This is a genomic window from uncultured Draconibacterium sp. (assembly GCF_913063105.1).
In the GTDB taxonomy this organism is placed as follows: domain Bacteria; phylum Bacteroidota; class Bacteroidia; order Bacteroidales; family Prolixibacteraceae; genus Draconibacterium.
In genome coordinates, this window is sequence record NZ_CAJXYQ010000010.1 from 57,672 (window position 1) to 115,342 (window position 57,671).

Below are 57,671 nucleotides of genomic sequence, written 5' to 3' on the forward strand. Positions count from 1 at the left end.
TAGTTCCCATACATAGGAACGAATTTGCATCAAGTTTTATAATGTCATTAGTGCCGGCAACACCCTCAAATTTGGTAAATGTTTCGCCTCCATCTGTTGTGAAAAATACTCCATCGGTGGTTGTTGGGATATAGAATTCCTGTGTAGAAATCATGTGTATTCTTTTAAGGAATATACTGCTGTCTCCATCGTTTGCCGCAACCATATTGGGATATAGATCGATGAATGAAGTTGCGGCATCGTCTGTACGCCATAAAATCTTGTTACCAACAATAAAGCCAGTATCTCCCTTAAATTCAATGTCGTTCACGTATGAGTTGCCAAAATCCGGTGTTATTCCTATCCACGAATCTCCACCATCAATTGTTTTAAAGACCCGGCTTCTGTCTTTCTTTTTACCTTCGGTTACATCTTCGTACCAGTTGCCCCAAACATATGCAATGGTTGCATCCACACATTCAACAGTATAAGGATTAAATCCCCAGCATTCATCCAGTTGTGGATTTAAAGTAGGATCTGCGCTTTCTTCTGCACCTATTTTTGATGCATCAAGGATTATTGATGTTTCCCAATTGTCTTCGGTTTTTATGAGTAAACCTTCCATGTAAAGGTCTTGTACCGAGTCTATGTCAGACATATCTGCTATTTTATACCGTCGAACGGTAGCAAAAGCATCATCGCCGCATGAGCTAATGTCGTTAAAATCGAATTCCAGATCCTCAAGATAGTCATTTGGTAAAGTTGATTTTGACCATGTCAATCCACCATCAGTAGTATATTTACAGTTTGTGCCATATCCGGCAATCACGGCTTTGTCAGTTCCGTATACTGCCATTTTTTGAAGCCGGTTTTCGCCTTCAAAAACATTAACTGTTGACCACACCGGATTTCTTGCTATTATATCGCTAACCGCACATTTATACGCAACATCAATGGCCATTCCATACAGTGTGTCTGCCATTATTCCCCCAATTTTATAACAGGTAGCTCCCGGGTAGCAATCAACCCAGGTTAAGCCATTATCGGTTGAAATTTTCGATTTTGAAGAACTTCCCAAAGTTATTAATGTAGAATCGTTAATGACAAATAAATCATTTACTCCGGTAATTTCCGATAATTTTATAAATGTATTTCCTGTATCCTCCGTTTTAAATATTCCATCAGAAACAGTGGATACATAAAAACTTTGAGGGGTTGTAAATGTAATGTTGTTTACAAAAATGTTATCATCAGTACCAGCCGCTACCAAGCTATCGTAGATGTTGGTAACCGAATCAGTAATAAGGTTGGTTACAAACATGTTCTTATAGCCACCAAAAGCAGCAATTGAATCTTTTACTTCAACACAACTAATAATTTTCGAACCTAAATCCGGTGTTAGCTTCCACCAGGTAGATCCTCCGTTATTTGTTCTAAAAACCGCACCTCGTGAAACTTTACTCCCTGATGTCTGATCGTACCAACCGGCATAGCCAATTATTGTATCTTTATTTAATGCGCCAATGGCGTATACATCTTTAGCATAACCACCGTCAGCATTAGGATTTACGGTAACATCATCGCCAAAGCCAGCAGCGTTAATGTCAAGTGCTTCCCAACTTGCTCCCATATTGGTACTTTTTAGTAAAACACCGGAAACATAAACGTCCGGATATCCTCCGGATGGATGATCAATTACTTTTTCTCTTCTGGAAGATATAAAAACAACATCTTCAGCTTGAGCCATTCCTATAAAATCATATACTGGGCTAAACATTGTTTTAGTATGCCAGTTTGTTCCATTGTCTTCTGATTTCAGAAAGGTATTGTCGTATCCAATTAAGACAGCGGAACCATCAACAGTGTTAATTGACATTCCTTGCAAAGTATTGCCTGCAGACACGGTATCTTTAACCCAGTCAAAGGTTGCCGTTTGGGCACTACCAATGAGTGCCGCAAAAATTAAAAGAATAGAGAAGGTAAAGTTTTTCATACGCACAGTTTTTATTGTAATTATTATTTATTGCTTATTGATTTCTTCCGAAAAATCAAACATGTTCTTTACTTTTCCGGTTTTTCCGCTCGAATAGGTTATCGTTAACGAATCGGCCATAATTGAAGCATTAATATCGTAAATATTTGTCATTGTGTCAACATAAGAGATCTCAATTACTTCTTTGAAGCTTTCATCAAGTTTTGTTTGAAACTCTACAATGCCGTTATCGTTTGAAAGATGACTGACAAGGTAGGAAAGCCTGTTTCGTACTCTGTTGTTATTACCCAATGAAAATGTATAGGTACTTACTACATCATCGGAGTAATTGTTTCTGTAGTTAAATGTCCGGTCGAACGGGGTGAACATCATTTTTGCGTACTCCGGCATGCCGGTAGTAAAGAATTCCGGATCAACAGCTACTTCGTATCCCAAATCAATTTCTTGCGGACCGGCCGTTGTTTCAAAAACGAATGTTTTGCTTTCGATTAAGTTGATTAATTCATTTTTTTGCAGAATTTCTTCAGGGAAGAAGATTTTTACAATTACCGGACATGCAAATTCAGAAATCATTCCAACAGCATTTGTTTCCTTTCTAACCATATGACTTAAGTAGTTAAAATCGTAGCTGTCGAAGAAGTTTTCCAGTTGTAATGAAATGACAAAGACTTGTTGCGCATCTGCCGGGAGTGTTTTAAAAATGGTTCTTTGCGGCGTAAATAGTTCTTTCTGTAATTTTTCTTCATCAAGAATACTGTTGTCGTAATAAATTTTTACCCGGCGATGTTTTACATATGTGGCAACTCCATAAACACCTTCAACGCGTTTCATTTGGTTAGCAAATGCCACTGAACTGCCATAGCATTTGATATTTTTCAGGCCCGACATTGAAAAAACGGCAGCATCGTTTATCACTTCAGTCTCTGCCCATTTCTGGTCGATTGTTGGAACTTCCCATACATTTCCAAGTAAGATTCCTGTAACAACCAGTAAGGTGGTAGCTATAACCGGAAGTCGTTTTAATTTAGGTTGCTTATTAATACTCAGGGTATTTTTTACAGGGCAAACCAATAAACAGTCACCACAAAGATTACAATCAACATGTTTAACTGTTTTTACGCTTGCCACATCAATCGCCTGCGGGCATTTTTTAGTACATAACTGACAGCTTGTACACGTGCTTTCGCTTCGTGTAATTTTTGCCAGTGGAGTAATTTTACTTTGCAATGAACGGAGTTCCAACGCAAAACCTCCGGCGCATGCAATAGCCAGAGGCCATACGTAACTTATTGCTATGCCAAGCTTTAGTATAATTATGTACACAAGCAAAATAGTAACAAAGAATACTGAAAACTTAAAAATATTGGAGATAGCACCCAGCGGGCAGAGGTATTTACACCAGAACAATCGAATAAAAATTGATCCAACCACAACCAAAACAATAGAAATAATTGCAAACTGAACCACAACATCAGTATTAAAGCCTGAAGCCAGTGCAAAGTAGGGATCAAATTTCTTACAGAATAATTCGTTTGATTGAAGCGTATAATACAGGGTGATGTATAAGAGGATATATTTTAAAGACCGTAGAATTTTGTCTGTAATTCCTTTTATGGTAAACCTTATTTTAAGCTTATCGCCGAGGTTTCCAAGCCATTCGCTAACCGTTCCGATAGGGCAAATATATGAACAGAAAAGTTTACTAAACAAAAGAACGCCTATAAAAAGGAGAACTCCCATTACAATTTGGGCACTCGTCATTGTGCAAGAGAGCGCCTGACTTAGAAGATAACTTCCCAATGCCTGCATGCCTCCGAACGGGCAGTAAGCTTCAAAATCGGGGGTATTTATTTTTGTTAAGTCGGGCAAAAATGCCAGTACAAGAATAAAAGCTAATACGCCCCACTGGACTGTTAAACGTGGCCAGTTGGTGCTTTTGGTTTTTGGTTTCATAATAGATGTGCGCGTAAGCGCAGGTTGATTAAACAAAAATAAAAATATTAGATAAACTAAGTTTAAGTAATATTCAATAATTCAGAATAAACCAAACGAATTAGTTTCAGAAAGGTGGTGAATGTCGCGAAGTTCGATCAGTGCTTTTTTATTGGTGTTCTGCTTTTTTTGTGCAAATACCTTGTTGGCATTTTTACCCATAAGCACACCAATAAGAATGGCTGCAACAAAAACTACTGAAATTTGAAAATATTTCGAATAATCGATGCTCCTATCATAAACATGAGTAATCCTGTCCTTTTTCTGCATTACTTTTTCTACCAACTCGCCAGGTGCCGGAGCCATAAAATCGAGTACCTCAAGCAATTTGTCGCTAGCTGAAATTGCATTAAAATCAGGATTGTTACTTTCAGTTTTCACAGTAATCTTTCTGTTTTACTTTCGGTTTTTAATTTATTCTTATCTATTAAGACGAAAATTAAAATAGAATCCGGCGCAGCAAATGAAAAAAAATTAAATTTCTTCAATTATTTTTCTTCTTGAGCAGTCTTGCTTGTTACAATACTGACACTGGTCGCCTGCTTCCATCATTTCTATAAGTAAATTGTTAAGTAGCTCTATCTGGGGTGGTTCGCATATGCTTTTTACATTCTGAAAATGCTTAACCGTTTGTCGTTTTATAGCGGTATGATAAGTGCCTAATTTTTCGGTTAATTCTTTCATTTTTTCTTCTGAAGGTTCGGGCGAAGACAGTTCTTTTATCAAATTGAAGTTTGTTTCGCACTGAATATCGATTAAAACCTGGTAGTTTCTGAATACTTTCTGATCCATTTCAATTACCAGTTTAAATTGCTCATCAGTAAGGTTAAGTCTTTGTTTCAGGTATTCATCCGACTTGTATACATCATTAACCTCCGCATCAGGTTCTCCGCTTTGGTTCATAACCAAAAAGGTGGTAAATGCCGATAAGTTTATGAGCAATAAAAAAATATTGAGCCACTTTAATGATTTTTGTTTCTTTTCCATTTTGTCAGGAATTAAGTTTAAAATACGTAATAAGCTTAAGTTTGAGATTTTTTCGTGCACGGTAAATGAGCGATTCTACCGAATGTTCGGACATATGCAGCTGCTTGCAGATTTCTTTTTGAGAAAGACCTTCAAATTTGTGCAGGAGTAATACTTTTTTCTGGTTGTCAGGAAGTTGGTCGATTAGTTGGTAAAGGATGGTTACGTTTTCCTTTTGTTCCAGTTGTTTTTCCGGGTGGTTTTTATCAATCAGCAGAAGATGGGGATGGTCGTTTTCAATGTGGTTAGTGCCTGCTTTGGCCGGATTTTTACGACGTAAAAAACTGATTGATTTATTGTAAGCAATTTTATAAATCCAAACCGTAAGGTCTTCTTCAAACCTAAGGGCCTCGCATGATTTAAAAATTTCGAGAAAAACATCCTGAAAGAGATCTTCTGCATCCTCTGAGTTCTGCACTAAACGAAAAACTGTATTGTATACAAGGTTTTTATATTTAATGATAAGAGCCCTGAAAGCAAGATCATTATTTCCCCGAATTTGTTCTATGAGTTGACTGTCCGTCATCTCGTTTGTTTACGTTGTTAGTCAACAGTAACTTTATCGCCAATGATGTAAAGGTTCATTTCTTTTAAGGCATTAATGGCTTCTTCCAGTGTTAAGTATAACTGTCCTTCTTTTTCATCCCAGGTTTCGCCTTTGGTAACCAAAAATTTAGAACAACTCTTTATTTCTGCCATTTTAACGCTTTCCAACGCTTTCATTTTTATAGCGTTCTCATTAATTTGCACCACTTTGGCTTTAATTGGTCGGGCTCGTACGGGTTTATTATCAGAACTTAGTTGTATCATCAGTCCATAGCAAACTGTTCCCTCCTCAACCCATTCAGGAATAAGAGCTTTTAGCTCATCACTCATTTCCATACTTTTTTCTTCATAAGTATACGAAGCAATTTCTTCGGATTTGTTTGATGAATTACAACTAAATAAACTCAGGGTGGTTAACAAAATTGAAAAGAATGCTAGTTTTTTCATGAACAAAAGATTTATAAATTCAAAATAAAATTTGATCTTAATCGTATCTAAAATATTGTAAAATAAAGCAGTTGCCGATGTGGATGTCGGTTAGCTGTTTTTAGATCAGGTATAAAAGTAGCAAATATCAGTTTAAATCAAACTGGAGGTGGATTTTTGTTAACAAAAAAGCCATTTCCGAAACATATTCGAAAATGGCTTTTGTTGATATATTATGTTGTTTTTTTTAGAATCCGTTGATGATTCCAATAAAGTCTTCAGCTTTTAGCGATGCACCACCAATTAAACCACCGTCAACGTCTTTGTTGGCGAAAAGTTCTTTTGCGTTGCTTGGTTTACAGCTACCACCGTAAAGGATTGAAGTTCCTTCTGCAACTTCTTCACCGAATTTAGCAGTAATTGCAGCACGAATGTTCGCATGCATATCCTGAGCTTGCTCCGAACTAGCAGTAACACCAGTACCGATTGCCCAGATTGGTTCGTAGGCAATTACTATTTTTTTGAAATCGTCAGCAGAAAGTTGAAATACTGTTTCTTCCAATTGGTTAACAACATATTCGTTGTGAGTATTTGCTTCACGAATATCCAAAGCTTCACCACAGCAGTATATCGGAGTTAGTCCGTTTTCAAGCGCCAGGGCAACTTTTTTGTTAAGTATTTCACTGGTTTCTCCATAGTATTCACGACGCTCTGAGTGTCCTAAAATTACATACTCGGCACCTGTTGATTTTACCATGGCTGCAGAAACTTCACCGGTGAAAGCACCTTTGGCTTCGGCTGCACAATTTTGTGCGGCAACGCCAATTCTTTCTGTATTAACCGTTTCAACAACTTTTGTTATATGGGTAAATGGAGTTCCCAAAACTACTACAACATCATCGGCACCTTCACTTGCAACAACGGCATCAACTGCTTTTGCCAATTCAACACCTTCTTGTAAATTGGTGTTACACTTCCAGTTACCTGCAACTATCTTTTGTCTCATTTTATTGAATTTTAGTTTATTAGATATTCAAAAATTGCACACAAATTTAACCGAAATAATTGATATCGGGGGCAATGAAAATAATGGATAATTACAATTAACTATTTGTTTATTTATATGTACTTCAAGATAAATTAAGGATGTAGCCTTACCTCAAAACAGAATAATGAAGGTGTAAACTACAAACCAAATGTCTCACCAATAATTTCAGATGAAGGGATGTCGTTATAATGCCATTTGCCCAAAATTGTTCCGTCTTTAATAAGCATCAGTCCCGGGTTAGAGCGAATAATCGTTTTTAGTGTAATTTCATCACAGTTAAAAAACTCGTAGGGTGCGCCATGGTTTTCAGCAAACTGTAAGGCCTCGTCGTGCAGTGTTGATGTGAGACAAATAAACGAGAGTCCTTGCTCCAGTGCCCAATTAGCCAAAGCATTTATTTCTTCCTGATTTTTTGTACTGGATTTGGCCAGGTCGTGGGCCACCAACATAAAAACATAATTTTCGTCGTAAATAAAAAAGTCTTTTATATCCTCGCCATCTATTGTTTCAAAAGTAAAGTCATGTATGGGTGGTTCATAGCCTTCCTGCACCAGAATCGACTCCATATCATGATATTCCCAGTTTAACGTATCTTGCCACGGATAATTTTCTTCCGAAAACTCTTTAACATCTCCGGTATTTTTGTTTTTGTAATAAAAAATGTTCTCATAAATTTCTTGTGGTGCATCTTCAGGTGTGCTCATGGCTTCGGGAATGTTTGTGCCAATTTTGAAAGGCCTGAAATCGAATAGCGGCAAATGATTGTACGAGTAATAAACAAAACCAAAATAGACGATAAAAACTCCCATGCTAAGCATTGCCGGAAGTTTGTTTTTTACCTTTTCGGCAAACCAGTTGCGGTTAACTGTTACAATAATGGCAAGCGTAATAAAAACAATGTTTTTGTAAAACGTTTCCCAGTTCGTAAGTACCAGTGCATCGCCAAAACAACCACAATCGGTTACCGGATTTTTTATGGCTATCCAAAGTGTTAGAGGCGTAAAAAAAGCCATAAACAATAAGCCTAACCACGAAAATAAACGCATCCACCAGTTAAATAAAAAGGCTACGCCAATGGCAAATTCGGCAAAGGCAAGAATAACCCCAAGCGGAAAGGCAGCCCATAACAGCCATTCCATTCCCAGTGCATTAAAATAATCGGTAAACTTATAGGCCGAGCCCCAGGGATCGATACCTTTTACAAAGCCCGAGAATATGAAAATAATACCGAATAGTATACGGGAGAGTTGTTTAACAATATTCATAGTGGAAATTATTCTTCGTTTTCAAATTCAATTTTTATCATGGCAAAAACGGCATAGTTTATCATGTCCATGTAGTTGGCATCAATACCTTCTGATATTAAAGTTTTGCCTTTATTGTCTTCTATTTGTTTGGTGCGCTGAATTTTCATTAAAATAAGATCGGTGTAAGAACTGATGCGCATATTTCGCCAGGCTTCGCCATAATCGTGGTTTTTGTCCATCATCAGTTTTTTTGCTTGCTCAAAGTACGTGTCGTACAATTCCTGAATTTTGCTATTTGGTATTTCTTCGTCAGAGGGCCCCAGCTCCAGTTGAATTAAGCCCATAATGCAGTAATTAATAATTCCTATAAATTCAGGTTTTACACCCTCTCCAACTTTTGTTACGCCTTTTTCTTCAATACTGCGAATACGTTGAGCCTTAATATAAATCTGATCGGTTAAAGAGGTGGGACGCAAAATTCGCCAGGCCGTGCCATAATCTGTCATTTTTTGTGAAAAAATATTTCGGCAAATGGAAATTACCTGGTCGTATTGCTTATTTGTTTTGTCCATTATTTTCTGTCTTTTATCTTTTTACAGCCTATTATACGTTTTTACCAACACGCTGTACGTAGTTATGTTCGCTAAATTTGACCGATAAAAGTATTAAAAAATGGCAAATTTGGCCTGTTTTATTCTACATTTGTAGTTAACGAGAATTAATAGTTCGTTAATGATTTGTTAAACATAAAAGCCAAGTTCTTATGTTGATTACGCAGTCAGCGGGTAAGTTCCTTAAGCGAAACAATACGTTACATCTGGGAGAAAAAGAATTAGATTTATCGATACCGGTGGTGGCCGGAATAGTTAACATTACGCCCGATTCGTTTTACGATGGAGGAAAGATGGAGGATGAATCAGTCATGTTAAAAGCTGTTGAGCAAATGATTGCAGAAGGGGCCGGTATCATTGATATTGGTGCTGTTTCAACTCGACCCGGTTCAAAACCTGTTTCAACAAAAGAAGAATTAACACGGCTGCTGCCGGCGGTAAAAGCCTTACGAACTGCATTTCCCGAGATTGTAATTTCGGTTGATACCTTTCGTTCATGGGTAGCCGTTCGCGTTATCGATGAAATTGGTCCAATTATTATTAATGATATTTCGGGAGGAACACTTGATTCGAAAATGTTTGAAACTGTTGGTAAATTGCAAATGCCTTACATTTTGTCGCACATAAAGGGTACACCCCAAAACATGCAAGATAACCCGGAATACGAGGATTTAATAAAGGAGGTATCGCAATATTTTGCAGAAAGAGTTAAAAAGCTAAATAAATTAGGCGTTAAGGAAGTAATACTCGATCCGGGATTTGGCTTTGGAAAAACGGTTGATCATAACTTTGAGTTACTGAATCGTCTTGATTCGTTAAAAGTTTTTCAATTGCCGGTTATGGTAGGCTTAAGCCGCAAATCGATGATTTGGAAAGCACTTGATGTTACTCCTGAAACTGCGCTTAATGGTACATCGGTTGCAAATACACTGGCCTTAATGGGAGGAGCCGATATTCTTCGCGTTCACGATGTGAAAGAAGCTGTTGAAGCCGTGAAAATATTTTGTGAAATTAAAGCAACAATAATATAATGCTGGCATTTATTACCATACGGTTTCTTGATATTCTCGATATTTTATTGGTTGCATTTTTATTGTACCAGCTTTATCGTTTAATTAAAGGAACGGTAGCTTTTAATATTGTTATTGGTCTTTTTTCGTTATACCTGGTGTGGCTCATTGTTCGGGCCTTAAATATGGAGCTGCTCGGCTCCATCATGGGGCAGTTTATTGGGGTGGGGGTACTGGCGCTAATTATTGTTTTTCACCCCGAAATCCGAAAATTTTTAGTTTTTATTGGCACAAATTACAACCTGAATAAAATACTGATGCTCGATAAACTGTTTAACCAGGGAAAAACAAAAAGTATTAACCACCATCAAATTGATAATATTGTTGATGCTTGTGTGGCCATGGGAAAAACAAAAACCGGAGCTTTAATTGTCATTTCGAAGAAGAGCGAGTTGGCAGATCAGGTTAACACCGGAGAAAAAATAAATGCAAAAATATCTTCGGCACTAATACGAACTATATTTTTTAAAAATTCGCCCTTACACGATGGCGCGATTATCATAAAAGGTAACCGGCTTGTAGCAGCTGGTTGTATCCTACCCTTAACACAAAAAGAGCTTGATAAAGCCCTGGGTTTGCGCCACAGAGCAGCGGTGGGGATGACTGAAAGCTCGGATGCCTTGTGTATTATTGTCTCCGAAGAACGCGGGTCAATATCGGTGGCACAAAGTGGTGAAATTCGGCGTCGGGTTTCAAAAGAAACACTTGTTCAGATTTTGGAAGAAAATATTATTGAGGAGGAAGAAGCCTCTGTCCTTTAATTTTATTTACAACAAAAATGCATAGACATAATGCATGTTTATGTTTCCCCTTTTTTTACAGTTAATAAGCGACAATTTGCTTTTCTTGCCATCCGAAATTTTAACTTTGCCCACAATTTAAATAAATAACTATGAATCTTATTTGTAAACTATTCGATATAAAATATCCGATAATTCAGGGCGGTATGGTATGGTGTTCCGGATGGAAATTAGCCTCGGCCGTAAGCAACAGTGGCGGTTTAGGCCTTTTGGGGGCAGGCTCAATGCACCCCGAAACCCTTGAGGAACACATTGTGAAGACGAAGGCGGCTACCACAAAACCGTTTGGTGTAAATGTGCCTTTGTTGTACCCTGAAACCGAACGGATTATGGACATTATTGCCGCTCATGAGGTACCTGTGGTTTTTACTTCGGCCGGAAGTCCGAAAAAATGGACCAGTTGGTTAAAGGACAAGGGAATTACCGTAGCGCATGTGGTGTCGAGCTCGTTTTTTGCTGCCAAATGCGAAGACGCAGGTGTTGACGCTATAGTTGCTGAAGGTTTTGAGGCCGGCGGGCACAATGGCCGCGAAGAAACTACAACCATGACACTTATTCCGGCCGTTCGAAAAGCTACACGTTTGCCCTTGCTGGCTGCTGGTGGAATTGGCTCGGGGCAGGCAATGCTGGCTGCTATGCTTTTGGGAGCCGATGGCGTGCAGATCGGTTCTGCTTTTGCCGTTTCAGAAGAATCATCAGCACACATTGATTTTAAAAAGCTGGTAACAGAATTGGGTGAAGGAGGAACAAAACTTGCATTGAAAAAGTTAGCACCAACACGTTTGGTAAAGAATAACTTTTTTGAGCAGGTTGATGCTGCCGAAAAAGCTGGTATGTCGGTTGAAGCCTTACGCGAATTATTGGGTCGTGGTCGTGCAAAAAAAGGAATGTTCGAGGGCAATTTGCAAGAAGGCGAATTGGAAATAGGCCAGGTGTCGGCGATGCTGGACGGTATTTTACCCGTTGCTACCATAATGGAAAATATTGTAAGCGGCTACGAAGCTGCACGTAAACAGGCAGAGCAGGGAAAATTTAATTTCTAAGCTAGTTTATCGATAATAGAATTAGAAAAGGAAGCAATGCTAAAAAAGATTGCTTCCTTTTGAATATATATGAACCGTGGTTAGGCTATTTTTCTTCCCTGGTTTGCTGCATGGGATTTGAACCTCCGGAGTACCTGCCTCTTCCATACCTCGATTTATACAGTTCGAAACGAGTAGCTTGTTTTTTCTCCGGCCAGAAGTTATTGTTTAAATCCGTATCGGCAGTCTCAAGGTAGGGGTCGAGCGATATTTGGCTAACTTCTTTATCAAACATAAAAACTTTCGATATTTCTACGTTGTTTTTCCGCCAGATTTCTGCCGGTATGCGTTGAATCTCTTCTGTTCCATCAATAAATTCAAACTTTATTACCAAAGGCATAACAAGGCCTCCAATGTTTTTGAAATCAATTTGATAGAAATTAAGATTTGCGCCTAATAGTTGACGCTCTTCAGTAGTTAAACTTTTTAGAAATTTGTTGTACTGTTCCTTGTCTTTTTCAGTAACCTCGTAAGGGTTGTGGTGGGTGTAAAAGTCTTCAGCTACAGGGTTTTGCGACAGGTAAGTTTCACCGGCGGCCTGTTTGTTTCTGATTTTTGTGATGGAACTGTTTGCTACCTCCTCTGTACTTTCCTGCAAAGGCTTTTCAATCTCGGGATTTTTAGTGCTTGCCTGATACCATTTTACCCGGTCAATGGCAATATCGCAATGATCGGTGGTGTAAAACCACCCCCGCCAAAACCAATCAAGATCAACTCCCGATGCATCTTCCATTGTTCGGAAAAAGTCGGCCGGGGTTGGGTGCTTAAACATCCAGCGTTGGGCATATTCTTTAAAGGCATAATCAAATAATTCGCGGCCCATAACTGTTTCTCGCAAAATATTTAATGCCACACACGGTTTTGAATAGGCGTTGCTGCCAAGGTTCCACACCGATTCGGAGTTGGTCATTACGGGCGAAATAAAGTTCTTGTCACCACGCATATAAGGAACTATAGTGCTTGCAAATCCTTTAGAGGAAGGGTAGTTGGGCTCCCATTCCTGTTCCGTTAAAAACTGCACAAATGTGTTTAAGCCCTCGTCCATCCAGGTCCATTGGCGCTCGTCGGAGTTTACAATCATCGGGAAGAAATTATGGCCAACTTCATGTATAATAACGCCAATCATTCCATATTTGGTGCGTTTGCTATAGGTTCCATCACTTTCCGGACGGCTTCCGTTAAAACAAATCATTGGGTATTCCATCCCAATTCTGTCGGTATGTACCGAAATGGCTACGGGGTATGGATAATCAAAAGTAAATTTTGAGTATGTTTTTAGAGTATGAGCTACCACCCGGGTTGAGTATTGTTCCCAAAGCGGGTTGCCTTCTTTGGGGTAAAACGACATAGCCAACACCGTGCGGTCGTCAAATGGTACTGCCATGGCATCCCAAATAAATTTCCGTGAGCTGGCAAAGGCAAAGTCGCGCACGTTTTCGGCTTTAAATACCCATGTTTTTTCTTTTTTTGCTTTCGCTTTTTCTGCTTTTTCAGCTTCCTCCTGCGAAACAATAAAAACTGGCGCATCAGCTTGTTTTGCTTTATTAAAACGCTTTTGCTGCTCATCGGTTAAAACTTCGCTGGTGTTTTGAATAAGTCCTGTTGTTCCAACAATATGATCAGCCGGAACCGTTATACTTACTTCGTAATCGCCAAAAGGCAGTGTAAATTCTCCTGTACCTAAAAACTGTTTGTGTTGCCAGCCTTCAACTTCATTATATACGGCCATTCGCGGATAAAACTGGGCTATCGTATAAATGTAATTGTCCTCATTTTCAAAATATTCGTAACCCGAGCGGCCTCCATCTGTCATTCGGTTGTTAATATTGTACCACCATTTTACTTTAAACGAGAAAGTGTTTCCGGGCTGCAGCGGCTGCGGCAAATCAATGCGCATCATTGTTTTATTAACTGTTGACGGCAGGTCGTTTCCATTAATGTCGCGCACATAATCCAGTTTAAAACCACCATCAAAATCAGGCATCATTCTTTTTAGCTGCCTGTATGAAACACGTTCGCTAAGTCCGGCTGTCATTGTTTTATACGTGTCAGAATCCATTGCCCGCATATTCTGATCGAGTTGCAGCCAAATGTATTTTAGCACGTCGGGTGATTGGTTGTGGTAGGTAACTATTTCTTCGCCAAAAATACGTTGGTTTTCGTCATCAAGCCGAATGTCGATTTTATAATCAGCCTTTTGTTGCCAGTATTCATGGCCGGGAGCCCCCGATGCTGTGCGGTATACATTCGGGGTTGCCAATTCTTGTTTTAGTTGTCTGAATTTATTTTTATTCGTGTTTTCCTGAGCAATTAAAAGTGTGCCAGAAAATATTAAAAAGCCAATAATAAAACAGATTTTTTTCATTATGCAGTTAAACCCTTGGTGTTGTTATCAAAATGATAGATACAAAAGTAGCAATTGTTTATAGTTCTTGTACTTTTTACCATAAAAATTACTTATTGTTAAAACTTGTGTTGTTTTGTTTGAAAATGAGTTCAATCAAAAGAGTGTCGGAGCTGTTTTTATTAATAGAACCACAGCAATTCCGAAAGCCATTCCTGAAACAAAAATTCGCCAAAAATCAGCTTTTACCCGAAATAGGTTCACACTTAAAAAAAGTAGTGCAAAATACACCAGTAGAATTACAATCTGACCAAGCTCGAGTCCAATGTTGAATGCCAGTAGTGGGCTTAGAATATTTGACTCACGTCCGAGCAGTTCTTTCAGGTAATTGGAAAAACCCATGCCATGAATAAGCCCAAAAAACAACGTGAGAATGTACACAAAACGGTTGTTTTTGGCTTTAACCGGCAAAACATTGGCAATTGCCGTGGCTCCAATTGTGGCAGGAATAAGAAACTCGATAAGTGCTGGTGAAATTGTTAAAATATTAAGCGTTGATAATGCAAGGGTTACAGAGTGCCCCAATGTAAATGCGGTAATAAGTATCAGCACTTTTTTGAATTGAATAATACTATACCCGGCGCACAGTACCAGAACAAATACAATATGGTCGTAACCGTTAATGTCTATGATATGTTTAAAACCCAGCTTGAGGTACAACTCGAATAAACTCATAAAATTTTTATTTTTGCCCCATAATTTTGAAGGGCATGAATTTAAATAAAATATTTGTTTCTCTGAGTTTTATTCTTTTTGCTACTATTTCAGCGTATTCGCATCCGTTTTATGTGAGTATTTGCCAGGTTGATTACAATGAACAGAACCGTTCGCTGGAAATATCGTTGAAAGTATTTGCCGATGACCTGCTCCTGGCTTTAGAACAAGAGGGACATAAAAAACTCTACCTGGGTGAGGCAAAAGAGAATGAACGCACAGATGAATTTATATTTTCATACCTAAAAAATAAAATATATTTTACCGTTCATAACACGCATGTTCCCTATTATTTTATCGGAAAAGAAGTAGAAAAAGAAGTGGTTTGGATTTATTTGGAAGCATCTGGTGTAAGCGATTTTGACAAGTTTGAAGTGGATTGTACTTTATTAACAGAGGTATATTCTGACCAACGCAATATTATTCAGCTTAGTAAAAATGGAATTATAAAGAACCTTTTGTTGGATATAAGAAAAACAACAGGAACACTTGAATTTAAAGAAAACTAAAACTGCAATTACACTTATTGGAGTAGAGTAAGGTTTTGTGCCAGATAAATTTAACTTTGCTAATTAAATAAGCTTAAAAATGAATCCGTTAGCAATTGTTGGAGCTTTTATTATAACCCTGTCGTTTTTGGCCTATGGAATTGGCAGTATTTCCTTAGTACGATTTAAAATTGTCGGAAATATTGTGCTCATTTTTTTAACCATGGGTATTCTGTTCGATATTGCTGCCATTGTTTTAATGGTATTTGGAGCCCGGGGTACGCCTTTTACATTACACGGATTTCTGGGGGCTGCTGCATTTTTAATTATGCTGGTTGATGCGGTTTGGTGTTGGAAAGTATATTACAAAAACGGATTGGACAGTAAAGCTACCAACAAGCATATAAAATTTACCAAAGCAGCATACTTTTTTTGGGTAGTGGCTTATTTTACAGGATGTTTAATTATTTTATGGAGGTAATATGTCGAACGACTGGAAAGAACGTTTAGGGGTGGTTTTTTCAACCAATCCCGATTTTCAATACGATCAGGAAAAAGAAGAAGAGCAGGAAACATTGCCGGCAAAACAGCAGAATCTGCGGGTAATGCTCGACCGTAAAAAACGCAAAGGAAAAGCCGTAACATTGGTAACCGGATTTGAAGGTGCGGAAAACGATTTAAAAGACTTAGGTAAAAAGCTGAAGTCGAAATGTGGAGTAGGCGGCACGGTTAAAGATGGTGAAATTCTTATTCAGGGCGACTTTTGTACACGAGTAGTGGAGTTGCTTAAAGCCGATGGCTACAAAGTAAAACGCTCGGGGGGATAAAAAAAGCCCGCTCTTTTGTAAAATAAAGAGCGGGCTTTTTGTTTGCTTAATTTACTTTAAAACCTTCCGGACGTTTCCAGCGCTGCGGAGCTGCCGGTTCCGGTTTCATTTCAAATTCCTTGCCTTTTAGTTTTTCAAGTGCAACTTCTACTGCTTTTTCCAGCTGAGGATCACGGCCTTGTAGAATTAATTTTGGTTCCTGAATCACTTCAATATCAGGGGCAACACCTTCCCCTTCAACAGCCCATTCTCCGTTAACATCGAAAAAGCCACCACGGGGAGCCACAATTCGTCCACCATCAATTAATCGAGGGGTGTCCCAGGTGCCAACCAGTCCTCCCCATGTGCGTGTTCCAATTAGCGGCCCCAGATCTTTTGTTTTAAACATGTAAGGCAATAAGTCGCCACCCGAGCCGGCACGTTCGTTAATTATCATCACTTTTGGTCCCCAAATTCCGGCCATCGGAGTTGTCCATGGTCGGTTATTGTTGGCTTTACTGTTAAAATAGCCAAGTAGGGTACGGCTCATCACATCAATCATATAATCGGCAGCTGAACCGCCTCCGTTGTTTCGTTCGTCCAGAATTACTCCTTTTTTATCCTGCTGAGCGAAGTAATAACGATTGAATGATGAAAATCCACTTCCTCCGGTGTTTGGCAGATAGACATAGGCCAATTTTCCGCCTGAGAGCTCATCAACCTTTCTGCGGTTTCCTTCAATCCAGTCGATTGAGCGTAAGCTTCTTTCGCTTGAAATTGGTTCAACTGTTATTTCTTCTGCATTTTCAAGTGAAGTTGTAGATCCGATTTTTAATGTTGTTTGCCTACCCGAGGTTTGCTCAAACAAGCTGTATGGGTTAGTAGGAGCTCTTAATTCCACTCCGTTAACAGCCAGCAGGTAATCGCCCTCTTTAACGGCCATCCCTGGTGCGGCAAGAGGCGCTTTTGTGGAAGGATTCCAGCTTTCGCCATTGTAAATTTTGACAATTTTATAATAGCCGTTTTCTTCCGCAAGGTCGCAACCTAAAAGGCCTATCGGAATGCGGTCGATATCAGGCATATCGCCACCTGCAACATACGAATGACCAATGGCAACTTCTCCACTGATTATATCGATAATATAATTCATATCGGTTCTGTGGCGGGCATGTTTTACCCAGGGCGAATACCAGTCGTAAATGGCATCCCATGGAGCTCCGTGTACATTGTCAACATAAAGGAAATCGCGCATAAAACGCCATGAATCATCAAAAAGTTGCTGGTATTCTTCTGCAGGAATTACCTTTACTTTCATGTTGGTTTTTAGCCCTCCATCGCCGTTTTTAGGTTTTCCTCCTGTGCCTGCAATACTCCAGTTGCTCCCTTTTTGGTAGAGAATATTTTTACGGTCGGTAGAACTTACAACAGACGTTACGTCGCCTAAGAATTCTTCTGCCTTATTTTCTTCAGTTTCGTATTTATGAATAGTTACTCCGCGTTTATGCGGTACTACTTCTGCAACAAAAACGGTATTTTCCGGACCCTGAACTAAAGCTCTGTAGTTTCTGTCGGGCATATTTAATGATACTATTCGCTCTGAAATTCCATCCATATCGATAACAACATCTTCCGTTTTGTCGTCTTTGTCCGACTCCTTTTTGTCATTGTCGCCATTTTCATCTTCGTTTTCATTTTTATCCTTTACCTCTTCGTCGTCGCTGTTTGGCAAAATTGGCGACTCATCATCTTTCGACAAAACAATGCAATAAAGGCTTCTGGTCACATCCGGATCATAAGAACTCATGTCGAGCCATCCGGTTGCAAGTCCGTAATTTGTACTGGCCAAAATGTACATGTATTTTCCGCTGGCATCCCAGGCTGGAGTGAGCACATCAGCCATCCCGTCAGTTAGCTGGAAAGTCTGTTGCGTTTCGATATTGTAAACAAAAATGGCTTTAAAACTACTATTTAACTGCCGGGCATACGCAATCCATTTGCTATCGGGCGACCAAACCGGTTGCATTTCGCGGTTAGGGTGTGCAAAAATATCGGTTCCAACTCTGGTAACTGTTTCCGATTCCAGTTCAATAACCCAAATGTTATAATCGGTATCGGTGAAGGTAATTCTTTTACCGTCGGGCGACCATTCGGGGCGGAAGTAAAAGGTTGGGTTCTCCAGCGTATAAGTTTTTTTATTCTGACCGAACTGATCGGCAACAACGAGTTTGTACTCTCCACTTGCGTCGTTAAACCAGGCAATTTTGTCTCCCTCGGGCGACCAGGCCGGATAACGGTCGGCAATGCCCGAAGTGTTGGTAATGTTGCGCCAGGTTCCTTTTTCTTTTGGAACCGTGAAAATTTCACCACGGTATTCAAAAACAGCTCTTTTTCCGTTTGGCGAAATATTTGGATTAGTTAGGTTTCTTCCACTAACACTTTCCCAACGTTCGCGGGCAAAATTCATATCGCCTTTAACATTTATAACCAACTGTTTGTCTTCGCCATTTTTAGGATTTAGCAAATGAAGGTAGCCACCACATTCGTAAACTATTGCATCTTTACACGCATCAAGACTTTTTATATCGAATTGGGCTTGTTGCGTATGCTGTTTTTCTTGTTTTGTTTTTGGATCGAAAGACCAGATATTACTGGCATAGTCGCGTTCCGACAAGTAAAATACTTTGTTGTTGAACCACACCGGATCGAGATGGCGCTCGCCGGTGGGCTGGGGAGTTCGCAGCAGTTCTTTTGTTTTCATGTTTACAATCCATACCGGCATGGCCTGACCGCCACGGTAGTTGCGCCACTCCGGATCCCAGAAGGTAATAGGAATGTAGGCGATGTGCTTTCCATCGGGTGATAATTCGCCAAAAGCTGCACGTGGAATGTCAAGCGCTTCAGGCAAACCGTCCTTAGGCGAAACAGTAAAAAACTTGTTGGTTTGTGTTGGGCGTGCTTCTCTTCCGGAACGAAAGAGCACTTTGCCTTCGGGAGTCCAACCCTGAACAATATCGGCACCCGGATGCCAGGTAAGCCGTTGTGGCGAACCTCCGGTGGAAGGAATTACATAAACATCGGTATTGCCGTCGTACTGCGCCGAAAAGGCAATCCATTTTTCATCGTTTGAGAAATGAGGATTCGATTCTTCTCCTTCGTTGCTTGTTAAACGAATGGCATCGCCGCCATTTCTGTCAACTTTCCAAAGGTCGTTGGCATAAACAAAAACAATACTTTCTGAAGAAATTGTTGGCTGACGTAGCAATTGTGTACCTTGTGCATTGGCATAAGAGGCAAAAACAAACATCAGCAAAAGTAATGACGTTAAAATTTTCATAGATCTGTTATTTGAATATTTGTGTGAATCATCTGATATGTTGAGAAAGTCATTTGGTGCATATAATGTTCATTGGAACACACTATTTGACGCCTGTTAAACTAAATGATTACAATTTGAAGGTATAAATTTTTGAATGAACAGGGAAATGGACTGGATGGAAGAATAGCCTGTGTAAAAAAATTGTGGTTTTTATCTGTTGGGGGCAAAAAAAAAGGCCTCCGTAAACGGAGACCTTTTTAGTATCGTGAATTTCGATTTAGAATCTTTTTTCTTTGATACGGGCTTTTTTACCGGTTAAGCCACGTAAGTAGAAGATACGCTTACGACGCACACTACCGCGTTTGTTTATTTCAATACTTTCAATGAAAGGTGAACTGATTGGGAAAATTCTTTCAACACCAATGTTACCTGACATTTTGCGGATGGTAAAAGTTTTTGTATTTCCTCTTCCACGAACCTGAATAACCACACCGCGGAATTTCTGAATTCTTTCTTTGTTACCTTCCTTAATTTTGTAGCTAACGGTGATGGTATCACCTGCTTTGAATTCCGGGTGGTTTACTTCCACCTCAAATTCTTTTTCTACTAATTTAACTAAGTCCATTTTCTTAATTTTTAATAAGTTGGCAATGTATCCTTTTGTTTTTAAGGACAGAGATTGCATTAAATCGGCTGCAAAAATAGTGTTTTTTTCAATACCTCAAACTTATTTGAGCTTTATTTTCAATTACACAATTGGTTTTCAGTGTTAAAAGAAAACAACATGGCATTAGTGGCTGCTGCCAATAACTTTAAAATGTTCGCCTGTTGCGTTCACAATGGCTTTATACCACCATTCCGGATAACCTGCAAAAATAGGTGATGCTGGCATTCCTGTTTCGGTGCGGGTAAATTCACCGTTGCTTTCACGTTTAATATTTCCGTCGGCATATTTAATTAACAGGTATTGCCCCAGTTCTTTCCAGCGTTGGGTCATATCTTCTGCTTCATTCACTGAAAATTCCGTAATAAATTTTCGTGCCTGTTCTTCGCTGGCAGTGTTGTATAAGGTTTCTGCCGCCTTGTCAATTACAGGCACAAAAGCTACAAACTTGTCTTCCAGTTCTTTTTGTACCAGTTTTACATCTTTTATCATGTCGTTGTATCGCAGGTAGGCAAAATTGGCCACCTGTGTAAATGCCCAGAATGCCGATGTTTCGCTGTAGGTTAATAGGTCGCCGTTACCTACGGCAAAACATTCAGGAATTTCGGTAATTCCACAATACATTGGTGCGTAGCAGGTAGAGTAGGCATCGTCAACCCCAAACCAAAGAATACCGCCAATGGGATTCGGTAACCAGTTGCGGCTTTGGGTTACAAACGAAAAACCGGTTTGCTGAGTTGAAATAGCACGTTCGTTGCAGTAGGTTACCGAGTCAACCTCCCAGGTTAAACCTCTCCAACGATAAGGCAATCCGTAAGGGCCTGCCCCCAAATCCTGGGTCATATCCAGTTCGGTGCCTTCAAAGTGGTCGCGCATCATGCCCATTACATCCTGTACGTTCAGTTGCTTGTCGGGTTTAATCCAAAGAGGTAAACGGTTGGTCGGGAAGTCGTTTTCTCCGCCATGTTCAATAATCCCTTTTGCATATTCGGTGTAACTTTCCATTCCCTGGCTCACTTTGTTAAAACCAGCCCATACGCGTGCGTCGCAAAAACGTGCACCGCCAAAATCAACCGGTGCATAAACGTCAGAAAAACTAAAATCTTTATTGGTACCGTTGTACCATCCTTTTTCGCGGGCAAATGAAATAACATCTTTTGAATACAAGCAATTTTTTGAATCGTTTAGCGGGAAAGTGGTTATTCGCGCTTGGTTGGCGTGGCCGCTTATAAAACCATCAGGAATTCGCATAGCCACCCAAACGGCACCTTTTTCGCCTTCTCCTTTGCCAATCATCTCAAGTATCCACACTTCTTCGGGGTCAGCAATTGAAAACGATTCCCCCGAGCTGTAATAACCATAGTCTTCAACAAGACCGGTCATTACCTCAATGGCTTCACGAGCTGTTTTTGCTCTTTGTAATGTTACGTATATTAAACTGCCGTAATCCATAATGGCTCCATCCTGGCTACCCAGTTCCTGGCGGCCACCAAAGGTAGTTTCGGCAATAGCCAACTGAAATTCGTTCATGTTGCCAATTACACTGTAAGTGTGCGCTGGCTGAGGTATTTCACCGAGGTATTTGCCTGTATCCCATTCGTAAATTTTACGCATCGCTCCTTCGGGATGGTCGGCAGCCGGTTGAAAATATAATTCGCCGTAAAGGGTGTGCGAATCGGCGGCATAAGTTATCATTGTTGATCCGTCAACCGAAGCACCTTTGGAAACCAAAAAATTGGTACACCCGTTTGAAACCTGCTGGTTTAACAGAATAAATGCCATTACGAGCATTCCTACCATTGAAATTTTCTTCATTTTTAATCAGTTTATTTTATGAAAGCAACAAAGATAATTAAATGTGGTTTGCGGATTATGATTTTTGTTTGTTGAAATGGTGGAAAACAAAATTGAAAATGGATTCCATCTTTTCGATAGATGGAATCCAAATATTGTTACAAGCATCCTTTTATCTTCCCAAAAGTTTCCTCAATATCATTGTCTAATCCAACAGAAAATCGAACCAAGCCATCCGATAATCCCATTTCTTTTTGTACTTCAATAGGAACTTCTGACGATGTGCTATGTCCTGAGCAACTAAAAAGTGTGCGGAAATAACCCAGCGAAACGGCCAGGTAGCCAACACCTGCCTGTTGCATTTTAAACATTACTTCGTTGGCCCGTTTTTCTGTTTCCAAATCGATGGAAAGGATGCCGCCATAGCCAAATTCATTGTTCATTATCGAGTTATGCAGACTATGCTGGGGATGATCTTTTAGTCCGGGGTATTTAACTTTTTGTCCCAGTTTCTGTAACTCTTCGGCAACAAACAGCGCATTTTTGCTGTGTTGTTTCATGCGAAGGTGCAAGGTATGCAGGTTTTTCAGAATGCCGGAAGAACGCAAGGGGTCGAGCACCGGGCCTAACAGCATAGCAGTTCCGTCGTTTACATTCGAAAGCTGGTTAATAAATTCGTTCGATCCGCAAATTGCACCGGCTACACAATCATTTTTACCGTTAATGAATTTGGTCATACTGTAAACCACAAAGTCGGCTCCCAATTCTGCCGGCGAAAAAATCATGGGAGTAAAGGTATTGTCAACCATTAATTTAGCTCCATTATTGTGCGCAATTTTTGCCAGTTCCGGAATATCTGACACCTGAAGCAGCGGATTGGTAACGGTTTCGGTGTAAATAACTTTTGTGTTGAGGCGCATGGCATTTTTCACTTGCTCCAGGTTGGTAATATCTACAAACGAAACTTCAATGTTGTATTTTGGCAACCAGTTTTTCAGAAAAGCATAAGTGCCGCCATAGGTGGTTACGCTGGTAACAATATGGTCGCCCGAATTGCAAAGCTGTAATAGCGAGCAGGTAATTGCTGCCATTCCTGAAGCTGTTATCCATGCCGATTCTGTTTTTTCCATAGCCGCCAAAGCATCAGCAAGGTATTTATTACTCGGGTTCCAGTGGCGCGAGTACAAAAAGCAACCTTCCATGTGGCCCAGGAACGTTTCTTCCATGGTTTCGCCTTCTAAAAAAGTGTAAGTTGACGAATCGGTAATTGAAGGGTTTACACCACCAAATTCGCCAAATTGCTGAATGTCGTAAATTCTTTTTGCAGGATCTGAGTTCATGTTCAACGATTTAAGTTTGACGGCAAGTTAAACGGAAAGAATCTACGAGAGAATGATTTTTGTCTGTTCTTGCATTTCGTGCAGGCTGCTTTTTAAATTAGAGGAATAAGTAATAAGCCAACTATTGTATCAGGGCGCAAATACTTCGCCACAGCAACTATCGGATTTAGCGCCTGTAGCCGATGCTAAACAGTTCTTTTCTTCAAGCATACGCAGCACTCCCATAAATGCAAATACCAGCGCTTCTTTAAAATTAATGAGGTTGGGGTCTGGCAGAACCAGTTGAGTAGAGGTGTAATTTTTTATTCTTTCAATTAAAAACGAATTAAAAGCGCCACCTCCGGTTATAAGCATTTTGCCTGTTCCGCTGACGCTGTTGGTAAGCTGTATGGCAATATGCTCATAAACTGTTCGCAAAATATCGTATTCATTTATTTGCTGTGCTTGTATGACTGGTAAAAATGTTTCTTCCATCCATTCTCTGCCCAGTGATTTTGGCGCTAATTGCCGATAATAGGGCAGAGCATTTAGTTTATCGAGCACATTTTTATGAAGTTTTCCAAGTTTTCCCAGATCTCCGTTTTTGTCGAATGGTTTACCAAGTTTTTCCGCAAACTGGTTTAAAACAATATTTACCGGACAAACATCAAAGGCTCTTCTTAATCCATCCTGTTCAAACGAAATATTGGCAAACCCGCCCAGGTTTAGGCAATAATCGTATTCACCAAAAAGCAGGCGGTCGCCAATGGGAACCAATGGAGCACCTTGTCCGCCTTTGGCCACATCAAGGCTTCTGAAATCGGCAACTGTTATTGTATTTGTTGCTGATGCAATAGTTGCTCCATTGCCAATTTGCAAGGTGTAACCCAAGTCGGGCCTGTGAAATATTGTGTGACCATGTGAAGCAATCAAATCCGGTGCGAATTTGGTTTTTTGAATAAACTTTTGAATCTGTTCGCCCAGGTATGAGCCGTATTTTGTATTTAATAGGGTAAGTTCGTTTTTTGACAATTGTGGGGCGGTTTCGAGTCGATTTTTCCAGATTTTTGGATAAGCTATGGTCTCGGCTTCGAGCAGATGGTATATCCAACGGTTGCCTGCAAACCGAAATTCAACAGCTGCTATGTCCAGGCCATCAAGCGAAGTTCCCGACATCAAGCCAATGGCTTTAATTGTTTTATGTTTTTTAAATGGCGTTTTTATCATTTCCAAAAGCTGGCTTTGTAAATGGCAGTATTGTTTCGGTAATCGCTTACACTGAGTTTAAAATTATGGGTTTTACCTAATACAAAGCGTTCTGCATCAAAATAATGGGTAATTATTCCTGTTTTAGCATCGTATTCAAAAAGTGCCCACTTTTCGTCAATGAAGCCTTCAATCGACTTTATTCCTGCCAGATCATCTTTTATTTTGAAACGTATCCTATTTGATTCGGTTAAGGAATTATTCACAACACTTAAAGGTTCTATTTCCGGAGGAATAGTGTCAACAGTAAGCGCATAAACACCCAGGTTGCGTGTTTCGGTGCTTACCCAGCCGTTTTCGTAATTTCCACCTGCGGAATTAAATTCTCCGGTTGAAGGGTTTACATAGGCTAATAGTACTTTTGTTTGCAGATGCAGGGGGAGGCTGTCGGCGCGCAAAGCAATGATGGCATTTTTATGCAAAGGCACTGTGTTGTTATGAAAAAAATGGTAATCGGTATAGAGTTCTTTCCAGGAAGGTTCTGTGCGGTATTCAAATTCAAAATCGGCATAAAGCGCATCCCGTGGAATTTCAATATGGGCAGTTTCATTTCTAAATGTGTTGGTTTGCTGGTAGTAAAAAACAGGCTTTCTTGTGGAATCATTTTGTAATGTCATTTCATTTCCCTGCAATGAAAATGCCAGCCTGGAGCTGTTGCCATAAGTATCCTGCAATTCGATATTTACCTTCTTTGTTTCTGCGTCACTGGCTACAAGTCTGCCTTCGGTACCGTTATGGGTGTAAATTGGTAATTTGTTTCCGGGGTCCAGCCAGGTTTTTATGTAACGCCGTTTTATGGTTTTGTAGGCACTATAAACAATGTGGCTGTTAATATAACGCGAGGTGCTAAACGAAAACCGGTTGAGCGAAAAAGTAAATTGTTCCACATCGTTAACCGACATACGCAGCAGGTTTATGCCGCATTTATTATAACTGCCATTAAAATAGTCATTGGTTTCAATTCCAACCCCAATTTCGCCTCCAAAGGTAATTTCCGGATTGTTTTTCAGCCGGTAAGTTCCGTTAAAAGCTTCTGCCTGGTAGGTTTGCGGGGCGTTAGAGCCGTTAATGTGCGACTGTTTTGTTAGCGGTACCAAAATTACGGAAAATATTTTTGGAGCAATATTATCGGTAATCGGGAAATCATATTGTAACGGATTCAAAGGTTCTTCTGTTTGCGTATCCCTAATTTCGAAATGCAGGTGTGGCCCTCCGGAACTTCCACTATTTCCGCTTTTCCCAATTTCCTGGTCTTGCTTCATCGCGAAAAGATAGGGAGGCACCTGGAGGTCAACTCTGAACGATTTCTTTTCATACTGTTTATCTTTTACAAACTTTTCAATGGCGGGGGTAAAGCTGTTTAAATGGCCGTAAACCGTTGTTGTTCCATTAGCATGATTCAGATACAATGCTTTTCCGTATCCGGTAGGCGAAACAACAATGCGCGAAATATAGCCATCGGCCACTGCATAAACGGGTAATCCGGTTACACCTTGCGTTTTTATGTCGATTCCTGAATGAAAATGGTTAGTTCTTAATTCTGCAAAACTGCCACTTAACAATAGCGGAATTTTAAGCGGATTGGAATAATAGCGCTGTTGCGCTGTACTCAATACCGAAATCAGAAATAAAAAGTAGGTGAAAAATATTTTCATTGTTGTTTTATTGAAGGCGTCAAATTTATACAAATAATGATTCAAATAATGGTTTATGTAATTGTATGGCAGCAATTCTAAATCAATACCCGAATATCACAGCAATTGCACATGGTAAAAGATTAACAATGGCTTGTTAGCATAAAATGGATGCAATCGATTTGAATTACTTTTACAATCAGGAAAAAAAGTTAACTTTGTTCGCGAAATGCAGCTAAAATGACCGAAGAGGACCACTTGCTAATTAATGATTTGAAACGAAATACGCAGCAACTGTTCGAAAAATATATAGCGTTGGAACAGAAAAATGTTTTGCTGAGTAAACGGGTGGAAAGCCTGGAAAACGAACTTGAATTATTGGAGCATGAAAAGATAGAATTAGGTCGTAACTATGAGCAACTGAAAGTAGCCAATCGAATTTTATCGGCAAATGATGAAAACGGAGAAGCTAAACAGAAAATAGATGTTTTGATACGGGAGATTGATAAATGTATTGCATTACTAAATAAGTAATGTTTTGAAAGATAAAGACTTTAGAATACATATTAAGATTGATGGCAGGGTTTACCCCTTAAACATTAATCGCGATGAAGAAGAGAGATACAGAAAGGCTGCAAAGATTGTTGAAGAAACAATTTCTACTTTTAGAAAAATGTTTCAGGATAATGACAATCAGGATATTATGGCAATGTCGGCATTTCAGTTAGCTTTACGCTATACTGAAGAGCAACAACGCCGGGATTACTCTCAATTTATCGATGATATAAAAGATATTAAGGATGATATTTCTGATTTTTTGAAAGAAAAAGAACAGAAATGAGTTCGAAATAAAATACAAATCAAAGCCCGTATTAGGCCGGTTCAAGCGAGAACCTGGTTTATTACGGGTTTTTTAGTAACTAATATTTTGAATATGGATTTAATAATAGGAATAGTCGCAGGGTTTGTCGTCGGAGGAGCATTGGCTTATCTGATTTGGGATAAAGCCCTGAAGGCGAAAAAAAGACGGATACTTGGCGAAGGAAAAGCCGAGGCCGAAGTGATAAAAAAGGATAAAATATTGCAGGCTAAAGAAAAATTCCTGCAACTGAAGTCGGAACACGAGAAGTACATAAACGAAAAAAACTCGTACCTGGCTAAAGAAGAGAACCGACACAAGCAACGCGAGGCAACACTAAATCAGCGTCGCGATGAACTGAACCGTAAAACCAAGGAATTTGAAACTACACGACGTGAAGTGGATGCAATTCGAGAGAATTTAAACACACAACTTCAGCGTGTTGAGCACAAAAGCGAAGAGCTTGATAAAGTGCACCGCCAACACCTTGAAAAACTGGAGCAAATTTCAGGTTTGTCAGCCGATGACGCTAAAGCGCAGTTGGTTGAATCGTTGCAAGAGGAGGCTAAAACCGAAGCTGTTGCCTACATCAACGAAATAATGGAAGAAGCCAAGCAAACGGCCAATAAAGAAGCAAAGAAGATTGTTGTAAAATCTATACAACGCGTAGCTACTGAAACGGCCATTGAGAATGCGGTTACCATTTTTCATATTGAAAGTGATGAAATTAAAGGACGTATTATCGGTAGGGAAGGACGAAATATTCGTGCTTTAGAGGCAGCTACAGGTGTTGAGATTGTTGTTGATGATACACCTGAAGCGATTGTGCTGTCGGCATTCGACCCTGTACGTCGTGAAATTGCACGCCTTGCCTTACACCAGTTAGTTACCGATGGACGAATTCATCCGGCACGAATTGAAGAGGTAGTGCAAAAAGTGAAAAAACAAATTGAAGAGGAAGTAATTGAAACCGGAAAACGTACGGCAATCGACCTTGGTATTCATGGTTTGCACCCCGAATTAATTCGTTTGGTAGGAAAGATGAAATACCGCTCGTCTTATGGTCAAAATCTGTTGCAGCACTCACGCGAGGTAGCCAACCTTTGTGCTACAATGGCATCAGAGCTGGGTTTAAATCCGAAAAAAGCCAAACGTGCCGGCTTATTACATGATATTGGAAAAGTGCCCGATGATGAGCCAGAATTACCACACGCAGTACTGGGTATGAAATTGGCTGAGAAATACAAGGAAAAGCCGGACATTTGCAATGCTATTGGAGCGCACCACGACGAAGTGGAAATGCAGTCTTTAATGGCTCCAATTGTTCAGGTTTGCGATGCTATTTCTGGTGCGCGCCCAGGTGCACGCCGCGAGGTGGTGGAATCGTACATCAAACGATTAAAAGACCTTGAAGATCTTGCCCTATCTTATCCGGGAGTTACAAAAACCTATGCAATTCAGGCAGGTAGAGAATTACGTGTAATTGTTGGTGCCGATAAAATGAATGACCAGGAAACGGAACAGCTTTCGTACGATATTTCTAAAAGAATTCAGGATGAAATGACGTATCCGGGACAGATTAAAATTACGGTAATTCGCGAAACACGTGCTGTAAGTTATGCCAAGTAAATAAATTTAAAGAATCATAAAAAAAGCTTCAACCATTTGGTTGAAGCTTTTTTTTATACCTCAAACAAGGCCAGCAATTTTTCAATCTTTTTTTGCTTTTCGGTATAACCAACCGCTACATACGATTCCAGCATCGATTCCAGTAGCCTCCTTAAAAACAACACATCGGGAAGTGGTTCTGCATAATCGCGGAATGGTTTATAATCGTTTCTTTTTAAATGGTAATCAATTTCTTTCCGGCTGGTAATGGCTCCTTTATTCGATGGGTTAATGTAAAATAAAACCTCGGTGTCGCGCGTTGAGCCATGAACTTTCTGTGCCAGCTCTGCATCAACAATGGCCACCAACGGATTTTTAGGAAAATCAACCAGAAAAGCAGGAAGCTCGATGGCTCTTGCAATAATGGTATAAAATATACTCATTGAAATTGGATTACCCCTTTTGGTATCGAGCAGCTGGTTTAGAAAACAATTTTGAGGAGAGTGAGGATTACTCAGGTTTATTGAATAGCCGTTAAGGTTAAAAATAAAATGGTTCAGTATTGTTGTTTTTTCCAGCAGTGTTAGCGAGTTATTCAGTTCTAACCATATTGATTTCCTGAGATTTTCAATCTTTAACGACAGATTGAGCGGATTAAGATCGGGATACTGGAACTTGTCGATGGCACAGAAGCCTTCACATAAATCCTGTTTTTCCGGAGCCAGGGTTATCCAGTGTTTAACTCCGGCATAAGTTCTTTTAAATTGCAGGTTCTGAATAATATTTTCAATGCGATTCTGGCTGTTCTCATCAAAACTTTGTTCCCATTTTTTCTCGAGCGCCGGAATAATTTCGTCATCTTCCTTAAGCAGTTCCTGTTCTACTAACTCAAAAACGGTTCTGTCCGGATCATCAAGAAGGTTAATCAGTGCTTCAAGTCGTTGTGGTTCCATTCCTTAACTGCTTAAATTATCAAGTACTGCCAAAATCAATTTTTTCATTTCTTCGCGGTAGTTCTCATTGGCCGTAAGTGTTACCCGGTTTGCAATAATTAAACATACCGTTAGTGCATTATGGCCCAGCATTTTACTTAAGCCGTAAATGGCAGAGCTTTCCATCTCAAAGTTGGTTATACGTAGGTTGTTGAACGAAAAATTTTCAATTTGTTCATTTAAATTAGGGAAGGCTAGCGGTAGTCTTAGTTCGCGGCCTTGTGGTGCATAAAAACCCGGAGCCGAAATGGTAACTCCTTTTTTAAATGCATTTGCTGCAAACTTGTTTAAAAGAGCCTGGCTTGCATTTACCGTGTATGGAGCAGCTAAAGCAGTACTCCATTGCGTATGTTTTTTAAATGCCTCCTCAAATTCCATATCGCAATACTGTTCGCGGTTGGCATAGTAATTCAGCAAGCCATCAAAACCTATTGACTTTTCAGAAACAACAAATGAATTTACCGGAAGATCGGTTTGTAAGCCTCCGGAAGTGCCAATTCGTACGATGTCGAGCTGCTCCGCCCGGGCCTTAATTGTTCGGCTTTCCAAATCAATATTCACAAGCGCATCCAATTCGTTAAGTACAATATCAATATTATCGGTGCCAATACCGGTTGATATCACTGAAATCTTTTTCTGCTTGTAAAACCCGGTAATGGTTTTAAATTCTCTGTTTTGCGTGGTAAATATAATTTTATCGAAAAAACCGGCAACCGTATCTACCCGTGCCGGATCGCCAACCAGGATAATTTGTTTGCCAATGTTTTCCGGTTTTAAATGCAAGTGGAAAATACTACCGTCATTGTTTAATATAAGTTCCGAGTGTTTAATCATAGTTTGCTTTTAATCACCCATCAAAACTATTTAAAATAACATGGAACACCAATGGCTAAGCGGAAAACATATAAACATGTAAGCCTAACGCTTTTATGCTGACTATTGATTTTTGTTAAAAACCTACAATATGTTAAGCAGGCAGGATAAAATTGAAGCTATTTTTTATAAACTTCTATTTTGATATTAAATAACGCTTTAAATTTTTATTTTTGAGAGAAATACGAATCTAAGAATAAACCAGATGTCATTTAAAATTTTCTCACTTCAACTTACCGGAAAGATAAAATCGGTTGCTGCCATTGAGCAAAAAAGAAAACAATTGGCTGACGATTATGCCGAATTTTTAAAAACAGAAAGTTCGGAAGAATTGAAATCGTTTTTAGAACTGGAGAAATACGTAAACTCCGCTGAATTTTCTTCTAAAAAGAAAGAAACAGAGGGATTAAGTTTTAAAGGAAGTGAAGAAGAAAAACAATTAAAGGAATTTCAGCGCCTGCAGAAATCAGCACGAATAAAAAATTACTTTAAAGTGGCAGGATCATCTGACCTGCTTCGTTATGAAAAGGATAAAGAATCGAAAAAGTTAGCTGATTTTTACGCGCTTGAAGATTACGTAAAAGAGGGAGACTTTGAAAAAGATAAACGAGAAATAAAAGGTCAGATTTTTAAAGGTTCAGCGGAAGAAAAGCATCTGAAAGAGTTTAACCGCCTTGAAAAATCAGCTGCGATAAAAGCCTTCCTCGAACTGGATGGGTCTGCAAAACTAGAGAAGCACAAAGCTTTTGAAAATTCGGAAAAATTAAAACGTTTCACCGAATTACAAACCGCAGCAGAAAGTGATCGTGAAAAGAAAAAAGAATTTAAGAACCTGCGAAAAGATGCGGAAATAAAAGAATATTTTCGTTTCGAAAAATCAAAAAAATTAAAGCTTTTTCACGAAATATCGGGTAGTCATAACCTGGCCAGGTACAACGAATTAAAAGCAAGTACCAACGAAGAGGCCTTTAAGCAAAAAGTTGCCTATTTAAAAGACAAAAAGAAATTTGAAAAAAGTGAAGCTTATAAAAAGTACAGCGAATATAAAAAGCTGGCTTCAGACGGAGTGGTGGTTTTTGTGCTTAAATACGAAAAATCAAAGCTTTATAAAAATTACCTTGACGTTAAAGAATCGTTTGATTTGAAGCGCCACAACGAGTTGGAAACATTAATTAAATCTGACGAATACAAACAGAAAAAAACCTGGTTGGAAGACAAAAAACGTTGGGAAAAAACCGACGACTTTAAAAAATACCAAGACTATCAAAACGACAAAAAGAAACCCGAATTTGTAAAGTTCTTTAAATACAATAAATCAAACGATTTTGATTTCTTTAAAAACTGGGATCTTGTTTTTGAAGATTCCTTTTCGGCTACTAAACCGGAGGACGAAAAATGGTATACCACTATACCGGCAGCTACAAAATCGGGGGTTAAAAACTTTGCAATGCCCGGCGACCTGAGCATATTTACCGACGGTGCTAACCTTAAAACCGGACAAAAGCTTGCAATCCAGGTAAAAAAGGAAAATAAAAAAGGAATGGTATGGCAAATGCCTGCCGGATTTGTGCCCGCCGAATTTGAATATACTTCGGGAATAATTAGCACCGGTGATAAGTTTACATTGCAAGATGGAATTGTAGAGGCAAAAATAAAGTTTGATCCGGTAAAACAGGTAGCGAGTTCTTTTTATCTCTCGGCCGGAAATAATGTGCCGCGCGTTAATCTTGTTGAGATGGGACCCAACAATATTTTAGGTATTTATACACTAAACGGCAGTGCAAAAATTGCCTCCGAAGGCTTGGAAATTAACAACCTTAAAAAAGGTGAGTATATTTTTACGCTGCAGAAATCGGGAGCTAATTTTACCTGGAAAATAAATGAACTTGAAGTACTGCAGTTAACCAATAGCGAACTTAATAAACCTTTGGAATTGAATGCATCGAGCATGGTGGTTCAGCCGCTGGCAGGTAGTTCGGCAGTTTTTGAAATAGAATGGATTAAATGCTACCGAAAAAAATGAATTTGAAGGCCCCGGATGTTAACTGGATGAATGAATTTAATGGTGCAATTACCGTTTGTGATACCGCAGGAATTATCGTATACATGAACAGGTATTCGGTGCAACAATTTGAAAAATATGGCGGTGAAAAACTAATTGGCACAAATTTGTTGGATTGCCACCCTGAACCAGCAAAAAGCAGGCTGAAAGAGATGCTTGCTAATCCGCAAGAAAATACTTACACCACCGAAAAAGCCGGTAAGGAAAAAATAATTACTCAACGTCCCTGGATGATGAACGAAAAATTTGCCGGTGTGGTTGAGTTATCTTTCGACCTCCCGGTTGATATGGTACACCATAAGCGCGATTAAATGTTTTGCTCTTCGCTTTTATCCCTAAAATTATAAGCCACGTTTATTAAACAGGATATAACCAAAGTTAAGCGTAACATAAATGTTGGTATTGCTTTTTTCGTAGTAATTTACCGATAGGCTTACAGGCCCTATTCCGGTTTGATATACAAGCGACGCCATGCCTTGCAAATAGTAATTCTCGATAAAATTATCACTTTCAATTACGGAATAGTCGGGTTGTTCCAATTCTTCAAAAATAGGGCAGAAACCGTAAGCTTCAAGGCGTAAGTGCATCTCCGGAGTAAAGTTGTAAATCGCTTTCAGGCCGCCGGCAACATATTTATTGGAGTAAAATTGGTCGATAAACAACGATTTGCTGTGTGGCGTTGGTGTAAACCCTGTTGCTGCTAATTTTGTAGATCGGTAGGTTTTAAACAAATCCTTTGAGCTGAGGTAACTTTGAATGTGTGTACCCAAAACCAACTTTTTACTTAAGGAGAAGTAACGAAGTGCATGAGCTTCAAGCTGGAAGTACCGGTGCTTTTCGGGCGACATGGAATAAGCCGAAGTGCTGTTGCCTGCTTTGTATTGCTCTTCGCCCATTACAAAGCTGCCTTCAACTCCACGGTGGGCACCTTCGGTGGCGTATTGTTTGTAATTCAACGAATTATTTTCAAAACCAACTTTGCTCACAAAAGCATTAAATTTCGAATTGTTGGGGTCGCTACTATTGTTCGATTCTTCGGTTTGATAATACTGATTACTGGCTACAGAGTAGGCGAGTCCACCATACATTTTGCTGTGTAAACCAAGTGGGAAACCGGTTTCCACTCTAAAACTCGATTCGTCTTTAATAATATAAGGTTCGCGCACATCTTCAAAAATAAGCTCGGTACTCGACGAAAAATAGTCCCAACGGTTAAATGTAAGGTACGATTCAAGATAAAACGGCAGGGAGGTGGGGTAGTCGATTCGTCCGCCCAGTTTAAACGAACTGTAAAACCGTCCGAAATACAGGTTTGAATGCAGGGAGTAAGCCCTACTGTTGTAGGCCCTGTAATTTATTGCCGCAAATCCCTGGTTAATGGGTTTTGTAGAAATATTGCCACCAATACTCAAGTCCATACGTTTTTCAGGTTCAACAATTAAATGCAGGTCAAAATATCCGGTGTTTTGGTTGTAACGCGTTATTGGTTGAATTGATTTTAACTGCTCATCGGCAACCAGTTTAAAATATTCGGTTTTTAATGTAGAGAGGGGCACCACATTGTTGCGGTGTTTTATACTCTGAATAATAAATTGGCGCTGCATGGGGTCGGTAACGCCTTCAACCTGAATGTTTTGAAAGTATAGTTCAGGTTTCTTCTTATTAAAATTGTTACGTTTTGCCTGTACTTCTTTTTGGGGAACTCTTCGGTTTACAATTTGTTTAATGCCTTCAAGCGCTTCGAGAGCTGTTTTTTCTCCCCTCGAAAGTACATTTTCTATTTTATGAAAATCGAGTAAGCCCACATCATCAAACTTGGTTTCCAGTAAAATGCCGTCAGATGGATCTATTTCAAAATTTGTTGGACGCATAACCATGTTTGATATTTGTTGCATAACATCGTCGGAGTCGGCAGCTTTCACGTCATCAGCAACCTTATGGCCAATTATGATATCGGGGTTAAAAATTTCCTTCATGTAATCGGTTGGGAAGTTATTTAGCAAACCCCCGTCAAAAAGCAGTTTCCCATCAATCTTTATGGGTTTAAAATACAAGGGCACAGTCATCGATGCGCGTATTGCATTTCCCAGATCGCCATTACGCAACACCAACGGTTCGCTATTATTAACATCGGCAGCAATGCAGAAAAAAGGAATCATGAGTTGGTTAAAATCGTAATTACAGGCAGCACTGGTAGCAGCCGTTAGCTCCATAAAAGCAAAATCCATTTGTTCGCCCGGAATGATATTGGTGGGTGGTAGAATTTTTACTTTTTCATCTTTTTTGGCCACGCGTAACTGAATCCATGTAGGGTCTTCCTCCTGCCGTTTAAAATAATAACGATATTCGCGTTGTATTTTCCCGGTCGACCAAAAATAAAAATCATCCGATTTAAATAATTCTTCCATTTCGTCGGCAGAATAACCGGCAGCATAAAGTCCGCCAATAATGGCTCCTATTGAAGTCCCAGAAATATAATCGATTGGAATATCGTTTTCTTCCAATGCACGAATTACGCCAATATGTGCCATGCCCTTTGCTCCGCCACCACTCAGCACAAGCCCTACCGATTGTGCCTGTGTTTGCAGCACAACTATAGTAAAAAGAATTAGAAGAAGTGGCTTTTTCATTTGTTGTGTTGTTTTCTGAACGCTATCAAATTTACAAAAAACGATAGTTTGTTAAATAAACAAAACGCTAATTTTTTTGAAAATACGAACGATATTCAATTTTTTATATTTTACAAGACATGATTTTATGGTTTAAAGTTGCTTTCTCGGTATATATTTTTCGTATGCACGCCATAATTAATAATTTTGCAGAAAATAGAAGAAACCTGAATCATGAAAAAATTGCTCTTTTTTATCATTTTTTGCCTTTGCATTTCTACTGGATATGCGCAAAGTGGCAAAGTTTTAGAATCGTTAAAATTTGAAAGTAAGGTTGTGGATTACCCCGTAGCGTATTCTGTTTATTTACCACCCGATTATGAAAGCTCGAACAGGAGTTACCCGGTACTGTATCTTTTACATGGCTATTCTGACGATGAAACCGGATGGATTCAGTTTGGGGAGGCAAACAGTATAGCCGACCGCGGAATTGTTGCCGGTGATTTTCCGCCTTGCATTATTGTTATGCCCGACGGTAAAGTATCGTGGTATGTAAATAGTGCCGATGGAAAGGATCGCTGGGAAGATATGTTTATACAGGAGTTTATTCCTTTTGTCGAGCAGAAGTATCGAATTCGTCAGAAGAAAGAATTCAGGGCGATAGCCGGATTATCAATGGGAGGTAATGGTGCCTTACTGTTGGCGATGAAACATACAGATTTATTTTCGTCGTGTGTTGCCATGAGTGCCGGCACATTTACCGATGAAGAGATTCTTGCCAATGATAAATACGATCATTATTTTGGTTCGATTTACGGTGCCAAAAAAGAAAACGCTGTGAGCGAGCACTGGAAAGCTAACAGCCCGTTACATTTGCTCGATACGGTGGATAAATTAAAGCTTAACTCGGTGCGCTGGTATATTGATTGTGGCGATGATGATTTCTTGTATAAAGGCAACGCTGCACTCCATGTAAAAATGAAAGATTTGGGGATTCAGCATGAATTTAGAGTGCGCAACGGAGGTCATGAATGGAGCTATTGGCGAACAGGACTTTTCGATGGACTTCAGTTTATTTCGGCAAAATTCAGGAGATAATTAAGGGGAAAAGCGTTTTGTGTTGTTCATAAAAGAGAAACACTTTATTAAATTACAATTTTGAAAAAGCTTTTTGCCATACTCTTTTTTATTGGCCTGACCGTTTTTTGTGAGGCTCAATCTCAATCAAAGCCTGATTTCGTTTGGGGAAATTCATTTTACTACAATACCTGTATTGGCGATACCATTCGATTTAAAAATGCCGATGTTGTTTTGCTGGCTACAAATAATCAGTTTAACACAATTAAGTTGAATAATGATACGCTTGTTTTGAAAGTGAGCAGGCGCAGTTTACCTGTTGTTTTTAAGGGAATTAGAATATTTGTTGCTGATAATAAAAATGTGAAAGATATTGCCTGCAATGCGCAGGTTCATAGTTTGTTAACTTCAGATGCATTGATCTGTTTATCCGATGCATCTGCCAAAATGCTTCCTTTCAACTCCTTTACGTTTCCGGTGAGTTATAACGATGGCTTTAACTGGAATATGAATGAAGACAATCATATGTTTTCGTACTTAAGCCAAGCGTGTGCCAATTCAAAAAAACAGGGTTATTCGCACGAGGGAATTGGCCTGGCTTTAACCGATGCCCGCGGAGTTGAAAAGCATTGGCTTGTCGCAATGGAAAATAGCTCGGTGGTTTGGATTGAAAATAAGATTCCCGACCGGATGAACAAGGAGGCAGCCATTTTATTGCAAAGCGAATCAAACCCACAGCTGTATTATTTTTATCATCATTTGTACAAAAATAATTTGGAAATAAAAGACGGGCAGCGAGTAAGACAAGGTCAATTGCTGGGTACTTGTTGGGGGGATGATACCTGGGGATTTGTTCAGTTGAGTTTGCTGAAAAGCGATACAATTCCAGCTTTTGCTGATTGTTTTGCCAATGCTGTAAATTTTTTCCCTCAGCTTTATGAGTTATATTTTAAAAATACCTTTCATTTTTCGCGAACGTTTACGCGCGGCAAAGTTGAGTTTGCCCGCTCGCCTGTAAGCAATGGAAATCAGAAAAATTTGCTGGCTTTTGAAGAATATGCAGGCATGGGATGGCTTTTGGGGGCATGGAATGTAAGCGACAAAGTAATGGCATGCACGAAAGGAGAGCGTGGTAATGCAAGGCTCGGCAAAACTATGTTTAAACACACAAAAGCAGCATGTACCAATCCTGTTGATTATTATGATTTTGAAATAAATGTTAGGAATGGCGTTTACCGTATACGTGCGCAGGTAGGCGATTGCGAGCAAGCATCCTGGCAAAAAGTAGTTTTTGAAGGAATTGAAGCTGTAACCTACGATTTGCCAGCGGGCGAACAAAAATGGACCAATGAACGCGTAGTTAAAGTAAACGACAGAAGGTTAAGCGTTCGTATTTTTGTCGATCCAGAGGATAATAAAATTGCGGGCTTAAGCGAAATTGTCTTTCAGCAGGCCTATTAAAAACGAATAGTCATGCCGGTTTTTACCTGGGTAGTGGTAAACGTTTGATAAAACTGTGCCAGCGCTGGAAGGGCTGTGCAGTGCGAGGGCAATACAATTTCAACTTTATTTTTCTGAAAATATTTAATGGTGTTTTGGGTTTGAACATCTTGCTTTTTAAGGTGAAAACCTCCAATTACTGCTCTTATTTCTTTTATTCCGGTAACAATTTTGGCATATTCGCAAATGTTACATATTCCGGAATGCGAGCAACCGGTTATAACTACCAACTGGTTGTTTACAATTGCAGCCAGCGCTGTATCATCAACAATAAAGTCATCTGTACCATCAGCCAGCATAAAATCAGTGGTTAAGCTTTCAAAGTTATTTTTGCGTGGAATTTCGCCCAGGAAATAGAGATTATTGCTTAGCTTTAATGATGTAGAACTCTCTGTTAGATCAAAATTCTGCAAAGCCTGTTTACGTGATATTTTAAGACCAACAGGGGTGTGGTCAGCTTTTCTAAACCGTTTTGAAAAACTTGCCGGATGCGTGAACAGCTGTTTGTTGCTCAGGTGAATTAACCCATCGCCATGATCCCAGTGTCCGTGGCTTAGTACCACTTTATTTACATCATTGCCGATATCTATTTTTAGTTTTCCGGCGTTTTGTAAAAAAACGTCAGAATGCCCCGTGTCAAATAAAATTTGTTCTTCATCAATTTCAATTAAATAAGACAATCCGTGTTCGGCCAAAAATTTACCTCCGGCCACATTTTCAGTTAAAATAGTTATTGTCATATTTTCGGCTTGCATGGTCTGTTTTTATGAAAAATAGTAATCATTTGTTTATAATTGGGTAAAGTTAGTTAAAATAATTTAGCCTGAATTACATTCTAATATTGACTCGCATTTGCTAATTATTTATTTTTAGATAATCAATAGAATTCTTAAGCATAACAAGTAATCAATAAATATTTTAACATGAGATTTTTAATTATTAGCATCATTTTATTATCAGTATTTTATTCACATGCCCAGGATTGTAAAGGTTTTATTCCTTATAAAACGGGAACAAAATGGGAAATTACCAACTACAATGCGAAAGGAAAACCAACAGGAAGAATAGCTTACGAGTTGAAGAGTAAAGAAAATAACGCCGAAGGTTTGAAGTATACGGTGCAAATGACGTCGTATGACCAGAAAGATAATGAAACGTTTTCGAATACTTTTGAAGCCTGGTGTAAAAACGGTGTTTTTGAATTTGATATGAAACGGTTTATGAGTGGTGAATCGATGCAAATGTTTGGCAATACTGATTGCCAGATTGACGCGTCGGAAATGGAAATGCCTTCCATGTCGGCTGCTGCCGGCACAGTATTAAAAGATGCATCGCTGGCAATTTCAACTTCAGGAGGAATTGGCTTGAATATGACTGTTGATATTAGCGACCGAAAAGTTGAAGCAAAAGAAAAAATTGAAACTCCTGCCGGAGTATTCGATTGTATTAAAATATCGCAATTGATTTCTACCAAAATGATGGTGAAAATTCAAGCCAAATCAATTGAATGGTATGCTGAAGGGGTTGGGATGGTTGCGTCAGAATCCTACAATAAAAAAGGGAAACTGATGGGAACAAGCAAACTTACCCGTTTTGAGAATTAGGAGCAGGAAATAAAGTTCCAAAGTTTGCTTAATTCTTCATTAACAGGATGATCTGGTGCAAATTCGACCACCGATTGTTCTTTTAGCATAGCTTCAACAAACAATTCGGAAAATGGAATTTTGCCAGAGAGCGGAATTCCATTTTCTTTTAAATAGGCCTCCACTTTCGAAGTAAAATCGGTGTTGATATCAAATTTGTTTATTGCGGCAAACAGGGGGACATTAAACGAACGTACGAGTTTTACCAAACGTTTGGCATCGTGTAATCCCGAAACTGTTGGTTCTATTATCAGTAAAACGGCATCGGTACCGGTAATTGAAGATATAGCTGTACATCCAATCCCCGGAGGACCGTCGTTAATAATAAATTGAGCATTTTGTGCCAGTGCCAGTTCTTTCGATTTTTCTCTGATTTGAGTAACCAGTTTTCCCGAGTTTTCTTCTCCAGGTGCCATTTTTGCATGTACCATGGTTCCAAAACGTGTTGTGGAAATAAACCAGCTGTTATTCAGGTTTTTGTTGGTTTTAATTGCATTTGCCGGACAAAGTCGTTCGCATAAACGGCACCCTTCACACTGAAAGGGATTAACTTCAGGCATACCACTTTCGTTTGTAAATATTGCCTCAAAGCGGCAAGCATCAAGACATAATCCACAATTTGTGCATTGGTCCGACAAAATTGTCGCTATCGACCCGCTATCAAATTGGTGTGATTCCTTAACTTCTGGTTTAAAAATTAAATGCAGGTCGGAGGCATCAACATCATTGTCGCAAAAAACAGCACTTTTGCATAAAGTTGCCAGGGCAGCAGTAATACTTGTTTTTCCGGCACCTCCTTTACCACTTAAAATTGTAATTTCTTTCATCTAACTATATTGTTGCTCCCATGTCATGCACTCTGCAAAACCGGTTTTAATTGATCAATTATTGAGTTATAAGTCGTTTCTACCTCAATAGGAATCGACTCAAAAAGCTTACCTGTTGAATACCTTTTTGCATAATTTTTTGAAAAGGGAATCTCACCGAGTAAAGAAATATTGTTCTTTTTCAGGTAGCTAAATACCTTGTTGTTGCCTAATCCGGCCTTGTTAACTATAACGCCAAAAGGTTTTTTAAGATCGTCGAGCAACTCTACTGTAAGTTTTAAATCGTGCAAGCCAAAAGGTGTTGGTTCTGTTACTAAAATTACATAGTCTGCTGTTGCAACTGTTTCTACCACAGGGCAACTGGTTCCGGGAGGAGCATCCAAAAGTGTAATTCCTGTTTCTTGTATTTGTTGTTTTTTTAACTGTTTTATTAGTGCCGTTTGCATTGCCGAGCCTATTTCCAGGCGACCCTCGGCAACCGATTCGCCCTGCGGGGTAGTGTATTCCGAGAGATTTCCGAGTGGCCTCTGTACAGATTTAATGGCATTAAACTCGCAGGCTTCAAAACATGCTCCGCACGAATGACACAGGTCGTAATTAACTTCGGTAAAATGCAGTTTTTTCACAATACTTATTGCATTAAATTCGCACCATTCTACACATTTTTTACAGAAAGTACATTTCTCTCCATCTATTTCCGGTACTTCAGTAAATACCGGTGTGTCTGTTTTTAGTATTGCTCCCGGAAAGAACAAAAGACTGTTGGGTTCTTCTACGTCACAATCGATAAGTTTAACCTTATTGTATTTTTTAGTTAAAAAATGAAGCAGGTTAACACTAACCGTTGTTTTTCCTGTGCCGCCTTTGCCGCTTGCTATTGCAATTTGCATAAAAATTTGCTTTAAAAAATTCCCCGGAGTGTTTCTCCGGGGAATACCGATTTAGTAGCTAACTCCGAGTACCTATAAATAATTAAAAACTCAGAAAGCGCTCTTTTCCATTTGCGCGTATTGTACTATTGTTGTGTTTTTTATAAATGTTTTTTAGTGATCGCAGTAATTGGCTGTAAACTCAATTGATTTCTCGATAAAACCAAGCGCTAATTCCGAAGCACTTAATTTTGGTGCACCTACGAAAACATTTACGTCGTTGTAATTAAATATCTGGATAGCTTTGTGTCCCATTCCTCCGGCAAGAACGTCGGTAACGCCTTTCCCTGCAAGCCATTTTGGTAAAACACCCGGCTCATGGGGAGGAGGAGTAACGTTTTCTTCCTTTACTATTTTCCCATTTTCAATATCAATCAATGCAAAATATTTGCAATGTCCGAAATGTCCGTCTAATATCCCGTTTTCATCAACAGGAACCGCAATTTTTTTCTTCATATCGTGAAATAACCTGATTATTTTTTCATTCGACCGAAACCCATACCCCGGCCTCTTCTGTTACCTCGCCCACTGTTTGTTATAACTGTTTCGTCGCTGCTTTGATTGCGGAACCTGAAACCTCTTCCTCCTCGGCGACCAAAATTCATTACCTGTTCTGCATTTTCAGCAGAGTTGCACCTTCCTTGTTTTCTTCCGGTTTGAGCTCCTTGGCCCATTGGTCCGGTTTGATCTAGTCCTGGCATCTCGTTAATTGTTTTCAATTTTAAAAATCACATCTTTTACATTTAATTCTTCTTCATTTAACTCGATCATCCGGATGTTAAATTTTTCAAGCATATCTTTTGCTTTGGGGCCAAAATGACCTGAAATAATTTGTGTGGCACCTAGTTCTGCAGCCATTTCTGACGATTTTGTGCCTGCTCCACCATTTGAGTTTTTAAAGCTGTTTTCAATAAAATTGGCGGTATGTGTTTCTTTATCGTATACACAGAACCAACCTGCTCGTCCAAAACGCAAATCAAATTTAGCATCTACATTATCTCCTGAAGAAGTAATTATTGTTTTCATTCTACAAAATTGTTTGTTTTCTTTTATTTAACTTATGTTCTTTACAAAGATAAGATAAAATATTTGTAATTGCTAAATTAAAATGAACAAAAGTGCATTAAGTGGGAATGGATTTTGAATTTGATTCAAAATAAAAAAGTTGCAAAACATAACTCTTTATTGTTCTGCAACTTTCTGAATAGTTGAGGAGTATGTTAGCAACTATAGCTCTGATTCTTCTGTTTTCTTTTTAACACGATTAGCAATTAGCAAGGTGATAACTCCGGCAAATATTGCAAATGCACCAATAATTTTCACAATTGCCAGCGCCGAGGTGTATGGCGATGATATTAGAATAATACCAAGGATGATTGAGAAAATACCGCCCCATAACATAGACCGTTCGCCAGTGTTTAAGTTGCGTACTTTTATTCCGGTAATAACGCCTGAAATACCATTGATTAAAGCTACCACACCAAGAAACCACATTAGAAACGAGGTGGTGTAAACAGCGCTTGAAAAGGGCTTTAGTATCACAATAAATCCGGCAATAATACCTAAACTACCGGTAATTAGTCCCCACCACCAATTTTTCCTTATGTTACGTTGTTGCCAGGTATTAAATAAGGTAACTATTCCGTCAATAAGCCAATAAACGCCGAGAATAAAAATTAGAGTGGCTAACGTTGCCTTAGGGAAAATCAGCAGTATTAATCCAACTACAAGCAGCGTAACTCCGCGTGCCATAATTAACTTCCATACGCTCTCAGCCACTTTTTTATTTTTGTTGTCTGTCATTTCCTTTAATTTTTATTGTATTGAAACACGATTAAAGTTAAGTTAAAAAGCCGACATATACCAAGTATAATAAACAGGAAAAGGTTGCCGATTTCCGACAACCTTTTACCAAAACTCCTTTTGCAGTGCAAAAAAGCTTATTCTACTCCTGCTTTTTCAAGGAAAAAATCCAGCGGACAGAACTTTGTTAACGAGGATTGAAGCAAATTCAATCCAACAAATCCTGCCAAACCAAGCCAGTAAATATTAACAAATATGGCTAAAAGAATACTTGTTAAAACTAATATTCCTGCTACTGCACGTATTATTCTTTCTTTCATCTTAATCGTGTTTTATGCTTTTAAATCAAATAATTATTTATACAAATTTTTCAACGGCTGAAATGTAGGCGCTAATCGGACTAACTCCTTCAACCTCTTCATTAAAAGTTCTTATACGTTCTAGTAGTTCGTCGGCTTTATCAGCAGCTAAAAACGTAAAAGAAATAAAGTATCGGTACGGATTTTTCGAGGATCCGAACCAGTTAGAGATATCTGAATTTCCGTCAGCACTTTCCATAAAACCATCAACGGGTAATTCGCTGTAGGAAGTTATTTTAATATCGCGAAAGATCTTTTCCAGCTCGTGGTGGTATGCTTCTGCACTTTGAATAATAATGAATTTCATTAGTTTTCCTCCTTATTAGTTTTATCATTTTCCTGTAACTCCGGTGAAAGGTTTTCTTGTTTTTTCTCCGGGTACTTTTTCTTCTCTGTCATATAATAAATCAGCGGAACAATAATTAGTGTTAAAAATGTAGATGCAATGGTTCCGCCCATAAGAGAAATGGCAAGGCCCTGGAATATCGGGTCAAACAGAATAACCACAGCTCCAATAACCACAGTACCGGCAGTAAGCAGAATAGGAGTGGTACGTACCGCACCGGCCTCAATTACTGCATCTTTTAATGGTATTCCATCTTTTAGCCTGAGATTTATAAAGTCGATAAGCAATATGGAGTTTCGAACCATAATTCCGGCGAGGGCAATTAAACCAATCATTGAAGTTGCAGTAAAGAATGCTCCCATCATCCAGTGGCCTAGCAAAATACCTACCAGCGATAATGGAATGGCCACCATCATTACAAAAGGCACGGTAAAATTCTGGAACCAACCGATTATAAGCATGTAAATAACTAACAGAACTACGGCGAAAGCTGCTCCCAGGTCGCGGAAAACTTCATAAGTAATTTGCCATTCACCATCCCATTTAAGGCTGTAATTGTCTTGAACAAATGGCTGTTCTGTAAATTCTTCATTTAACACATAGCCTTCAGGAAGTTTTATTTGATTCAGGTTTTCACTCATTTCCAAAATACCGTAAACCGGACTCTCCAGTTTCCCGGCAACATCAGCCGTTACATATACCACACGCTTTTGGTTTTTTCGGTAAATACTCTTGTCCTGAATTTCTTCTTTAATTTCAACCACATCACCCAGGGCAACTGTCTGACCGGTCATGCTCATAATATTTACCTTTTTCAGGTCTTCAATACTGGAGCGTTCGTCTTCCGAAAAACGAAGCGCAATGCCCACCTGCTCGTGTTCTTTTTCAGCATACAGCTGTGCAACTTCTTGTCCACCAAGAGCCATTGCCACGCTGTTTACAACCTGTTGTGTTGAAACACCCATCAGTGCAGCTTTCTCTTTAAGTACGTTAAATTTATACTCTACCTGGTCGTCTTCTACCTGCCAGTCGATATCCACCACATCAGCCGTTTCCGAAAATAGTTTTTTCACCTGGCGACCCACTTCAATTTGCTGGTCGTAATCCGGTCCGTAAATTTCGGCAACCAAAGTTGAAAGTACCGGAGGTCCGGGTGGAACTTCTACCACCTTGGCGTTGGCATTAAATTTTTTGGCAAGTTCCTGAATACCTGGGCGCATGGCTTTGGCAATGTCATGACTTTGTACTTTTCGCTCCGTTTTATCAGTAAGGTTTACCTGTATATCGGCTACATTCGACCCGCTGCGTAAATCGTAATGACGTACTAAACCATTAAAATTCATAGGTGAAGCTGTTCCAACATAAGTTTGGTAATTTAATACCTCTTCCTGTTGTGCGATGTAGGCTGCAAGTTCTTTTGTAATTGCGGCCGTACGTTCCAGCGTTGTTCCTTCGGGCATATCTATTACTACCTGAAACTCGTTTTTATTATCAAAAGGAAGCATTTTTACGGCTACCATTTTAAAATAAACCAGGGTCATTGATGCCAATAGAAAAACAGTAATTGTTCCGATGAAAGTCCAGCGTTTCCAAGGTGATTCCAGCATGGGCTTCATGGTTTTGAAATATATTTTGTAAATCGGCGAATTTTCAAGTTTAAATGCCTTTTTTACTTTATCGTCTTTTTCAACCACTTTTAGTAAACGGAATGCCAGGTACGGTGTAATGGTAAGCGCTACCAGTAACGAGAATATCATGGCAATTGAGGCTCCAATTGGCATTGGGCTCATGTAAGGTCCCATTAACCCCGATACGAATACCATTGGCAAAACGGCAGCAATTACTGTAAAGGTTGCCAAAATAGTTGGGTTCCCAACTTCGTCGATTGAGCGCATAGCCGCCTGAATAAATGGCAGCTTTTTCATTTTAAAATGCCGGTGCATATTTTCGGCAATAATAATCGAGTCGTCTACCACAATACCGGTAACAAATACCAATGCAAAAAGTGTAATCCTGTTTAAGGTATAATCAAGAAAATAATAGCTGAACATGGTTAAGGCGAAAGTAATGGGTACCGATAAAAATACCACCAGTCCACCGCGCCAACCCATGGCAAGCATTACCACAAAGGTTACAGCAATTATTGCTCCGGCAAGGTGCATTAATAACTCCGATACTTTGTGTGAAGCTGTTTCGCCGTAATTACGCGTTACATCAACATGTACATCAGCCGGAATTAAATCTTTTTCAAGATGTTTGATTTTTTCAAGAATTTCATCCGATACTTTCATGGCATCGGCCCCTCTGCGTTTGGCAACCGATATAGTAACGGCCGGATATTCGCCTGCAAAATCAGTATTTCGTTCGTCCATGGTTCCAAAGCCAAAATTAACATACTGAATAGGTTCTTCAGGACCATCAAGAATGCTGGCAACCTGTTTCAGGTAAACCGGGCTTCCGCCATGTATGCCAACAACCAGGTTTGAAACGTCATCCGAAGTTTTTAGAAATTCGCCGGCTTCAACCAGGTATTCAACATCGTTTTTATTAAAAGAACCAGTGTTAAGTTGCTGATTGGCAGTTTGAATTTTTTGAGCAATACTTAGGGCATCAACATTGTACCGGGCCATTGCGCCGTTGTTTAATACCACTCGTATTTGGCGCGATCTACCACCAATAACTTTTGTTTCAGATACGTCAGTAACCTGCTCTATTTCGTTGTTTACTTCCTGTGCAATCCGTTTTAACTGGTAATCGTCGTAGTTCTCGCTCCAGAAGGTAAGGCCCAACACAGGAACATCGTCAATTGACCGTGTTTTTACCAGCGGTAAACTTGTTCCGTGTGGCATCTGGTCCATGTGTTTCATAATCTCGTTATACATTTTTACCAACGAGCGTTCAATGTCTTCTCCCACATAAAACTGAACGATAAGCATTGCCTGGCCCGGCATTGAGGTAGAATAAACATATTCAACCCCGGGAATGTTGGCAACAACTTTTTCAAGCGGTTGCATTACGCGCGATTCAATTTCTTTTGGGCTTGCTCCGGGGTAGCGAAAGAAAATGTCAGCAATTGGTACATCAATTTGCGGTTCTTCTTCGCGTGGAGTCAGGTACGAGCTGTAAATACCGATTGCCATAAAAGCAATCATTAACAGCGGCGTTAATTTCGAATTTATAAATTGTTTGGCTATTCCGCCAGCAAATCCTGTCTTCATAGTTGTATTCTTAATTGTTAGCAACTAAAGCTCCGTCAAAAAGCTTGCTTTCAGTTGATTCAATATATTCTTCACCATCACTTAATCCGGAAATTATTTCAATCTTGTTTCCAAATGTTTTTCCGGTTTTTACCCAGCGCAACAGGGCATTACCACTTTGGCTTACGGCATAAATACCAACTAACTGTCCGCGGTGTACCAAGGCATTTTTATCCACAAGAATTCGTTTCTGTGTGCCGTGCTTAAACAGTACCTCGGCATACATGCCGCTGTAAAGTTTAGCTGAACAATTTTCAGGTATTGTTACCAAAACTTTAGCCTGGTATTGGTTGCCGGTATTGGTGGTTGACGGGTTTATCTCTACTATTTTTCCATCCAGCTCGGCTTCAACTGCAGTAAATTTAACTTTAACCGCATCGTTTAACTTTACTTTTGCAATATCGGCTTCGGGTATACGTGCAATTACTTTCCACTGCGACGGACTTTCCATGCTTAACAGTGGCATTCCCGGGTTAGCCATATCGCCTTCCTGTACAAATTTACTGGTGATAACACCGCTGTATGGTGCGCGAATTAGAGCATAACGCATGGTTTCTTCCACTTCTTTTTCCATTTGCTCAATGGCTGCCAAACGGGCTTTGGCCATGTTGTAGTGGGTGCGTATGTCATCCATTTCTTTATCCGATGCACTTTCGGCTGCATAAAGGGCTTCAAATCGTTTCAGGTCTTTTTCTGCGCTTTCAAAAGCTGTTGTTGCTTCCACTTTATTGGCTTCCACCTGTGCTTTTTTTGCTAAAATATCCTGGTTTCTGATTTGAACCAATAAGTCGCCGTTACTAACCTTTTGCCCGGGTTTTACATAAATACGGCTTATCTGTCCCATAATTCGGGTACTTAGGTTACTTTGTTTATCGGCTTCAAGTTTGCCTGAGAAACTATGCATAACAGGGTAATCGGCCAATTTTGCCAGTGTGGTTTGAACTGTAATTTTTTCTTGTTTTGTGGTTGAATTATCTTTTTCTTTTTTACCACATGAAATTGCAATTATTGATAGTAATGCAACAGCAATAATAAATTTTGATTTTTTTAATTGTGCTTTCATTTTGTATGGCGTTTATTCGTTAATATCTTGTTCAATTAGCAGTTCCATTTGAAAAATGGCCTGTTTATAATTATATATTGATTGAATGTATTCAAGTTCTTTTTGCGAGGTTAAGGCTTCTGCCATCAGTAAGTCGGCTGTTTTTTCCAAACCTTGTTTAAAACGATTGGTTCTGATTCTTAATGATTCATTGGCTTGTTCCTTGGCCAGTTTACTCGATTGAATTCGATTGTAATTTAAGGTCATTTTGCGCGTAGCCCGGTTTATTTCAACCTGGCTTTTCGAAAGGTAATCTTCGTAGTTGTACCTGGCTTCATCCAGCTGAGCACTTGCATGCTGTATGGCTCCGGTATTTTTATAACCGTTAAACAAACTCCAGCTTAATGATGCTCCAACCATATAATTATTGGCAGAGGTTCCAAATAGATTGTCATCATTCCATTCCACAGCACCAAATGCATTTAAACGTGGAATAAACTTCATTTTATTTGATTTTACCATGTTTTCGCCGGCCTCTATTTGTTTTTGATAGGCCATCATATCGGAACGGCTTTCAAGATTTACCGTATTTTGGTCGATAATAACCTGCATTGGCGGTTGAATCAGCGAGTCGGTTGTTTCAATCTGCTCGCTAAACTCAAGCCCTAATAAATGAGCAAGAAAATCGTTAGCCGTTTGTTGCTGGTTTTTTGCTTCCAGTAGTTGATTTTTACGTTCTTCAAGCCTAACGGATGCTTCAAGTACATCTGCCTCTTTGGCAAATCCCTGCTCGGCATTGTCTTTTGTTAGGCGCAGTGCTTCGTTGGCAACTGCTACAGATTTTTCCAATACCTTAACCGACGACTCTGCCAGCTCCAGCATGAAATACGCGTTTTTTACCTCGTACCGAATGTTTAATTTAACACGGTTACTTTGAAATGATAGAGCATCCAACTGATTTTTTGCAGCCTTTCTGGCATAAATTCCATCGAGATTAAGCAGCGGTTGTTGCAGTTCCAATTTGGTTTGGAAATTCTCCATCGTTCCCGGATCATTTAGCAAATCAGGATTAAAATCTGATTCTTGCACAATTTCCTGCTTCAGTTTAAAACCAAAGGCAGATAAAGGATCGTTTGTAGAAACACCGGTATGACTGGCTTCAAGTCCAGGGAGGAACACTGAATTGGTCATGCGGTATTGGGCACGTGCTGCCTCAATGCGGGCTTCTGCACTTTTTACATTTAGGTTGTTTTCGTCAGCCAGGGTTAAAGCTTCACTTAAACTCAATGGTCTTGGTTGGGCCATTAAAATTGCCGGTGTGATTAGCAGCAATAAAAATACGTAATTGAATTTTTGTGTTGACATATTATTAATCGTTTTTGATTCTTTTTCACTGCAAATATATGTTATTAAATATAAATATCTATATAAATAGATATATAAATAATTTATCAGTCATACTTTTAATCTATTAGCTTGTTAAGCTGCGGAATGGTGGCGATACTGCGCTTATGAAAAAAGGCTGTTGCAATCAAAATACTGATTCTGTTAATTCTTAGTTTACAGTGCAGTACGGAGTTTTTAATGTCTGGGTTTCAGTTTTTGTAAGGATATATTTGAAAAAATATACAAACTGTTAAACATTATCTCAATGTTAAAAAATTGAGATAATGTTCAATATAGCTCGTGTTGGGGGTACAACTGCTAATAATTGGGTAAAAGGTTTGGAGGATGTAGTAAGGCGGTTTACTTAAAGGATTGCTGCAAGGCTACCATTTTTATGGCTGTTACAGCTGCTTCGTCTCCTTTATTGCCAAGTTTACCGCCGGCGCGATCAAGTGCTTGCTGCTCGTTGTTGGTGGTTAGTACGCCAAAAATAAACGGTTTGTTATACTTCAGATTTAAATCTTTTGTACCCTGGGTAACACCTTCGCAAATGTAGTCGAAGTGGCGGGTATCGCCCTGAATAACACAGCCCAGCAAAATAACCGCATCAACGTTATCCATTTCTGCAAAAAACTGTCCGCCCAAAGGCAGCTCAAAAGTGCCAGGAACATATTTTACTGAAATATTATCATCGGTAGCACCATGTTTTTTTAAGGTATCGACAGCTCCATTGGCCAATGCCGAAGTTATTTCCCAATTCCATTCTGCCACAACAATGCCAAAACGCATATTTTCTGCCGTTGGTACCGAGTTTATATCGTATGCTGATAAGTCTTTTGTTGCCATAATTTAATTGTTTAAAATTGCGCCGGGCGCAATATGTATTTCTACAAACAAAAAACCCCTCAGAAGAGGGGTGTAACTATCATTTGAATTGTTTTGTTAATTCAATTTTGTTTTAATGCGTGCGATGTACCGATCGGCATTTGTTCCTTCTGTAGAAGTCGGATATTTTTCCTTAATCTCCTCATACAAAGCCAGTGCATTTTCCAACTCATCCATCGACTCCAGCAGGTTTGCCGCTTTCATCATATAAACCGGAGTGGTAAGTTCATTGTCGGTTACTGCATATGCCTTTTTGTATTGTTTTAATGCTTTGTCGCTTTCACCCAATTCAAGAAAAGCGTCTCCTTTAGCTCCTTCGGCTACCGGTGCAAGCAACAAATCATCAGTTTTAAAATCGTTCAAATAATCAAGTGCTGCTTCATAGTCTCCCATGTACAGGTAAGAAATACCGGTGTAGTATTTTGCACGATTAGCTGATTTTGTTATTCCGTAATCATCAATAATATCCAAAAACCCAAGGTAATTTCCATCGCCATTAATGGCCAGGTTAAATGAGTCCTTTGCAAAATAATTCTCGGCCATAAACATTTGCGAGATAGCCTCGTCCTCTTTTGGTTGTAAATAAAACTTATTAAAACCAAGGTACAAGGCAACAACTACAATTACACCACCAATTGCGTAACTGATGATTTTTGAGTTGTCTTCGATAAACTGTTCCGTTTTTGTTAACGCGCTTTCAAGTTCTTGTAAATTATCGGCCTGTTCTACATTCTTCTTTGCCATTTCTGTCTTTTTCAAAATTGTGCCGCAAAAATAGCTTTTTTTTCAAAACTGCTTCTGCAATGCCACTATTATTTTGCAGAATAATCAACATAAACCTGTTATTAACTGCTTTTTGTCAACATTTCGGAAATGTGCAGGCATTTTATTTAGTTTTGTGGCAACGAATGTAAATACATTGCTAATGTATATTGAAGAGATTTTAATTGTAAATTTTAAAAATATCCTGGAAGTAAAAGCTGTTTTTTCTCCTAAACTGAACTGTTTTATCGGAAAAAACGGGGCTGGCAAAACAAATATGCTCGATGCAATCTATTACCTGTCGTTTTGCAAAAGTTTTTTTAATGCAACCGACCAGTTAAATATTAATCACGAAGAGAGCTTTTTTATGCTAAACGGAAGTTATGCGCGGAAAAGTTCGAAGGAGATTATAAATTGTGGTTTGCAAAAAGGACAGAAAAAACAGTTTAAACGAAATACCAAGGTTTATAAGAAATTACAGGAACATATTGGCTTGTTACCCCTGGTAATGATTACACCATCGGATGTGAACCTGATTTTAGGGGGAAGCGACGAACGTCGAAAATTTATGGATGGGGTTATTTCGCAATACAACCAGGCCTATCTTGATGATCTTTTAAAATACAACAGGGCATTGGTTCAACGCAATAATTTGTTAAAGCAATTTGTAGCTGAGCGGTATTTCGACGAAGATTTGCTGGGTATTTGGGATGATCAATTGATCGAATACGGATGCCGTATTCATGATGAACGGAAAAAATTTGTGGAGAAGTTAATCCCGGTTTTTCAGCGCTACTATAATTATATTTCGCAAGGTAATGAGGTCGTAGAACTAGTCCATCAGTCGGACCTTTACGATGCTGATTTTAAAACGATGCTAAAGGCGGCTTTGCCAAAAGACCGGATTGTACAGCATACCACCGTAGGAATTCATAAAGATGATTTACAGTTAAAAATTGGTGAGTATCTTATAAAAAAGCTCGGGTCGCAGGGGCAAAAGAAAACTTATCTTGTGGCGCTAAAACTGGCCCAGTTCGATTTTATAAAGGAAATTTCGGGGCAAAAACCGATTTTATTACTGGATGATATTTTCGACAAGCTGGATCACCACCGGGTAGAGCAAATAGTTACTGCTGTAGCAGGCGAACAGTTCGGTCAGATTTTTATTACCGACACCAATCGCGAGCATTTGGATACCATTATAAAAAAAATGGATGCCGATTATCGGATATTTAATGTTGAATCAGGAAAAGTAGAATTGGCAAAATGAGAAGAAGCAATACGCAGTCGTTAAGCGAAGTGTTAAAAGAGTTTATCGAGCAAAACCGCATGGAACGAAAGCTTAAAGAGGTTGATATCGTGCAGGGATGGGAAAACTTGCTCGGAAAAACCATTGCACGCTATACCCGCAATATTTACATCAGGAACCAGGTTTTATATGTTGAAATTACATCGAGTGTAGTTAAAAATGAGTTGTTTCTGATGCGAGAAGAAATTTGCAGGCGCATTAATTCCAATGCCGGCGAAGAAATTATAACCCGAATTGTTTTTAAATAACAGGTAAGCAATGAATATAGACGATTTAAATGAAAATTTTGGAGTAGAAGGAGAAGTGTGTTTTATGGAGTTGGAGGGCGACCTTCCATTTATTACCGTAACCAATAAATACGCTGAAGCGGATATTTGTTTATATGGTGCACAGATAACTGGTTTCAGACCGGCAGGTACCACTGATGTTTTATGGATGAGCCCTTACAGTGTTTTTGAAGTGGGTAAAGCCATACGCGGCGGAATTCCCGTTTGTTTTCCATGGTTTGGTCCGCACGCCGAAAATGCAGATTTTCCGCAACACGGATTTGCACGTACATCGATGTGGCAGGTGCTGGAAGTAAAAACTCTTGAAAAAGGAGAAACTTCTGTTGCTTTACAGCTAAACAATTCGGCTCAAACCCAAAAATTCTGGCCACACGAATTTGCGGCTAAAATGATATTTATAATTGGCAAATCATTGTCGGTAACGCTTGAAGTTAGCAATACTTCCACTCATGAATTTTCGTACACTGCTGCCTTGCACAGCTATTTTAACCTTTCAGGTGTTGAAAACATCAGCATCGAGGGGCTGGAAAATACATCCTACGAAAACCAGCTGGATGGTAAACGTTACACACAGGGCGAAAAATTATTGGGAATTTCGGAAGCTATTACCAGGCATTATTTTAATACAACTGCTGATTGTGTAATTACCGACCCTTATTTTAATAGAAACATACGTATTGGAAAAGAAGGCAGTAAGTGTTCAACCGTTTGGAACCCATGGGCAGCAACCTGCAAACAGATGAGTGATATGCCAAATAATGCCTACGAAACATTTGTTTGCCTTGAAACGGTAAATAATATCAACGACAAAATTGTACTGGCGCCGGGACAATCGCATGGCACAACAGCAATTATCAGCATAGAGTAATTAGTCGTAAAAACGTTCGAAAGTCGAAAAGAAAAAATCGGCCTCGCGCTTTGCATTTTCATCACTGTCGGCACCATGAACCGCATTTTGAGTAACACTGCAGGCAAACATTTTGCGTACGGTTCCTTCAGCCGCATTATCGGGATTAGTGGCACCAATCAGTTCGCGGTAATCAGCAATTGCATTTTCTTTTTCAAGAATGGCGGCAACAATAGGCCCCGAGCTCATAAATTTTACCAGTTCATCGTAAAAAGGTTTTCCCTGGTGAACTTCGTAAAACGAAGCTGCCTGCGTGCCCGACATGCGTGTAAGCTTCATCGCCCGAATTACAAAACCGGCTTCATTTATCATTTTCAGAATTGCGCCAACATAATTTTTTTTAACCGCACCGGGTTTAATCATGGTAAAAGTTACGTTTCCAGCCATCTTTTAATTTTTAAATGTTCGTATTCCAATTCTTACAACAACAGCAAATCGCTTTTGCTCACTTTTTTAATAAAATACTTGTCTTCTACAATATTAACAAAAATTGGGTTACATACGTTTTCGGGCGAAGCTAGATTTTTTATCTTTGCCAATTCTAATTTTTTGATATTTTGAAAAATACTGAAATAGAGATTATTACGTCAATAAGTACATTGCTTAAAGCAAAGGCTTTAAAGATTGCAATTGTGCCACACGAAAATCCTGACGGTGATGCCATAGGCTCGGCTCTGGGCCTGGGACAGGTACTTAAAAACTACGGGCACGAAGTAAAGGTTTTGTCGCCAAATAGTTATCCTGATTTTTTAAAATGGTTTTCGGCTGAAGTGCCCGTGCTGATGTATAACGAGGATAAGAAAACAGCTAAAAACTGGTTGAAAGTGGCAGATGTAATGATTTGCGTTGATTTTAATGATGCCAGTCGGGCAGGAATATTGGAAAAGAAAATTCTGGAGTTCCCGAATAAAAAAGTGATGATCGATCATCATCCGTACCCCAAAGAATTTTGCGATTTTAGGATTTCGGAAACTTCGTATAGCTCAACTGCTGAACTGGTTTATGATGTTTTATGCAAAGCTGGTTTTCAATCGTACTTTTCGCAAAGCGCAGCAGAAGCATTGTATACCGGCATATTAACCGATACCGGAGGCTTTAGCCACAATATTTCAAAAAATACATTCAGGGTGGTGGCAGAGCTCTTAAATTACGATATCGAAACCGATAAAATTCAATCAGCTGTGTTTCATAACTTTTCGGCCGACCGAATGAAGCTGCTAGGTTTCTGTTTGAACGAAAAAATGCAGGTGTTCCCGGAATACAGAGCTGCGGTGATAAGCATTAGTAAAAAGGAACTGGAACATTTTAATTTTCAGCCCGGCGATACCGAGGGCTTTGTAAATTACCCTTTATCTATAAAAAATATAGTGTTTAGTGCGTTGTTTATTGAAAAAGACGACTTTGTAAAAGCTTCATTCCGCTCTAAAGGTGATTTTCCGGCCAATGCTTTTTCCGCTGAAAACTTTAACGGAGGCGGGCATCTTAATGCCGCAGGAGGGGAGTCGGAATTGAGTTTTGAGGATACATTAACAAAGTTCGCGCAACTTTTACCCCGGTATGCGCATCAATTGTTGAAGACAACAATTTAAAAATGGTAAAAATGAATTTGAAATTAATTACAAGATTTTTATTGGCGAGTATTATCGGTTTAGCTTTATGGGCATGTGTTGACGAAAGCGAAGATTATGTGCCGCCGACAAAAGCTGAAGAAGCAGCTCTTTTGAGCGAGTATTTAGATACCCTGCAAAACAGAGGGCTTGATATTGATACGACCTCCATGGGGGTGTATTATATAATTGATTCAGTAGGTAATGGTAATTACGCATACGCAGGCGATACCTGTGTAGTAAAATATACCGGCTTTTTTCTTACGGGAGATGTTTTTGATACTTCAGGAAGCAACACCTTCCAATTTGTATTGGAAGGTGACAACCTTATTGAAGGTTGGACTGATGGCATGAAAGTAATTGATGAAGGAGGAAAAGCCTACCTGATTGTGCCTTCGGAACATGCCTATGGAACAAACGGGGTAATGGATTACTACGGAAACTATTCAATTCCGCCAAATACTTCGCTTGTTTTTTACATCGAGATGGTGGAAATCAAACCACTTGATTAAATTTGCAGGATATAGTAGAAAGACAAACTGTTTGTAATAGAAAATAATTAAAGGTCAGATGAAGAAAACACTGTCATGGATTTTGTTATTGTTGGGTGCTGTAGGATATTTAGCCTGCGATGATGGAATAGATTACGAAAAAATGAGGCAGGAAGAATTAGCCCTGCTGGAAGAATACATTAACGAAGTTCATCCGGATGGCGAGCCAACAGCATCCGGGCTTTATTATTTTAACGAGAGCGGAACCGGCGAAGGAGACACGATAAAAACCGGCGACCGGGTACAGTTGTATTATGCAACCTGGTCGTTAATTGATGGCCCCGACAGCATTTTGGTTGACGAAACAAATGGTTATTTAGATGGCCACAGGTACGAACCTTATGAAGTAATTGTGGGGGCAGGACAGTCGATTACAGGACTGGAAGAGGCCTTGTTATACATGCAGAAAGGAACAAGATCGCACCTGGTTATTAATTCTGAGTTAGCCTATGGTCAGCAAGGTTCCGGAACTCTTATCGGAGCTTTTCAAACCATTTTAATGGAAGTGGAAATTTACAAGGTTATTCCATTTGAATTTAACGAAGACGAAGAGTAATAGTCTTGTTTACAGTTTTTTATGAACAGAGCCCAGCTGTTAAAAAAATTACTTCCCGGTTTTATTCCTCTTTTTGTTTTTATCGCTGCCGATGAAATTTGGGGGACTAAAATCGGGTTGTTAGTTGCCATAGGTGTTGGAATTGCCGAAATGTTGTGGATTGCTGTTAAAGAAAAGCGATTCGAGAAATTTGTTCTTTTTGATACTTTACTGCTGCTCGTGCTTGGTGGGGTTTCCATTTTACTCGAAAATGATATCTTTTTTAAGCTAAAACCCGGATTAATTGAACTGATTCTGGTGGCGATTTTAGCCATATCGGCATTTTCAAAAATAAATGTTATTGGATTAATGGGGCAGCGTTATATAAAAGATGTAACGTTTGATGATGCTCAAATACAGCAAATGCGCCACAGCATAAAAGTGCTGTTTTTTATTTTTTTGGGGCATACTATTCTGGTTTTTTATTCGGCTTTTTATATGAGTAAAGAAGCCTGGGCCTTCATTAGTGGTGGCTTGTTTTACATTATTTTTGGTGTGTACTTTTTATATGAATTTGTTCGTCAGCGTATGAAGCAGAAAAAAATGCAGCAATCACTCGAAAATGAGGAATGGGTGCCATTGGTTGACGAGAACGGAAAGGTGACAGGGCAGGCCCCACGCAGCAATGTGCACGATGGCAGCAAACTTTTACATCCGGTGGTGCACTTGCATGTGTTGAATAAGAATGGAGCCATTTTACTGCAAAAACGTCCGCAACACAAACTCATTCAGCCCGGGAAATGGGATACAGCAGTTGGAGGGCACATTACAGCAGGAGAGACCATCGAACAGGCCCTGAAAAAGGAAGCTTTTGAAGAAATTGGCTTAAAATATTTTTCAGCCAAATTGCAAAAGGTGTACAAATGGGAATCTGAGGTGGAGTCGGAACTTATTTATCTTTTTACCACGTACAATACAAAAGGTATCGGAATTCAGTCGGATGAAGTGGATGAGTTAAAATTCTGGACGAAAAACCAGGTGGCGAAAAACATTGGAGAAGATGTTTTTACCCCTAATTTTGAACACGAATTTAAGTTGTTGAAGGAAATGGGTATTCTACTTCCGTAATGGCAATTGAGCGATAAGCTTTTTATCTTAAGTAATTGATTATCCCAACAAAAAAATTACCGGTTGTTTATGCAAATCGGGCACTCCGCCTTTTTTCCATTCCTGAATAGTTTTGGTTTGAATAAATTCTTTTTCGCCGGTAATATTAGCTGCGATGCACAACAGGGTTGATTGCGAGCAACCTTTTAAAACATCGGCAACCAGCTGGTTATTTCGATAAGGCGTTTCGATAAAAATTTGTGTTTGCTGCGTATTTTTTATGGTTTTTTCCAGGTTTTGTAATTCACGTATGCGTTCTTGTGG

Annotated in this window: 57 protein-coding genes (2 of these 57 cut by a window edge); 21 read left to right on the forward strand and 36 right to left on the reverse strand. The window is 39.3% G+C overall.

The window, feature by feature from the left end; translation table 11 throughout:
• From QZ574_RS11380 to QZ574_RS11420, 9 genes are all read right to left on the reverse strand, one after another.
• On the reverse strand, positions 1-1,972 hold the 5' portion of the coding sequence (locus tag QZ574_RS11380) for a hypothetical protein (protein WP_297089612.1). Its footprint begins 410 nt before the window's first position; 1,972 of the gene's 2,382 nt are visible here — the first part of the coding sequence; it begins with the start codon at positions 1,970-1,972; its stop codon lies beyond the left edge, outside the window.
• A gap of 27 nt (positions 1,973-1,999) precedes the next feature.
• Positions 2,000-3,925 (reverse strand): 4Fe-4S binding protein, encoded by a 1,926-nt coding sequence (locus tag QZ574_RS11385; RefSeq protein ID WP_297089613.1) that lies wholly within the window; start codon positions 3,923-3,925, stop codon positions 2,000-2,002.
• An 81-nt stretch (positions 3,926-4,006) separates the two neighbouring features.
• Positions 4,007-4,345 (reverse strand): hypothetical protein, encoded by a 339-nt coding sequence (locus QZ574_RS11390; RefSeq protein ID WP_297089614.1) that lies wholly within the window; start codon positions 4,343-4,345, stop codon positions 4,007-4,009.
• A 93-nt stretch (positions 4,346-4,438) separates the two neighbouring features.
• Positions 4,439-4,951 (reverse strand): hypothetical protein, encoded by a 513-nt coding sequence (locus QZ574_RS11395; RefSeq protein ID WP_297089615.1) that lies wholly within the window; start codon positions 4,949-4,951, stop codon positions 4,439-4,441.
• Positions 4,952-4,955: 4 nt separating this feature from the next.
• A complete protein-coding gene (locus tag QZ574_RS11400) occupies positions 4,956-5,516 on the reverse strand; it encodes a sigma-70 family RNA polymerase sigma factor (protein WP_297089616.1) in 561 nt (186 codons plus the stop codon).
• 17 nt (positions 5,517-5,533) lie between these two features.
• The gene (locus tag QZ574_RS11405) at positions 5,534-5,983 is read right to left on the reverse strand and encodes a hypothetical protein (RefSeq protein WP_297089617.1); all 450 of its coding nucleotides are present in this window, start codon (positions 5,981-5,983) and stop codon (positions 5,534-5,536) included.
• A 226-nt stretch (positions 5,984-6,209) separates the two neighbouring features.
• The gene (tpiA, locus tag QZ574_RS11410; protein WP_297089618.1) at positions 6,210-6,968 is read right to left on the reverse strand and encodes a triose-phosphate isomerase; all 759 of its coding nucleotides are present in this window, start codon (positions 6,966-6,968) and stop codon (positions 6,210-6,212) included.
• Positions 6,969-7,147: 179 nt separating this feature from the next.
• On the reverse strand, positions 7,148-8,275 hold the full coding sequence (locus tag QZ574_RS11415; RefSeq protein WP_297089619.1) for a BT_3928 family protein: 1,128 nt from the start codon (positions 8,273-8,275) through the stop codon (positions 7,148-7,150).
• An 8-nt stretch (positions 8,276-8,283) separates the two neighbouring features.
• Positions 8,284-8,829, reverse strand: coding sequence for a DUF1599 domain-containing protein (locus tag QZ574_RS11420; RefSeq protein WP_297089620.1), 546 nt, complete (start codon positions 8,827-8,829; stop codon positions 8,284-8,286).
• 191 nt (positions 8,830-9,020) lie between these two features.
• On the opposite strand from QZ574_RS11420, the gene folP reads away from it, so the two are divergent.
• The 3 genes from folP to QZ574_RS11435 all read left to right on the forward strand — a co-directional run bounded on the left by folP (position 9,021) and on the right by QZ574_RS11435 (position 11,781).
• Complete coding sequence (folP, locus tag QZ574_RS11425; protein WP_297089621.1) at positions 9,021-9,899, forward strand: dihydropteroate synthase; 879 nt, start codon at positions 9,021-9,023, stop codon at positions 9,897-9,899.
• Positions 9,899-10,699 (forward strand): diadenylate cyclase CdaA, encoded by an 801-nt coding sequence (gene cdaA, locus QZ574_RS11430; protein ID WP_297089622.1) that lies wholly within the window; start codon positions 9,899-9,901, stop codon positions 10,697-10,699. Before folP ends, cdaA begins: the two co-directional genes overlap by 1 nt.
• Before the next feature lie 131 nt (positions 10,700-10,830).
• The gene (locus QZ574_RS11435; protein ID WP_297089623.1) at positions 10,831-11,781 is read left to right on the forward strand and encodes a nitronate monooxygenase; all 951 of its coding nucleotides are present in this window, start codon (positions 10,831-10,833) and stop codon (positions 11,779-11,781) included.
• An 85-nt stretch (positions 11,782-11,866) separates the two neighbouring features.
• Here QZ574_RS11435 and QZ574_RS11440 read toward each other — a convergent pair whose 3' ends face one another.
• Together QZ574_RS11440 and QZ574_RS11445 are read right to left on the reverse strand one after the other, a co-directional pair.
• The gene (locus tag QZ574_RS11440) at positions 11,867-14,185 is read right to left on the reverse strand and encodes a M1 family metallopeptidase (RefSeq protein ID WP_297089624.1); all 2,319 of its coding nucleotides are present in this window, start codon (positions 14,183-14,185) and stop codon (positions 11,867-11,869) included.
• Between the two features lie 135 nt (positions 14,186-14,320).
• Complete coding sequence (locus tag QZ574_RS11445) at positions 14,321-14,899, reverse strand: HupE/UreJ family protein (RefSeq protein WP_297089625.1); 579 nt, start codon at positions 14,897-14,899, stop codon at positions 14,321-14,323.
• A 35-nt stretch (positions 14,900-14,934) separates the two neighbouring features.
• Between QZ574_RS11445 and QZ574_RS11450 the strand changes: the two genes are divergently transcribed.
• The 3 genes from QZ574_RS11450 (at position 14,935) to QZ574_RS11460 (ending at position 16,253) form a co-directional block, all read left to right on the forward strand.
• Positions 14,935-15,447, forward strand: coding sequence for a DUF6702 family protein (locus tag QZ574_RS11450; protein WP_297089626.1), 513 nt, complete (start codon positions 14,935-14,937; stop codon positions 15,445-15,447).
• Positions 15,448-15,526: 79 nt separating this feature from the next.
• Positions 15,527-15,907: a hypothetical protein gene (locus tag QZ574_RS11455; RefSeq protein WP_297089627.1), complete on the forward strand. Its 381-nt coding sequence runs from the start codon at positions 15,527-15,529 to the stop codon at positions 15,905-15,907.
• Position 15,908: 1 nt separating this feature from the next.
• Positions 15,909-16,253, forward strand: coding sequence for a translation initiation factor (locus QZ574_RS11460; protein ID WP_297089628.1), 345 nt, complete (start codon positions 15,909-15,911; stop codon positions 16,251-16,253).
• Between the two features lie 46 nt (positions 16,254-16,299).
• On the opposite strand, the gene QZ574_RS11465 is transcribed toward QZ574_RS11460, so the two are convergent.
• The 6 genes from QZ574_RS11465 to QZ574_RS11490 all read right to left on the reverse strand — a co-directional run bounded on the left by QZ574_RS11465 (position 16,300) and on the right by QZ574_RS11490 (position 26,246).
• A complete protein-coding gene (locus QZ574_RS11465; RefSeq protein ID WP_297089629.1) occupies positions 16,300-19,566 on the reverse strand; it encodes a S41 family peptidase in 3,267 nt (1,088 codons plus the stop codon).
• Between the two features lie 259 nt (positions 19,567-19,825).
• The gene (gene rplS / locus QZ574_RS11470; RefSeq protein WP_297089630.1) at positions 19,826-20,173 is read right to left on the reverse strand and encodes a 50S ribosomal protein L19; all 348 of its coding nucleotides are present in this window, start codon (positions 20,171-20,173) and stop codon (positions 19,826-19,828) included.
• Between the two features lie 165 nt (positions 20,174-20,338).
• Positions 20,339-22,027 (reverse strand): C69 family dipeptidase, encoded by a 1,689-nt coding sequence (locus QZ574_RS11475; RefSeq protein ID WP_297089631.1) that lies wholly within the window; start codon positions 22,025-22,027, stop codon positions 20,339-20,341.
• Positions 22,028-22,164: 137 nt separating this feature from the next.
• On the reverse strand, positions 22,165-23,346 hold the full coding sequence (locus QZ574_RS11480; RefSeq protein ID WP_297089632.1) for an aminotransferase class V-fold PLP-dependent enzyme: 1,182 nt from the start codon (positions 23,344-23,346) through the stop codon (positions 22,165-22,167).
• 129 nt (positions 23,347-23,475) lie between these two features.
• Positions 23,476-24,552: an anhydro-N-acetylmuramic acid kinase gene (locus QZ574_RS11485; RefSeq protein WP_297089692.1), complete on the reverse strand. Its 1,077-nt coding sequence runs from the start codon at positions 24,550-24,552 to the stop codon at positions 23,476-23,478.
• On the reverse strand, positions 24,549-26,246 hold the full coding sequence (locus QZ574_RS11490; RefSeq protein WP_297089633.1) for a M23 family metallopeptidase: 1,698 nt from the start codon (positions 26,244-26,246) through the stop codon (positions 24,549-24,551). Before QZ574_RS11490 ends, QZ574_RS11485 begins: the two co-directional genes overlap by 4 nt.
• 219 nt (positions 26,247-26,465) lie before the next feature.
• Here QZ574_RS11490 and QZ574_RS11495 point away from each other — a divergent pair, with 219 nt between their 5' ends.
• From QZ574_RS11495 to rny, 3 genes are all read left to right on the forward strand, one after another.
• The gene (locus tag QZ574_RS11495; protein WP_297089634.1) at positions 26,466-26,759 is read left to right on the forward strand and encodes a hypothetical protein; all 294 of its coding nucleotides are present in this window, start codon (positions 26,466-26,468) and stop codon (positions 26,757-26,759) included.
• A 4-nt stretch (positions 26,760-26,763) separates the two neighbouring features.
• Positions 26,764-27,066, forward strand: coding sequence for a cell division protein ZapA (locus tag QZ574_RS11500; RefSeq protein ID WP_297089635.1), 303 nt, complete (start codon positions 26,764-26,766; stop codon positions 27,064-27,066).
• Positions 27,067-27,159: 93 nt separating this feature from the next.
• Entirely contained in the window at positions 27,160-28,713 is a 1,554-nt protein-coding gene (gene rny / locus QZ574_RS11505; RefSeq protein WP_297089636.1) for a ribonuclease Y, read from the forward strand.
• Positions 28,714-28,766: 53 nt separating this feature from the next.
• Here rny and QZ574_RS11510 read toward each other — a convergent pair whose 3' ends face one another.
• Positions 28,767-29,645: a transglutaminase-like domain-containing protein gene (locus QZ574_RS11510; protein WP_297089637.1), complete on the reverse strand. Its 879-nt coding sequence runs from the start codon at positions 29,643-29,645 to the stop codon at positions 28,767-28,769.
• A 3-nt stretch (positions 29,646-29,648) separates the two neighbouring features.
• Complete coding sequence (locus tag QZ574_RS11515) at positions 29,649-30,518, reverse strand: nucleoside phosphorylase (RefSeq protein WP_297089638.1); 870 nt, start codon at positions 30,516-30,518, stop codon at positions 29,649-29,651.
• A 244-nt stretch (positions 30,519-30,762) separates the two neighbouring features.
• Here QZ574_RS11515 and QZ574_RS11520 point away from each other — a divergent pair, with 244 nt between their 5' ends.
• Positions 30,763-32,580 (forward strand): hypothetical protein, encoded by a 1,818-nt coding sequence (locus tag QZ574_RS11520; RefSeq protein WP_297089639.1) that lies wholly within the window; start codon positions 30,763-30,765, stop codon positions 32,578-32,580.
• The gene (locus tag QZ574_RS11525) at positions 32,577-32,930 is read left to right on the forward strand and encodes a hypothetical protein (protein ID WP_297089640.1); all 354 of its coding nucleotides are present in this window, start codon (positions 32,577-32,579) and stop codon (positions 32,928-32,930) included. The genes QZ574_RS11520 and QZ574_RS11525 overlap by 4 nt, the downstream gene beginning before the upstream one ends.
• A gap of 30 nt (positions 32,931-32,960) precedes the next feature.
• Here the strand turns inward: QZ574_RS11525 and QZ574_RS11530 are convergent, their stop codons facing one another.
• On the reverse strand, positions 32,961-35,249 hold the full coding sequence (locus QZ574_RS11530) for a patatin-like phospholipase family protein (RefSeq protein WP_297089641.1): 2,289 nt from the start codon (positions 35,247-35,249) through the stop codon (positions 32,961-32,963).
• A gap of 213 nt (positions 35,250-35,462) precedes the next feature.
• Here QZ574_RS11530 and QZ574_RS11535 point away from each other — a divergent pair, with 213 nt between their 5' ends.
• Both QZ574_RS11535 and QZ574_RS11540 read left to right on the forward strand, forming a co-directional pair.
• A complete protein-coding gene (locus QZ574_RS11535) occupies positions 35,463-36,326 on the forward strand; it encodes an alpha/beta hydrolase family protein (protein WP_297089642.1) in 864 nt (287 codons plus the stop codon).
• A gap of 60 nt (positions 36,327-36,386) precedes the next feature.
• Complete coding sequence (locus QZ574_RS11540; protein ID WP_297089643.1) at positions 36,387-37,766, forward strand: hypothetical protein; 1,380 nt, start codon at positions 36,387-36,389, stop codon at positions 37,764-37,766.
• On the opposite strand, the gene QZ574_RS11545 is transcribed toward QZ574_RS11540, so the two are convergent.
• Complete coding sequence (locus QZ574_RS11545) at positions 37,763-38,560, reverse strand: MBL fold metallo-hydrolase (RefSeq protein ID WP_297089644.1); 798 nt, start codon at positions 38,558-38,560, stop codon at positions 37,763-37,765. The genes QZ574_RS11540 and QZ574_RS11545 overlap by 4 nt on opposite strands.
• Positions 38,561-38,728: 168 nt before the next feature.
• On the opposite strand from QZ574_RS11545, the gene QZ574_RS11550 reads away from it, so the two are divergent.
• Positions 38,729-39,409 (forward strand): hypothetical protein, encoded by a 681-nt coding sequence (locus QZ574_RS11550; RefSeq protein WP_297089645.1) that lies wholly within the window; start codon positions 38,729-38,731, stop codon positions 39,407-39,409.
• Here QZ574_RS11550 and QZ574_RS11555 read toward each other — a convergent pair.
• The 13 genes from QZ574_RS11555 to QZ574_RS11615 all read right to left on the reverse strand — a co-directional run bounded on the left by QZ574_RS11555 (position 39,406) and on the right by QZ574_RS11615 (position 51,026).
• Positions 39,406-40,275 (reverse strand): 4Fe-4S binding protein, encoded by an 870-nt coding sequence (locus QZ574_RS11555; protein WP_297089646.1) that lies wholly within the window; start codon positions 40,273-40,275, stop codon positions 39,406-39,408. The genes QZ574_RS11550 and QZ574_RS11555 overlap by 4 nt on opposite strands.
• A gap of 23 nt (positions 40,276-40,298) precedes the next feature.
• Complete coding sequence (locus QZ574_RS11560) at positions 40,299-41,165, reverse strand: ATP-binding protein (RefSeq protein ID WP_297089647.1); 867 nt, start codon at positions 41,163-41,165, stop codon at positions 40,299-40,301.
• A gap of 153 nt (positions 41,166-41,318) precedes the next feature.
• Entirely contained in the window at positions 41,319-41,660 is a 342-nt protein-coding gene (locus QZ574_RS11565) for a NifB/NifX family molybdenum-iron cluster-binding protein (protein WP_297089648.1), read from the reverse strand.
• A gap of 17 nt (positions 41,661-41,677) precedes the next feature.
• A complete protein-coding gene (locus QZ574_RS11570) occupies positions 41,678-41,905 on the reverse strand; it encodes a DUF5320 domain-containing protein (protein ID WP_297089649.1) in 228 nt (75 codons plus the stop codon).
• Between the two features lie 4 nt (positions 41,906-41,909).
• Positions 41,910-42,230, reverse strand: coding sequence for a NifB/NifX family molybdenum-iron cluster-binding protein (locus QZ574_RS11575; protein WP_297089650.1), 321 nt, complete (start codon positions 42,228-42,230; stop codon positions 41,910-41,912).
• Between the two features lie 201 nt (positions 42,231-42,431).
• Positions 42,432-43,007, reverse strand: a complete 576-nt coding sequence (locus tag QZ574_RS11580) for a DUF308 domain-containing protein (RefSeq protein WP_297089651.1) — start codon at positions 43,005-43,007, stop codon at positions 42,432-42,434.
• 137 nt (positions 43,008-43,144) lie between these two features.
• Positions 43,145-43,327, reverse strand: a complete 183-nt coding sequence (locus QZ574_RS11585; RefSeq protein ID WP_297089652.1) for a DUF2892 domain-containing protein — start codon at positions 43,325-43,327, stop codon at positions 43,145-43,147.
• A 37-nt stretch (positions 43,328-43,364) separates the two neighbouring features.
• The gene (locus QZ574_RS11590; RefSeq protein WP_297089653.1) at positions 43,365-43,673 is read right to left on the reverse strand and encodes a hypothetical protein; all 309 of its coding nucleotides are present in this window, start codon (positions 43,671-43,673) and stop codon (positions 43,365-43,367) included.
• On the reverse strand, positions 43,673-46,930 hold the full coding sequence (locus tag QZ574_RS11595) for an efflux RND transporter permease subunit (RefSeq protein WP_297089654.1): 3,258 nt from the start codon (positions 46,928-46,930) through the stop codon (positions 43,673-43,675). Before QZ574_RS11595 ends, QZ574_RS11590 begins: the two co-directional genes overlap by 1 nt.
• Before the next feature lie 10 nt (positions 46,931-46,940).
• On the reverse strand, positions 46,941-48,032 hold the full coding sequence (locus tag QZ574_RS11600) for an efflux RND transporter periplasmic adaptor subunit (protein WP_297089655.1): 1,092 nt from the start codon (positions 48,030-48,032) through the stop codon (positions 46,941-46,943).
• 12 nt (positions 48,033-48,044) lie between these two features.
• Positions 48,045-49,376 (reverse strand): TolC family protein, encoded by a 1,332-nt coding sequence (locus QZ574_RS11605; protein ID WP_297089656.1) that lies wholly within the window; start codon positions 49,374-49,376, stop codon positions 48,045-48,047.
• A 381-nt stretch (positions 49,377-49,757) separates the two neighbouring features.
• Entirely contained in the window at positions 49,758-50,243 is a 486-nt protein-coding gene (ribH, locus tag QZ574_RS11610; protein WP_297089657.1) for a 6,7-dimethyl-8-ribityllumazine synthase, read from the reverse strand.
• A gap of 96 nt (positions 50,244-50,339) precedes the next feature.
• Complete coding sequence (locus QZ574_RS11615; protein ID WP_297089658.1) at positions 50,340-51,026, reverse strand: tetratricopeptide repeat protein; 687 nt, start codon at positions 51,024-51,026, stop codon at positions 50,340-50,342.
• 181 nt (positions 51,027-51,207) lie between these two features.
• On the opposite strand from QZ574_RS11615, the gene QZ574_RS11620 reads away from it, so the two are divergent.
• Genes QZ574_RS11620 through QZ574_RS11630 form a run of 3 tightly spaced genes read left to right on the forward strand, consistent with a single transcriptional unit; the run spans position 51,208 to position 53,508 of the window.
• Entirely contained in the window at positions 51,208-52,314 is a 1,107-nt protein-coding gene (locus tag QZ574_RS11620; protein WP_297089659.1) for a DNA replication/repair protein RecF, read from the forward strand.
• The gene (locus tag QZ574_RS11625) at positions 52,311-52,601 is read left to right on the forward strand and encodes a DUF721 domain-containing protein (protein WP_297089660.1); all 291 of its coding nucleotides are present in this window, start codon (positions 52,311-52,313) and stop codon (positions 52,599-52,601) included. The genes QZ574_RS11620 and QZ574_RS11625 overlap by 4 nt, the downstream gene beginning before the upstream one ends.
• A 10-nt stretch (positions 52,602-52,611) precedes the next feature.
• Positions 52,612-53,508, forward strand: coding sequence for a D-hexose-6-phosphate mutarotase (locus QZ574_RS11630; protein WP_297089661.1), 897 nt, complete (start codon positions 52,612-52,614; stop codon positions 53,506-53,508).
• Here QZ574_RS11630 and QZ574_RS11635 read toward each other — a convergent pair whose 3' ends face one another.
• Entirely contained in the window at positions 53,509-53,934 is a 426-nt protein-coding gene (locus tag QZ574_RS11635) for a nucleoside-diphosphate kinase (protein ID WP_297089662.1), read from the reverse strand. It abuts the gene before it with no gap.
• Positions 53,935-54,104: 170 nt separating this feature from the next.
• On the opposite strand from QZ574_RS11635, the gene QZ574_RS11640 reads away from it, so the two are divergent.
• From QZ574_RS11640 to QZ574_RS11655, 4 genes are read left to right on the forward strand one after another with little or no spacing between them, the layout of a single operon-like run.
• Positions 54,105-55,136 carry a bifunctional oligoribonuclease/PAP phosphatase NrnA gene (locus tag QZ574_RS11640; protein WP_297089663.1) on the forward strand — a complete coding sequence of 344 codons (1,032 nt, stop codon included), beginning with the start codon at positions 54,105-54,107 and terminating at the stop codon, positions 55,134-55,136.
• An 11-nt stretch (positions 55,137-55,147) separates the two neighbouring features.
• Entirely contained in the window at positions 55,148-55,666 is a 519-nt protein-coding gene (locus QZ574_RS11645; protein ID WP_297089664.1) for an FKBP-type peptidyl-prolyl cis-trans isomerase, read from the forward strand.
• Positions 55,667-55,724: 58 nt separating this feature from the next.
• Positions 55,725-56,261 carry an FKBP-type peptidyl-prolyl cis-trans isomerase gene (locus QZ574_RS11650; RefSeq protein WP_297089665.1) on the forward strand — a complete coding sequence of 179 codons (537 nt, stop codon included), beginning with the start codon at positions 55,725-55,727 and terminating at the stop codon, positions 56,259-56,261.
• Positions 56,262-56,282: 21 nt separating this feature from the next.
• On the forward strand, positions 56,283-57,368 hold the full coding sequence (locus QZ574_RS11655) for an NUDIX domain-containing protein (RefSeq protein WP_297089666.1): 1,086 nt from the start codon (positions 56,283-56,285) through the stop codon (positions 57,366-57,368).
• Between the two features lie 39 nt (positions 57,369-57,407).
• On the opposite strand, the gene QZ574_RS11660 is transcribed toward QZ574_RS11655, so the two are convergent.
• Positions 57,408-57,671, reverse strand: the end of a protein-coding gene (locus QZ574_RS11660) for an SAM-dependent methyltransferase (protein WP_297089667.1). 438 nt of this gene lie beyond the right edge of the window; the window shows 264 of its 702 coding nt (coding positions 439-702); its start codon lies beyond the right edge, outside the window; the stop codon is at positions 57,408-57,410.

Excerpts from the sequence above, each read along its gene's own strand:
- QZ574_RS11385 (WP_297089613.1), bottom strand. The coding sequence starts at position 3,925 with ATGAAACCAAAAACCAAAAGCACCAACTGGCCACGTTTAACAGTCCAG.
- QZ574_RS11395 (WP_297089615.1), bottom strand. The coding sequence starts at position 4,951 with ATGGAAAAGAAACAAAAATCATTAAAGTGGCTCAATATTTTTTTATTG.
- QZ574_RS11400 (WP_297089616.1), bottom strand. The coding sequence starts at position 5,516 with ATGACGGACAGTCAACTCATAGAACAAATTCGGGGAAATAATGATCTT.
- QZ574_RS11405 (WP_297089617.1), bottom strand. The coding sequence starts at position 5,983 with ATGAAAAAACTAGCATTCTTTTCAATTTTGTTAACCACCCTGAGTTTA.
- tpiA (WP_297089618.1), bottom strand. The coding sequence starts at position 6,968 with ATGAGACAAAAGATAGTTGCAGGTAACTGGAAGTGTAACACCAATTTA.
- QZ574_RS11415 (WP_297089619.1), bottom strand. The coding sequence starts at position 8,275 with ATGAATATTGTTAAACAACTCTCCCGTATACTATTCGGTATTATTTTC.
- QZ574_RS11420 (WP_297089620.1), bottom strand. The coding sequence starts at position 8,829 with ATGGACAAAACAAATAAGCAATACGACCAGGTAATTTCCATTTGCCGA.
- folP (WP_297089621.1), top strand. The coding sequence starts at position 9,021 with ATGTTGATTACGCAGTCAGCGGGTAAGTTCCTTAAGCGAAACAATACG.
- cdaA (WP_297089622.1), top strand. The coding sequence starts at position 9,899 with ATGCTGGCATTTATTACCATACGGTTTCTTGATATTCTCGATATTTTA.
- QZ574_RS11435 (WP_297089623.1), top strand. The coding sequence starts at position 10,831 with ATGAATCTTATTTGTAAACTATTCGATATAAAATATCCGATAATTCAG.
- QZ574_RS11440 (WP_297089624.1), bottom strand. The coding sequence starts at position 14,185 with ATGAAAAAAATCTGTTTTATTATTGGCTTTTTAATATTTTCTGGCACA.
- QZ574_RS11445 (WP_297089625.1), bottom strand. The coding sequence starts at position 14,899 with ATGAGTTTATTCGAGTTGTACCTCAAGCTGGGTTTTAAACATATCATA.
- QZ574_RS11450 (WP_297089626.1), top strand. The coding sequence starts at position 14,935 with ATGAATTTAAATAAAATATTTGTTTCTCTGAGTTTTATTCTTTTTGCT.
- QZ574_RS11455 (WP_297089627.1), top strand. The coding sequence starts at position 15,527 with ATGAATCCGTTAGCAATTGTTGGAGCTTTTATTATAACCCTGTCGTTT.
- QZ574_RS11460 (WP_297089628.1), top strand. The coding sequence starts at position 15,909 with ATGTCGAACGACTGGAAAGAACGTTTAGGGGTGGTTTTTTCAACCAAT.
- QZ574_RS11465 (WP_297089629.1), bottom strand. The coding sequence starts at position 19,566 with ATGAAAATTTTAACGTCATTACTTTTGCTGATGTTTGTTTTTGCCTCT.
- rplS (WP_297089630.1), bottom strand. The coding sequence starts at position 20,173 with ATGGACTTAGTTAAATTAGTAGAAAAAGAATTTGAGGTGGAAGTAAAC.
- QZ574_RS11475 (WP_297089631.1), bottom strand. The coding sequence starts at position 22,027 with ATGAAGAAAATTTCAATGGTAGGAATGCTCGTAATGGCATTTATTCTG.
- QZ574_RS11480 (WP_297089632.1), bottom strand. The coding sequence starts at position 23,346 with ATGAACTCAGATCCTGCAAAAAGAATTTACGACATTCAGCAATTTGGC.
- QZ574_RS11485 (WP_297089692.1), bottom strand. The coding sequence starts at position 24,552 with ATGATAAAAACGCCATTTAAAAAACATAAAACAATTAAAGCCATTGGC.
- QZ574_RS11490 (WP_297089633.1), bottom strand. The coding sequence starts at position 26,246 with ATGAAAATATTTTTCACCTACTTTTTATTTCTGATTTCGGTATTGAGT.
- QZ574_RS11495 (WP_297089634.1), top strand. The coding sequence starts at position 26,466 with ATGACCGAAGAGGACCACTTGCTAATTAATGATTTGAAACGAAATACG.
- rny (WP_297089636.1), top strand. The coding sequence starts at position 27,160 with ATGGATTTAATAATAGGAATAGTCGCAGGGTTTGTCGTCGGAGGAGCA.
- QZ574_RS11510 (WP_297089637.1), bottom strand. The coding sequence starts at position 29,645 with ATGGAACCACAACGACTTGAAGCACTGATTAACCTTCTTGATGATCCG.
- QZ574_RS11515 (WP_297089638.1), bottom strand. The coding sequence starts at position 30,518 with ATGATTAAACACTCGGAACTTATATTAAACAATGACGGTAGTATTTTC.
- QZ574_RS11520 (WP_297089639.1), top strand. The coding sequence starts at position 30,763 with ATGTCATTTAAAATTTTCTCACTTCAACTTACCGGAAAGATAAAATCG.
- QZ574_RS11525 (WP_297089640.1), top strand. The coding sequence starts at position 32,577 with ATGAATTTGAAGGCCCCGGATGTTAACTGGATGAATGAATTTAATGGT.
- QZ574_RS11530 (WP_297089641.1), bottom strand. The coding sequence starts at position 35,249 with ATGAAAAAGCCACTTCTTCTAATTCTTTTTACTATAGTTGTGCTGCAA.
- QZ574_RS11535 (WP_297089642.1), top strand. The coding sequence starts at position 35,463 with ATGAAAAAATTGCTCTTTTTTATCATTTTTTGCCTTTGCATTTCTACT.
- QZ574_RS11545 (WP_297089644.1), bottom strand. The coding sequence starts at position 38,560 with ATGCAAGCCGAAAATATGACAATAACTATTTTAACTGAAAATGTGGCC.
- QZ574_RS11550 (WP_297089645.1), top strand. The coding sequence starts at position 38,729 with ATGAGATTTTTAATTATTAGCATCATTTTATTATCAGTATTTTATTCA.
- QZ574_RS11555 (WP_297089646.1), bottom strand. The coding sequence starts at position 40,275 with ATGAAAGAAATTACAATTTTAAGTGGTAAAGGAGGTGCCGGAAAAACA.
- QZ574_RS11560 (WP_297089647.1), bottom strand. The coding sequence starts at position 41,165 with ATGCAAATTGCAATAGCAAGCGGCAAAGGCGGCACAGGAAAAACAACG.
- QZ574_RS11565 (WP_297089648.1), bottom strand. The coding sequence starts at position 41,660 with ATGAAGAAAAAAATTGCGGTTCCTGTTGATGAAAACGGGATATTAGAC.
- QZ574_RS11570 (WP_297089649.1), bottom strand. The coding sequence starts at position 41,905 with ATGCCAGGACTAGATCAAACCGGACCAATGGGCCAAGGAGCTCAAACC.
- QZ574_RS11575 (WP_297089650.1), bottom strand. The coding sequence starts at position 42,230 with ATGAAAACAATAATTACTTCTTCAGGAGATAATGTAGATGCTAAATTT.
- QZ574_RS11580 (WP_297089651.1), bottom strand. The coding sequence starts at position 43,007 with ATGACAGACAACAAAAATAAAAAAGTGGCTGAGAGCGTATGGAAGTTA.
- QZ574_RS11585 (WP_297089652.1), bottom strand. The coding sequence starts at position 43,327 with ATGAAAGAAAGAATAATACGTGCAGTAGCAGGAATATTAGTTTTAACA.
- QZ574_RS11590 (WP_297089653.1), bottom strand. The coding sequence starts at position 43,673 with ATGAAATTCATTATTATTCAAAGTGCAGAAGCATACCACCACGAGCTG.
- QZ574_RS11595 (WP_297089654.1), bottom strand. The coding sequence starts at position 46,930 with ATGAAGACAGGATTTGCTGGCGGAATAGCCAAACAATTTATAAATTCG.
- QZ574_RS11600 (WP_297089655.1), bottom strand. The coding sequence starts at position 48,032 with ATGAAAGCACAATTAAAAAAATCAAAATTTATTATTGCTGTTGCATTA.
- QZ574_RS11605 (WP_297089656.1), bottom strand. The coding sequence starts at position 49,376 with ATGTCAACACAAAAATTCAATTACGTATTTTTATTGCTGCTAATCACA.
- ribH (WP_297089657.1), bottom strand. The coding sequence starts at position 50,243 with ATGGCAACAAAAGACTTATCAGCATACGATATAAACTCGGTACCAACG.
- QZ574_RS11615 (WP_297089658.1), bottom strand. The coding sequence starts at position 51,026 with ATGGCAAAGAAGAATGTAGAACAGGCCGATAATTTACAAGAACTTGAA.
- QZ574_RS11620 (WP_297089659.1), top strand. The coding sequence starts at position 51,208 with ATGTATATTGAAGAGATTTTAATTGTAAATTTTAAAAATATCCTGGAA.
- QZ574_RS11625 (WP_297089660.1), top strand. The coding sequence starts at position 52,311 with ATGAGAAGAAGCAATACGCAGTCGTTAAGCGAAGTGTTAAAAGAGTTT.
- QZ574_RS11630 (WP_297089661.1), top strand. The coding sequence starts at position 52,612 with ATGAATATAGACGATTTAAATGAAAATTTTGGAGTAGAAGGAGAAGTG.
- QZ574_RS11635 (WP_297089662.1), bottom strand. The coding sequence starts at position 53,934 with ATGGCTGGAAACGTAACTTTTACCATGATTAAACCCGGTGCGGTTAAA.
- QZ574_RS11645 (WP_297089664.1), top strand. The coding sequence starts at position 55,148 with ATGAATTTGAAATTAATTACAAGATTTTTATTGGCGAGTATTATCGGT.
- QZ574_RS11650 (WP_297089665.1), top strand. The coding sequence starts at position 55,725 with ATGAAGAAAACACTGTCATGGATTTTGTTATTGTTGGGTGCTGTAGGA.
- QZ574_RS11655 (WP_297089666.1), top strand. The coding sequence starts at position 56,283 with ATGAACAGAGCCCAGCTGTTAAAAAAATTACTTCCCGGTTTTATTCCT.